At 74.5% G+C, this 57,671-nt stretch carries 36 protein-coding genes (2 of these 36 cut by a window edge); 28 read left to right on the top strand and 8 right to left on the bottom strand.

Annotation, left to right across the window (positions count from 1 at the left end; all coding sequences use genetic code 11):
- The 4 genes from FHX73_RS05100 to eccCa all read right to left on the bottom strand — a co-directional run.
- Nucleotides 1–260, bottom strand: partial view of an MFS transporter gene (locus FHX73_RS05100; protein WP_145903604.1) — the beginning only. Its footprint begins 1,291 nt before the window's first position; 260 of the gene's 1,551 nt are visible here — the first part of the coding sequence; the start codon lies at nucleotides 258–260; the stop codon falls past the left edge of the window.
- Nucleotides 261–392: 132 nt separating this feature from the next.
- Entirely contained in the window at nucleotides 393–935 is a 543-nt protein-coding gene (locus FHX73_RS05095; protein WP_145903602.1) for a GNAT family N-acetyltransferase, read from the bottom strand.
- Between the two features lie 41 nt (nucleotides 936–976).
- Complete coding sequence (locus FHX73_RS05090; RefSeq protein ID WP_145903600.1) at nucleotides 977–3,586, bottom strand: hypothetical protein; 2,610 nt, start codon at nucleotides 3,584–3,586, stop codon at nucleotides 977–979.
- 124 nt (nucleotides 3,587–3,710) lie between these two features.
- Nucleotides 3,711–7,619: a type VII secretion protein EccCa gene (gene eccCa, locus FHX73_RS05085; protein WP_145908072.1), complete on the bottom strand. Its 3,909-nt coding sequence runs from the start codon at nucleotides 7,617–7,619 to the stop codon at nucleotides 3,711–3,713.
- Between the two features lie 153 nt (nucleotides 7,620–7,772).
- Between eccCa and eccD the strand changes: the two genes are divergently transcribed.
- The 15 genes from eccD to FHX73_RS05000 all read left to right on the top strand — a co-directional run bounded on the left by eccD (nucleotide 7,773) and on the right by FHX73_RS05000 (nucleotide 38,351).
- Nucleotides 7,773–9,149 carry a type VII secretion integral membrane protein EccD gene (eccD, locus tag FHX73_RS05080; RefSeq protein ID WP_145903598.1) on the top strand — a complete coding sequence of 459 codons (1,377 nt, stop codon included), beginning with the start codon at nucleotides 7,773–7,775 and terminating at the stop codon, nucleotides 9,147–9,149.
- Between the two features lie 57 nt (nucleotides 9,150–9,206).
- Nucleotides 9,207–10,625: a type VII secretion protein EccB gene (eccB, locus tag FHX73_RS05075; protein WP_145903597.1), complete on the top strand. Its 1,419-nt coding sequence runs from the start codon at nucleotides 9,207–9,209 to the stop codon at nucleotides 10,623–10,625.
- Nucleotides 10,626–10,815: 190 nt separating this feature from the next.
- Nucleotides 10,816–11,157, top strand: a complete 342-nt coding sequence (locus tag FHX73_RS05070) for a hypothetical protein (RefSeq protein WP_145903595.1) — start codon at nucleotides 10,816–10,818, stop codon at nucleotides 11,155–11,157.
- 54 nt (nucleotides 11,158–11,211) lie between these two features.
- A complete protein-coding gene (locus tag FHX73_RS05065) occupies nucleotides 11,212–11,493 on the top strand; it encodes a WXG100 family type VII secretion target (RefSeq protein ID WP_145903593.1) in 282 nt (93 codons plus the stop codon).
- Nucleotides 11,494–11,500: 7 nt separating this feature from the next.
- Entirely contained in the window at nucleotides 11,501–11,941 is a 441-nt protein-coding gene (locus tag FHX73_RS05060; RefSeq protein WP_145903590.1) for a hypothetical protein, read from the top strand.
- Between the two features lie 93 nt (nucleotides 11,942–12,034).
- Complete coding sequence (locus tag FHX73_RS44515; RefSeq protein ID WP_170304851.1) at nucleotides 12,035–14,233, top strand: hypothetical protein; 2,199 nt, start codon at nucleotides 12,035–12,037, stop codon at nucleotides 14,231–14,233.
- A 59-nt stretch (nucleotides 14,234–14,292) separates the two neighbouring features.
- The gene (locus FHX73_RS05050) at nucleotides 14,293–14,736 is read left to right on the top strand and encodes a YbaB/EbfC family nucleoid-associated protein (RefSeq protein WP_145903588.1); all 444 of its coding nucleotides are present in this window, start codon (nucleotides 14,293–14,295) and stop codon (nucleotides 14,734–14,736) included.
- Nucleotides 14,729–15,037, top strand: a complete 309-nt coding sequence (locus FHX73_RS05045) for a hypothetical protein (protein WP_145903586.1) — start codon at nucleotides 14,729–14,731, stop codon at nucleotides 15,035–15,037. Before FHX73_RS05050 ends, FHX73_RS05045 begins: the two co-directional genes overlap by 8 nt.
- A gap of 44 nt (nucleotides 15,038–15,081) precedes the next feature.
- A complete protein-coding gene (locus FHX73_RS05040; RefSeq protein WP_145903584.1) occupies nucleotides 15,082–29,976 on the top strand; it encodes a WXG100-like domain-containing protein in 14,895 nt (4,964 codons plus the stop codon).
- A gap of 97 nt (nucleotides 29,977–30,073) precedes the next feature.
- Nucleotides 30,074–30,481 carry a YbjN domain-containing protein gene (locus FHX73_RS05035; RefSeq protein ID WP_170304850.1) on the top strand — a complete coding sequence of 136 codons (408 nt, stop codon included), beginning with the start codon at nucleotides 30,074–30,076 and terminating at the stop codon, nucleotides 30,479–30,481.
- Nucleotides 30,482–30,573: 92 nt separating this feature from the next.
- On the top strand, nucleotides 30,574–30,996 hold the full coding sequence (locus tag FHX73_RS05030; protein ID WP_145903580.1) for a hypothetical protein: 423 nt from the start codon (nucleotides 30,574–30,576) through the stop codon (nucleotides 30,994–30,996).
- A 61-nt stretch (nucleotides 30,997–31,057) separates the two neighbouring features.
- A complete protein-coding gene (locus FHX73_RS44510; RefSeq protein WP_170304849.1) occupies nucleotides 31,058–32,473 on the top strand; it encodes a hypothetical protein in 1,416 nt (471 codons plus the stop codon).
- Between the two features lie 105 nt (nucleotides 32,474–32,578).
- The gene (locus tag FHX73_RS05010) at nucleotides 32,579–35,929 is read left to right on the top strand and encodes a right-handed parallel beta-helix repeat-containing protein (protein ID WP_145903572.1); all 3,351 of its coding nucleotides are present in this window, start codon (nucleotides 32,579–32,581) and stop codon (nucleotides 35,927–35,929) included.
- A 64-nt stretch (nucleotides 35,930–35,993) separates the two neighbouring features.
- Nucleotides 35,994–37,163 carry a S8 family serine peptidase gene (locus tag FHX73_RS05005; RefSeq protein ID WP_145903570.1) on the top strand — a complete coding sequence of 390 codons (1,170 nt, stop codon included), beginning with the start codon at nucleotides 35,994–35,996 and terminating at the stop codon, nucleotides 37,161–37,163.
- A gap of 48 nt (nucleotides 37,164–37,211) precedes the next feature.
- Nucleotides 37,212–38,351 (top strand): alpha/beta hydrolase, encoded by a 1,140-nt coding sequence (locus FHX73_RS05000; RefSeq protein ID WP_145903568.1) that lies wholly within the window; start codon nucleotides 37,212–37,214, stop codon nucleotides 38,349–38,351.
- Nucleotides 38,352–38,374: 23 nt separating this feature from the next.
- Here the strand turns inward: FHX73_RS05000 and FHX73_RS04995 are convergent, their stop codons facing one another.
- Entirely contained in the window at nucleotides 38,375–39,451 is a 1,077-nt protein-coding gene (locus FHX73_RS04995; protein WP_145903566.1) for a MinD/ParA family ATP-binding protein, read from the bottom strand.
- Nucleotides 39,452–39,763: 312 nt separating this feature from the next.
- Between FHX73_RS04995 and FHX73_RS04990 the strand changes: the two genes are divergently transcribed.
- Both FHX73_RS04990 and FHX73_RS04985 read left to right on the top strand, forming a co-directional pair.
- Nucleotides 39,764–40,126, top strand: a complete 363-nt coding sequence (locus tag FHX73_RS04990) for a hypothetical protein (protein ID WP_145903563.1) — start codon at nucleotides 39,764–39,766, stop codon at nucleotides 40,124–40,126.
- Between the two features lie 199 nt (nucleotides 40,127–40,325).
- Nucleotides 40,326–40,898, top strand: coding sequence for a sigma-70 family RNA polymerase sigma factor (locus FHX73_RS04985; protein ID WP_145908071.1), 573 nt, complete (start codon nucleotides 40,326–40,328; stop codon nucleotides 40,896–40,898).
- 42 nt (nucleotides 40,899–40,940) lie between these two features.
- Here the strand turns inward: FHX73_RS04985 and FHX73_RS04980 are convergent, their stop codons facing one another.
- Entirely contained in the window at nucleotides 40,941–43,709 is a 2,769-nt protein-coding gene (locus tag FHX73_RS04980) for an AfsR/SARP family transcriptional regulator (protein ID WP_170304848.1), read from the bottom strand.
- A gap of 414 nt (nucleotides 43,710–44,123) precedes the next feature.
- Here FHX73_RS04980 and FHX73_RS47085 point away from each other — a divergent pair, with 414 nt between their 5' ends.
- From FHX73_RS47085 to FHX73_RS04965, 3 genes are read left to right on the top strand one after another with little or no spacing between them, the layout of a single operon-like run.
- Nucleotides 44,124–46,835, top strand: coding sequence for an AfsR/SARP family transcriptional regulator (locus FHX73_RS47085; protein ID WP_145903559.1), 2,712 nt, complete (start codon nucleotides 44,124–44,126; stop codon nucleotides 46,833–46,835).
- 56 nt (nucleotides 46,836–46,891) lie between these two features.
- The gene (locus FHX73_RS04970; RefSeq protein ID WP_145903557.1) at nucleotides 46,892–48,031 is read left to right on the top strand and encodes a GAF domain-containing sensor histidine kinase; all 1,140 of its coding nucleotides are present in this window, start codon (nucleotides 46,892–46,894) and stop codon (nucleotides 48,029–48,031) included.
- Nucleotides 48,024–48,683 (top strand): response regulator, encoded by a 660-nt coding sequence (locus tag FHX73_RS04965; RefSeq protein ID WP_145903555.1) that lies wholly within the window; start codon nucleotides 48,024–48,026, stop codon nucleotides 48,681–48,683. The genes FHX73_RS04970 and FHX73_RS04965 overlap by 8 nt, the downstream gene beginning before the upstream one ends.
- A 22-nt stretch (nucleotides 48,684–48,705) precedes the next feature.
- Here the strand turns inward: FHX73_RS04965 and FHX73_RS04960 are convergent, their stop codons facing one another.
- Nucleotides 48,706–49,506, bottom strand: coding sequence for a hypothetical protein (locus FHX73_RS04960; protein ID WP_145903552.1), 801 nt, complete (start codon nucleotides 49,504–49,506; stop codon nucleotides 48,706–48,708).
- A gap of 184 nt (nucleotides 49,507–49,690) precedes the next feature.
- On the opposite strand from FHX73_RS04960, the gene FHX73_RS04955 reads away from it, so the two are divergent.
- From FHX73_RS04955 to FHX73_RS04930, 6 genes are all read left to right on the top strand, one after another.
- Entirely contained in the window at nucleotides 49,691–50,482 is a 792-nt protein-coding gene (locus tag FHX73_RS04955; protein WP_145903550.1) for an ABC transporter ATP-binding protein, read from the top strand.
- Nucleotides 50,483–50,591: 109 nt separating this feature from the next.
- Nucleotides 50,592–51,014, top strand: a complete 423-nt coding sequence (locus tag FHX73_RS04950; protein WP_145903548.1) for an NfeD family protein — start codon at nucleotides 50,592–50,594, stop codon at nucleotides 51,012–51,014.
- A gap of 40 nt (nucleotides 51,015–51,054) precedes the next feature.
- On the top strand, nucleotides 51,055–52,125 hold the full coding sequence (locus FHX73_RS04945) for an SPFH domain-containing protein (RefSeq protein WP_145903546.1): 1,071 nt from the start codon (nucleotides 51,055–51,057) through the stop codon (nucleotides 52,123–52,125).
- Nucleotides 52,126–52,281: 156 nt separating this feature from the next.
- Nucleotides 52,282–53,040 carry a sulfite exporter TauE/SafE family protein gene (locus FHX73_RS04940; RefSeq protein ID WP_145903544.1) on the top strand — a complete coding sequence of 253 codons (759 nt, stop codon included), beginning with the start codon at nucleotides 52,282–52,284 and terminating at the stop codon, nucleotides 53,038–53,040.
- Between the two features lie 130 nt (nucleotides 53,041–53,170).
- Nucleotides 53,171–53,473 carry a 4a-hydroxytetrahydrobiopterin dehydratase gene (locus tag FHX73_RS04935; RefSeq protein ID WP_145903542.1) on the top strand — a complete coding sequence of 101 codons (303 nt, stop codon included), beginning with the start codon at nucleotides 53,171–53,173 and terminating at the stop codon, nucleotides 53,471–53,473.
- Nucleotides 53,474–53,537: 64 nt separating this feature from the next.
- Nucleotides 53,538–55,343: an outer membrane protein assembly factor BamB family protein gene (locus FHX73_RS04930; RefSeq protein ID WP_145903539.1), complete on the top strand. Its 1,806-nt coding sequence runs from the start codon at nucleotides 53,538–53,540 to the stop codon at nucleotides 55,341–55,343.
- Nucleotides 55,344–55,364: 21 nt separating this feature from the next.
- Here FHX73_RS04930 and FHX73_RS04925 read toward each other — a convergent pair whose 3' ends face one another.
- Nucleotides 55,365–55,880, bottom strand: a complete 516-nt coding sequence (locus FHX73_RS04925) for an HNH endonuclease (RefSeq protein WP_145903537.1) — start codon at nucleotides 55,878–55,880, stop codon at nucleotides 55,365–55,367.
- A gap of 128 nt (nucleotides 55,881–56,008) precedes the next feature.
- On the opposite strand from FHX73_RS04925, the gene FHX73_RS04920 reads away from it, so the two are divergent.
- Together FHX73_RS04920 and tyrS are read left to right on the top strand one after the other, a co-directional pair.
- Nucleotides 56,009–56,644, top strand: coding sequence for a DNA-3-methyladenine glycosylase (locus tag FHX73_RS04920; protein WP_145903535.1), 636 nt, complete (start codon nucleotides 56,009–56,011; stop codon nucleotides 56,642–56,644).
- Nucleotides 56,645–56,718: 74 nt separating this feature from the next.
- Nucleotides 56,719–57,671: the 5' portion of a tyrosine--tRNA ligase gene (gene tyrS / locus FHX73_RS04915; protein ID WP_145903533.1), read on the top strand. It continues 313 nt past the right edge of the window; 953 of the gene's 1,266 nt are visible here — the first part of the coding sequence; it begins with the start codon at nucleotides 56,719–56,721; the stop codon falls past the right edge of the window.

The raw sequence follows: 57,671 nt of genomic DNA, 5'->3' as shown, positions 1-57,671 counted from the left end.
TTGCGCCCGTACCGGTCGGCCATGCCGCCGGCCGCGATCAGCAGGCCCGCCTGGGCCAGCGAGTAGGCGCCGACCGCCCACTGGATCTGCGCGGTGCTGGCGCCCAGGCCGTCGGCCAGCGAGGGCAGTGCGACGTTGAGGATGGTGTTGTCGAGGATCACCACGAGCTGGACCAGGCAGATCACCCCGAGGACCAGCCAGCGGTCGGGCCGGCGGGCGACGGTGCCCGCGGGTGGTTGGGTCGACGTGGTTTCGGACATGGCTGTGCCCCCGGTGGTCCGCGTGCGGCGGTGCGATCTTGTACGGTGTAGAAGACTTCTACACCGTACAAGGGAGCGAGGGGCGGGCGCCAGCCGATTATTCGGTTGTCCGGGTGGAGGGATGACTGATCGTCAGCTCGACCCCGGGGTGAGCGCGGTCAGGTCGAGGCGCCAGTCGTTGCTGCGCATGAAGCGGCCCGGCGGGTACTCGAAGTCGGTCTCGCCGAGCAGGGCGAAGCCGACCCGGCGGCAGACCGCGTTGGAGGGCGCGTTGTCGACCGAGGGGAAGGCGTGCAGCCAGTGGTGCTGCCCGGTGCGGGCGGCGGCCAGGGCGCCGGCCAGCGCGGCCCGGTGGGCGATGCCCAGGCCGCGGAACGGGGGCAGCACGTTCCAGCCCATCTCGAAGACCCGCTCGCCCTGCCACTCGCGGGAGTGGTAGCCGACGCTGCCGACCGGGGTGTCGTCCTCGCCGGCCACCACCCGGAACATCTGACCCGTCCCCAGGCCGGGGAAGTCCAGGTAGCGCTGGTGCCGGATCAGCAGTTTCTCCGGGGTCTCCGGGCCGCCGACGTGCCGGCGCATCTCCTCGGTGTTGATCAGCTCCAGCAGCGCGAGGTCGGTCTCGGCCCAGGGCTCGATCCGGATCTCGATGGGCGCGGGGGTGGTGCTGGACATGGTTCGCTCACCTTTCCGAGTTGGTGGTTGGTGAGCGGACTTTAACCGGTCGGGGAGCTTCCGAGCAGGTGGGTCCCGCGCAGCCGGGCCGGGTTGGCGAGCGTGCGGTGGTCGGCCTCGGGCACCGCGTCGCGCCGCTCCAGCCAGCCGCGCAGCCGGTCCGGGGAGGGCTTGGTGGTGCGGGTCGGCGACTCGTGCAGCAGGATCCGGGTCGGGCGGGGCGTAGTGCCGGAGAAGTCGGCGGGGTGGACTTCCAGGACGGTGAAGCGGGTGCCGGGCGGGAAGACGACCAACGGTTCGTCACCCGGCTCACCGCAGACCGTGGTGCGGCGGCCGGTGGTCGACCAGACCGCGAACTCCACCTCCGCGTCCGGCAGCTGGGCCAGGTCGTGGGAGGGGAAGCCGGTGACCGGAGCGGGTTCGAGCAGCTCGGCGCCCGGGGCGTAGCGGTCGAGGTCGACCGGGCCGGCCGGCGCCGGGACCAGCACGCCGCCGTGGTGGCTGGGCAGCCGGCGCAGCCCGGCCGCCAGGCACCGCAGGTAGGGCAGCAGCGGGTGCGCGGGATCGCCCGAGCGGGCGGCGGCGGCGAGTTGCTCGCGGGTGGCCGGCACGGGGAAGTCCTGGTGGTGGAGCAGCACGGCGACCAGGTCGGTGGTCGGATTGACGATCGTGCCGTCCGCCGAGCCCGCGCGCAGCGAGGGGAGCCGGGTGGCGAGCTGCTCGGCGCGGCTGGCCCAGCGGTGGTAGGCCGGGCCGAGCAGGGCTTGCAGGGCCTCGCGGTCGCCGGTGGGGGTGGGGGCGTCGGCGGCCTTGGGCGTGAGGTTGAGGGTGGGGGAGGGGTCGGGAACTGGGGTCGGAGCCGGGGTCGGAGCCGGGGTCGGCTTCGGCGGGATGGAGAGGGTGACGGTTGGGGAGGGGTCGGTGCCGGGGGTGGCGGGGGTGAGGTTGAGGGTCGGGGACGGGTCCGCGACCGGCTCGGCGGGCCGGGGCGCCGCCGGCGGACCGTCGGGGGTGAGCCAGGTCAGCTTGTAGAGCCGGGAACTGAACCGGGCGACCGCCTCGGTCTCCGGGTCCATCGGGCCGTCCACCAGGAGCCCGAGCTTCGGCGGGCCGAACGGCGGCAGCTCGGCGAGCAGGTCGCCGACGTGGTCCCAGAGCCCCTGCGGAACGGGCCGGTCCGGGTGACCCACGATCAGCACCGGCAGCGCCGGGTCCGGTTCGCGGCGGCGCGCGGCCGGGACCGGGCGGGCCGGGACATCGGCGGTCCGGAGCCAGAGGCCCGCCGGGACGGCTTCCAGGTGCCAGCCGGGGAACGGCCGCTGGACGGCCGGGCCGACCGGCGTCCAGATGTCCGGGCGGGAGCGCCAGGCGGTGGGGCTGACGGTGCGTGAGGTCGGCGAGGCGGTCAGCTCGGTGAGGCAGGGCTCCCAGGTGGGCGTGGCGGTGGCGTCCAGCAGCAGGGTGGACTCGCCCGAATTGGTGCGGAGCGGCAGGCCGATGGCGATGTGCACGTCGCGGTCGAGGGTCGCGCAGAGCACGGTGGCCAGGCCGGTGAGCCGGGCCGGGGTGGCCCAGGGGGCGCTCAGCAGCAGGCGCTCGGGGAGCGGTTGGGCGCCGGCGGCGGCGCTGGTGAGCAAGGTGGTGACCAGGGTGGCGAGTTGCCCCGCCTCCGGCAGGCCCGGGTGCTCGGGGTGGCCGAGCACCAGGAGGAGGGTGAGCGGGGAGGAGGCGGCCGCTTCGAGGACCGGGAAGGTGGCGGTGGGGCGGGTGGCGGTGACCCAGTAGCCGCCGGGGAGGGGGGTGATGACGAGGTCGTGGGTGGGGGCTGGGGCGGGGGTGGGCTTCGGTGCCGGTGCCGGTGCCGGTGCCGGTGCCGGTGCGGGTGCGGGGACGGGAGCCGGGGCCGCGGGCAGGGGTGTGCTGACCAGGCGGGCGGGGGCGACCGGCGGTGCGGGGGGTGCCGGCGGGACGGCCGGTGGTGCGGGCGGGGCGGGCGGTGCCGTCGGCGGTGCCTTGGGCGGTGCGGGCGGCGGGGGGACGGGCGCGGCGACCGGGGGCGCCGGCGGGACAGCGGGCGGTGCGGGCGGGGCAGGGGGCGCCGGCGGGACGATCGGCGGTGCCACGGGCGGCTCGGGCTCGGGCTCGGGCTCGGGGTCCGGGACGGTCGCCTCGGGCTCGGGCGCCGGCTCCCGGGGCACCGGCCAGCTGGGCCCAAGCCGCCCAGCTGGCCGGCCCGCCTGGAAGCGCCACCAGTTGCCCGTGCCGTCGGGCGCGCTGGTGTGCAGCGTCCCGTCCGCGGCCACGGTGACCACCGCGTCGGGCGCGATCACCGCCAGGCCCGCCCGCTCGGCGAGCTGCTCGGCGGGCCGTCGGCCGCGCGCGCCGGGCGCGGCGAGCCCGGAGGCGGCGATCACCAGGGCCTCGGCGCCCCGGTTCTCGGCCGCCTGGGCGAGGTCGGCGAGCCGGGCGAGCAGCACCGGCGCCGCGTCCGGCGCGGCGGCGAGCACGACCAGCGCCTCCGGCACCCGGGCCAGCGGCGCGAGCGCGGCGGCCAGCCCGCCGGCTTCGGCGCCGGGCGGGGCGATCACGAAGTGCGGACCGAGCTCGCGCAGGGTCGAGCCCCCGGAGCCTGGGAGACTCGCCGAGGACATCCGCCCGGCCCTCCGTTCTGCTGAGCGTGCCGGTTGAGCACATGGGTTGAGCACGTGGGTCCGCCGGGACGGCGGTCCTCACAGGGGTGACGCATCGGACCGGGCCGCCGGTTCACCCGGTTGCTCACCCCTCCTTCTCGACCATACCGGTCTGCACCTGCACGGTCCGCCGCCGGGTGATGTAGAGCCCCCGACCCGCCGTCAGCTGACGCGGCTTCACATTGCCGAACAGGTAGCCCTCGGAGGGCGGGCAGGAGAGCAGCAGGGCCGGCGAGTTGACCTCCTGGAGGCGCCGCAGCAGCGGGTCGGACAGCCCGCGGCCCGCCCCGTTGGCGCTGCGGGCGACGATCAGGTGGAGCCCGATCTCGGCGCCCTGGGCCAGGTAGTCCATGAGCGGGGCGAACGGGTGGGTGCCGGTGGTGCCGCCGATCAGGTCGTAGTCGTCGACCACCACGAACAGCTCCGGACCCTCCCACCAGTCCCGCAGCTTGAGCCGCGCGGGCGCCAGGTCGGCCGGGGGCACCCGGTTCTTCATCGCCCGGGCGGCGCCGTCGACGATCTGCCGCAGCATGTCCACCGCGACCGCGTAGCCGAGCCGGTACTCCTCCGGCACCGCGTCGTAGAGCCCGCGCCGGTAGTCCACCAGCATGATCCGGGCCTCGGCCGGGGTGTACCCGCGCACCACCGAACGGATCGCCAGGTTCAGCAGGTTGGTCTTGCCGGCCTCGCTGTCGCCGACCACGATCAGGTGCGGGTTCTCCTCGAAGTCGTGCCAGAGCGGCTCGACCTGGGTGTCCTCCAGGCCGATCGCCATCCGCAGCCGTCCCTCGGGGGCCGGCAGTTCGGCGGCGTCCAGCAGCAGCGGCAGCATCCGCACCTCGGGGGCCCGGCGGCCGGACCAGTGCTCGGCGAGGGTGTCGACCAGGTCGGCGATGCCCTCGGCCAGGTCGCCGGAGCGGCCGCTGCCGTCGATCCGGGGCAGCGCGGTGAGGAAGTGCAGCTGCTCGTCGGTGAGTCCGCGCCCGGGCAGCTTGGGCACCCGGCCGGCCGCCCGCATGTTGATCACAGAGTCGACCGGGTCGCCGAGCCGCAGCTCGAACCGGGTCTGCAGCTGGTCGCGCAGCCCGTTGCCGATCTCGCCCCAGCGGGTGGTGGCGATCATCAGGTGGACGCCGTAGTTGAGGCCGCGCTGGGACATCAGGGTGAGCGGCTGGACCAGGTCGTTGAACTCCTGGCGGAGCGTGTTCCAGCCGTCGATGACCAGGAAGACGTCGCCGTGCGGGTCGTCCGGCAGCCCGCCCTCGGCCTTGCGGCGGCGGAAGGTGGCCACCGAGTCGATGCCCAGCTCGGCGAAGTACTTCTCCCGGCGGGTGATCACCGCGTTGACCTCGGCGATGGTGCGCAGCACCCGCTCCGGGTCGTGCCGCCCGGTGGTGCCGCCCAGGTGCGGCAGCCCGCGCAGGCTGGAGAGCGCGCCGCCGCCGAAGTCCAGGCAGTAGAACTGCACCTCCTCCGGGGTGTGGGTGAGCGCCAGCCCGGTGATCAGGGTGCGCAGCATGGTCGACTTGCCGCTCTGCGGGGCGCCGGCGATGCCGACGTGGCCGCCCGCGCCGGACAGGTCGGCGCTGAGCAGGTCGCGCAGCTGGTGGAACGGCCGGTCCACCACGCCGACCGGCACCCGCAGCTGCCCGGGACCGGTGAGCCCCTCGACGGTGAAGCCGCGCTCCGGGTCGGGCGCGAGCGGCGGCAACAGCTCGTCCAGGGTGGGCGGCACGTCCAGCGGGGGCAGCCAGACCCGGTGGGCCGGCGGCCCGGCGTCGGCCAGCCGGTCGGCGGCCAGCTCCAGCAGCGAGGCGCCGCTCTCCGGCTGCTCCGGCTCGGCCTCGGCGACCGGCAGGTGGCGGGGCGTCACGTACTCGGTGCCGTAGCGCACCACCTGGCCGGCCAGCGCGGCCTGCTGGGCCGGGCGCCGCTTGGGGCGGTACGGGCCCGAGACGTAGGCGGCCTTGAACCGGGTCAGCGTCGAGGTGTCGCTGCGCAGGAAGCCGTTGCCGGGCGAGGAGGGCAGCTGGTAGGCGTCCGGCACGCCGAGCACGCCCCGGCTCTCCATCGCGGAGAAGGTGCGCAGGCCGATCCGGTACGACAGGTGCGACTCCAGGGCGTTCATCCGGCCCTCGTCCAGCCGCTGGGAGGCCAGCAGCAGGTGTACCCCGAGCGAGCGGCCGAGCCGCCCGATCATCACGAACAGCTCCATGAAGTCCCGGTGCGCGGCCAGCAGTTCGCTGAACTCGTCGACCACCACGAAGAGCGTGGGCAGCGGCGCCAGCGGGGTGCCGGCGGCCCGCGCCGTCTCGTACTCCAGCAGCGAGGCGTAGTTGCCGGCCGAGCGCAGCAGCTCCTGACGGCGGATCATCTCGCCGTGCAGCGCGTCGCGCATCCGGTCGACCAGCGCGGCCTCGTCGGCCAGGTTGGTGATCACCGCGGAGGTGTGCGGCAGTTCGTCCAGGCCGAGGAAGGTGGCGCCGCCCTTGAAGTCGACCAGCACGAAGTTGAGCACCTCGGAGGAGTGGGTCAGCGCCAGCGCCAGCACCAGGGTGCGCAGCAGCTCGGACTTGCCGGAGCCGGTCGCGCCGATCAGCATGCCGTGCGGGCCCATGCCGCCCTGCGCGGACTCCTTCAGGTCCAGGTCCACCGGGCGGCCGTCGGCGCCCAGGCCCAGCGGCACCCGCAGCCGGTCCGGGATGCCGCGCCGCTCCCAGAGCCGCTCCACCTCCAGCTTGTTCAGGTCCGGGATGCCGAGCAGCGCCGTCAGGTCGAAGTCGGTGGCCAGCGGCTCGCCGGCCTCCACCGCGTCGCCGATCCGGTAGCGGGCCAGCGCGGCGGCCAGCCGGGCGGCGGCCCGCAGGCCGAGCGCGTCGGGGCGGCCCAGCTCGGTCACGGTGTCCTTGCGGTTGCGGTCGGCGCCGACCATGGCGAGCCGGCCCTCGGCGATCCGCAGCCGCAGCGTGGTGCGGGCCGGCTTCCACTCCAGCGAGTCGGCCAGGTCCAGCACCACGGCGTTGCGGTAGCCGGCCAGCGCGGCCCGCCCGGCGCCGTGGTTGCCCGCGCCGTCCAGCACCAGCACGGTGAACGGCTCGTCCCGGCTGGGCACCGCGTCCGGCTCCCAGGCCGGGCGGCCGGTGAACTCCTCGCCGAGCAGCTGCTCGGCCTCGCCCAGGGTGGCCGCCACCAGCCGGACCGGCCCGGCGCCGTCGCTCTCGGTCGGGTGCAGGGCGTGCGGCAACCACTTGGCCCACTCCCAGTGCGGGCGCTGCTCGGCGCCGGCCACCACGGCGATCCGCAGCTCGTCCGGCCCGTGCACCACGGCCAGCGAGCCGAGCACCGCGCGGGCGAGGGCGCGGGCCGCCGCCGGGTCGTCCGAGCGCAGCAGCAGCTGGGCGAAGCCGCGCAGGTGGATCGCCACCGGCTGGTCGTCCAGGGTGCCGTAGGCGTGGATGAACCGGCGCAGCGCGTGCGCGCACAGCGGCTCCAGGTCCTCCACCGGCTTGGTGGCCAGCGGGGCCAGCCGGACCGCCAGGCGCTGCGGGCCGGTGCCGATCCGCACGTCGCTGAAGTCCGGGTGCGGGGCCCGCCGCTCCCACAGCCGGGTGGTGCCGACCAGCGAGGCCAGCTCCGCCGGTGCCGGGTGCCGCCAGGCCAGCGCCTCCTGCTGCTCGTGCACCGAGCGGCGCACCTGACGGCGCATCTGGGACAGGTAGCGCAGGTAGTCGCGGCGTTCGGCGCGCAGCTGCTGCTTGCGGTCGCTGGTGCCCCGGATCAGCTGGGTGACCAGCATGCCGACCGCGGACAGCGCCATCATGCCGATCGCCACGTAGGTGAGCGCGCCGCCGCCCTCGCCGCCGGGGCGCAGGAACATGAAGACCATGGAGAGCGAGCCGAGCGCCATCGGGGCCATCTGCACCATGCTCGCCATGCCGCTCGGCGACTCCGGCAGGGTGGGCGGCTCCTGCAGCTGGATCTCGCCGTCCGGCATCTGCGGCCCGGGGCGGCGCGCCGTTCGGTTGACCAGGACCACGCTCACCTGACGGCTCCTCGTTTCGTGCACTCGTCCACCGGCTGTTACGGGCCGCCGGGCTCGCCGGGTTCACCGTGAACTCGGCAGGCCCCGCGCGCCGTAGAGCCAGGCGTGAACAACAGCTCCGTGGCCGGCCTGTGCCGGCTCAGGTTCCACGCCCCCGGGGCGGCCTTCGAGCTGGCCGTGCCCGCCGACGTGCCGCTCGCCGACCTGCTGCCCGCCGTGCTCGCGCACGCCGGCGACGACCTCGCCGAGCAGGGCCTGGAGCACGGCGGCTGGGTGCTCCAGCGGCTCGGCGGGGAGGCGCTGGACGAGGAGCAGACCCCCGACGGCCTGGAGCTGCGCGACGGCGACGCGCTGTACCTGCGCCCGCGCCGGGCCGCGCTGCCGCCCGTGCACTTCGACGACCTGGTGGACGGCGTGGCCACCGGCGTGCGCGAGCGCGGCGACAGCTGGCGGCCGGAGCTGACGCACCACCTGGCCGTCGCCGTGGTGCTGCTGGCGCTGGCCGGCGGGCTGGCGCTGCTCGCCCTGCCCGGGCCGGCCGGCCTGCGGGCGGTCGGCGCGGCGGCCACCGCACTGCTGTTGCTGCTCGGCGCGGCCAGCGCCTCCCGGGCGATGAACGACACCGGCGCCGGCATCGCGCTCGGCTGCGCCGCCGTGCCCTACCTCGCGCTCGCCGCGCTGCTGGTGCCCAGCGGCCCCGGCGGCCACGAGCTGCTGGGCGCCCGGGTGCTGGCGGCCGGCTCGGCGGCGGCCGGGGCCGCGGTGCTGGCGGTGGCGGCGGTCGGCGCCGGGGCGCCGGCCTTCCTCGGCGCGGTGCTGGTCGCGCTCCTCGCGGCGGTGGCCGGCGGGCTGCTGATCGGCGGGCTGACGGTGGAGCAGGTGGCCGCCGTGCTGTCGGTGCTGTCCGTGCTGGCCGGCGCCTTCGTGCCCTCGCTGGCCTTCCGGCTCTCCGGGCTGCGGCTGCCCGCGCTGCCGCGCAACGCGGAGGAGCTGCAGGAGGGCATCGAGCCGTTCCCGGCCGACCGGGTGCTGGCCCGCAGCCTGGTCGCCGACGACTACCTGATGGCGCTCTACACCGCGGTCGGCGCCGTCGCCGCGGCCTGCCTGGTGCTGCTGGCGAGCGGCGGGGGCTGGGCCGGGCCGGCCCAGGCGGCCGCGCTCTCGCTGCTGCTCCTGCTGCACAGCCGGGCGATCGGCAGCATCCGGCAGCGGCTGGTGCTGCTGCTGCCCGGGGTGGCCGGCGGGGCGCTGCTGGTGGCCCGGGTGACGCCCGGTCACCCGGCGCAGGCCCGGCTGCTGGTGCTCGGCGGGCTGCTGGTGCTGGCGCTGGCCCTGCTGGTGGTGGCCTGGACGGTGCCCGGGCGGCGGCTGCTGCCGTACTGGGGCCGGCTGGCCGACCTGCTGCACACGCTGAGCGCGGTGGCCCTGGTGCCGCTGGCGCTGCTGGTCTGCGGCGTGTACCACGCGATGCGGGCGATGTAAGACCCACTGAATGCGGGCGATGTAAGACCCACTGAACTGATCCCTTGGAGTAGCACGATGCAGTCCCGACGCGACCAGGTGCAGGCGCACCTGTTCGTGCTGAGCAGGCTCGCCTCCGGCATGCTGCGGTCCGAGCCGGACGCCCCCGACACCCCCACCGGCCGGACCACCCGGGGAGCGGTCGGCGGGCTGGCGCTCGGCGTGCTGATCGCCCTGGTGGTCACGGTGATCGGGGTGTTCAAGCCCGGGGTGAGCACCGGCTGGCAGAAGCCGGGCGCGCTGGTGGTGGTCGAGGAGACCGGCGCCCGCTACCTCTACCTGGGCGGGGCGCTGCACCCGGTGCTCAACCAGACCAGCGCCAAGCTGCTGGCGGGCGATCAGCTGACGGTCCAGCAGGTGAGCGAGCGTTCGCTGGACGGCACCCAGCGGGGCGGGCCGGTCGGTCTGCTCGGCGCGCCGGACGGGCTGCCGCCGGCCGCCGCGCTGGGCGGCGGGCAGGCCTGGCTGGTCTGCGCGACCCCGGGCGGCAAGCTGGCGCTGGCGATCGGGCCGCAGGGCGAGGGCACCGGCCTGACCCCCGGTCAGGCGCTGCTGGTGGCCGCCCCGGACGGCAGCCACGACCTGCTCTGGCAGGGCCGGCGGCTGCGGATCGACCGGGCCGGCGGCGTCGAGCAGGCGCTCGGCTACGCGGCCGCCGTGCCGTTCCCGGTCAGCGCCGCCTACCTGGACACGCTGCCCGCCGGGCCCGACCTGACCGCCCCCGCGGTGACCGGCCGGGGCACCGCCGGCCCGCAGCTGGCCGGCCGCCCGTCCCGGGTCGGCCAGCTCTTCGAGGCCCCGGGCGGCGGCCGCTACGTGCTCACCACGGCCGGGCTGGCGCCGCTCACCACGCTCCAGTTCGAGCTGCTGCGCGGCGACCCGCGGACCCAGCAGGACGCCTACGGGGGCGCCGCGCCGACCCCGGCCGCGATCGGCCCCGAGGACCTGGCCGCGCACACCGCGCCCGCCCCGGACGGCGCCGGGCTGCCCGCCGAGCCGCCCGCGCTGCTGGCGCCCGGCACCGGGCAGGGGGTCTGCACCGACCTGCACCCGACCGCCGACCCCGGCGCCACCCGCACCTCCGTCACCCTGCTCGACCAGGCCGGGCTGGCCGGCGCCGCACCGGCCGCCCAGCCGGGCGTGCGGGCCTCCTGCACCCCGGCCGACCTGGTCGCGGTGCGGCCCGGCGGCGGCGCGCTGGTGCGGGCCGCGCTGGCCGGCGGCTCGGCCGGGGACGCCGAGTTCCTGGTCGCCGACAACGGGGTCGCCTACCCGGTGCCGGGCGCGGCGGCGGCCAAGCAGCTGGGCTACGCGGCGGTGTCGCCGACCACGGTGCCGGCCGCGCTGCTGGCGCTGCTGCCGGTCGGGCCGAGCCTGGACCCGGCGGCGCTGGCCGGCGGCGGCGTGCCCGCACCGGCCGCTGCGACGCCCTGCTGACGGACCGTCGCCACGCGGCCGACCGGCCGTCGCCACGCGCCGTTCACCGCTCGTCAGCACCGCCCGTCGGCACCGGCCGCCGACGCCTCCAGACGGGCCGGCCGGGGCTGAACCCCGGTCGGCCGACCACCCGTTCCACCGGTTGCGGGGCCGCGCCCGCGGTCCCGTCCGAGCAACACAGGAGCCTTCGATGTCTTCCCCCAACGTGCTCAGCGCCGAGGACCAGGCGTTCATCACCGCGTTGAACGGCCTGGAGAGCCAGATCTCCGCGATGATCACCTCCGGCCAGACCGTGGAGCGGATCAACGAGGAGATCGCCGCGGGCTACGTCTCCGGTGCCAGCACCGCCTTCCAGGGCCGGGTGAACGACTGGGTGGAGCGCTACAAGAACGTCATGCAGGCCTTCCAGAAGCTGCAGGACGCCACCCAGGGCGCCAGCACCGTGCTGAACAAGGCCGAGGAGGACGCCCACGTGATGGGCGGCAACTGGGGCGCCTCGGACGGCGTCTTCTCCGCACTCTCGCCCAGCTGACCCGTCCCGACCCGCCACCCGCCGCCCGGACCACACCGAGGAGCAGACCCCGCCATGGCAGACATCCAGCTTCAGCACGAGGCCATCGACAACGCGTTCCAGGAGCTCATCTCGGCCGCGCAGACCATGCAGAGCAACCTGGACGAGCTGGTCCAGCAGCTGCAGACGCTGGCCCAGCAGTCCGGTAGCTACAAGGAGGCCTTCCAGGACTTCTTCAAGGTCGTGCACGACAACGAGACCCAGATGCACGACGACATCCACAAGGGTGCGCAGATCCTGGACACCATGAACCACACCATGCGGTACGCCGACCAGGCCGCCGCCGCGGGTTTCTGAGGCCGCCGTGGGCGACACGCTCAAGGTCACGGACCAGTACCTGGACGAGACCGTGCTGCCGGAGGTCACCGCGCTCAAGCAGTCGATGATCGGGACCAACGCGAAGGACCCGGACGGCAAGGTCGTCGTCAACCACGTCAACGACTTCGCGGGCGGGGCCGGGAACGGCCTGCCGAGCGACGGCGGCAACGGCTACACCGTGCTGATGGCCGGCAACTTCACCGAGGGCAGCACGGTGAGCGGCAACTTCAAGAGCTTCGCGGGCAGCATCCAGGGGCAGTTCAAGGCGATCAGCGGTGCGGTGGACAAGATCGTCCTCGGCATCGTGAACGCCAAGCGCACCTTCGACAACGCCGAGGACGACGCGCTGACCTCCGCCCAGATGTTCACCATCCTCAGCGGATCCCCGCCGACCGGCATCAACCCGCCCAACCCGCCGAAACCCTGACAGTCCGTCAGTTCACCCTCCGGTCCGGCGCCCCGATCCGCTCGGGCGCGCCGGACCCGCCCCGCCCCCCGAGACCAGCGCTGGAGCAGTCAGATGAGCACCCCCTCGTCGTCCACGAAGTGGGAGGACGCCATCTCGTACTTCGCCGACGGCAGCCAGGACGGCACGGCGGGCCGCGGCGACGTGACCGGCGACACCTGGATCACCGGGCACGGCGTCGAGCTGGTGCTGCCCGGCTCCTACGACCCGACCAAGTACGACTTCTCCTGGGCCTCGGACCCGACCGACGTCGTCTCCTACTACTCCTCGGAGTACGGGTCCTACGAGTACACCACCAGCTACATCGTGGTGGTCTGGGGCAGCGGCAACTGGACCGCCTGGCTGGACCAGAACGGCAAGCAGAGCCACCTCAGCCAGTTCAGCATGCACGCCCTGGACACCCTCAACGCGCTGCTCGGCTCGCCCGGCCACACCACGACCACCGCGCTCGGCAGCTTCGACGCGGCGATCGAGATGGTGACCCGGCTGCAGACCTGGATCGGCGAACTGGTCACCACCCTGAAGGGCTGGACCGACCCGCTCAACGCCGACGACAGCGACCTCCAGGGCAGCGCCGCGGGCGAGTTGAAGTCCTACCTGACCAGCGTCGGGCAGGACATGCAGGACATGTGGACGCTGCTGACCTACGGCGGCGACCCGGTGGCCGCCCTCCAGGGCGCCCGCGACGCGCTCTCCGCCGGGCTCAGCAAGATGCTCTCCGAGTACTGGGCCTGGCGCGGCGACTCGGGCCGGGCCGGCATCACCAACGAGTGGGACCAGGAGGGGTTCGACGCCAACCCCCAGGTCGCCTACCCGAACAACTGCCTGAAGTACGCGCTGAAGGCGATGATGCAGGGCTCGCCCGTGCTCGACACCAGCGGGAGCACGCCCAAGGTCACCGTGAACGGCAACGACACCAGCACGGACGCCTTCTGGAGCACGCTGGAGACCAACGGCAAGAACATCTGGACCCAGGGGGTGGAGTACTTCCTGGACCACGGGGCGAGCATCGCGATGAACGGCATCGTGCCCGCCTACACCACCCTGGGCAACCTGCTGCAGGGCATCACGGTGGCCCCCGAGACCCCCGCGCCCGCCGCGATCACCCCGCCGGACCCCGGCTCCGGCGACGGACCGGGTGGCGGGCCCGGCGGCGGGGCCGGGGACGGCGGCCCCGGCGGGGACGGCTCCGGCGGCAACGGGGCGGGCGGCCCCGGCGGCAAGGGGCCCGGCAACCTCGGCGCCCCGCCGCCGCCCAAGACCAAGTACGACCTCAACGGGAACAACCAGGGTGCCGGCCCGAACGGCGGCGGCCCGAACGGCAACGTGCCGCTGCTCGGCAGCGACGGGAAGCAGCTGACCGGCCCGGACGGCAAGCCCTGGACCGTGCCGCCCGGCTCCCACGTGGACGCCAACGGCAACGTCATCGGCCCCGACGGCAAGCCCCTGCTCGGCCCCGACGGCAAGCCGGAGAAGGCCCCGCCCGGCGCCTACCCCGGCGGGCCGATCAACCTTGGCACCGGTCCCACCGGCCCGGGCGGCGGCGGGACCTTCAAGGCTCCGCCGGGTGCCACCGTGGACGGCAACGGCATGCTGATCGGCAAGGACGGCAAGCCGGTCCTGGACGCCAACGGCAACCCGGTCTACGCGGGCAAGGGCGCCACCGTCGGCAAGGACGGCCAACTGCTCGACGCCAACGGCGATCCGGTCAGCAACCAGGAGCAGCTGCTCGCCAACGAGGAGCACGCGATGGGCGAGTCGCTCAACCCGCTCGGCTCCGGCGCCCGCGGGTACGTCTCCGGCGACGACTTCGGCATCCCGACCTCCGGCTCCGGCGGCCTGACCAAGGGCTTGTCGCTGGAGGGCCTGTCCGCGCCGAAGTCGGTGCCCACCGAGGGCGGCATCGGCCTGACCGGCGGGACCATGGGCATCAGCCGCACCGCGCTGGCCAACGGCGGGGCGCTCTCGCCCGAGGACATCGCCGGCCAGGAGGCGCTGGCCGAGCGGGCGGCCGCCGAGCAGGGCGTGGCCGGCGAACAGGCGGCCATGAGCGCCTCCGAGGAGGCCCAGCTGATGGGCCGTTCGGTGGCCACCACCGGCGGCGCCGGCATGCCGCCGATGATGCCCGGCGGCGGGGCGGGCGCCGGCGGGGCCGCCGGCGGGCAGGAGCGGCAGCGCACCACCTGGCTGGCCGAGGACGAGGACGTCTGGGGCACCGACACGGGCGCGGTGGACGGGGTGATCGGCCGCTGAACTGCACAAGGGCACCTGGCCGTAGCAACAGGTGTCGTCAGCAGTGCCGAGGGAGTGAGATGTCGACGTCGCCGTTCGCCGAGCAGATCGAGCAGGCCATGGTCACCCTGCGCGAGCAGCAGGCCAAGCTGGCCGAGGCCACCAGGGAGTTGCAGGCCGCCACCGCCACGGTGACCTCCAAGGACCGGATGGTCACCGCCGTGGTCGGTTCCCAGGGTGAGGTGGTCTCGCTGACCTTCCACACCACCGCCTACCGCACGATGGCGCCCGCTCAGCTCGGCGCGGTGCTCACCGACCTGCTCAACGAGGCCCGGGCCGACCTGGGCGCCCGGGTGCTGGAGGCCATGCGCTCCTTCGACGGGGTCGGCGAGGCGCTGCGCACCTCGATGACCGGCGGCACCGAGCTGGAGGACCTGCTCGCCCCGCTGCAGGCGATGCGGCCCAGCCACAAGCGGGCCGAGGAGCGCCGGGCCGGCGGGCGGCAGGAGGAGTTCCGTGGCTGAGAGGTTCACCGCGCTCGCCGACCTGAAGACGGCCTTCGCCAAGTTCGGCGACATGTCGCACCTGATCGACGAGATGCGCGGCAAGGTCGACGAGGTCAACGCCTTCAACAAGGACGCCGCCGGCAGCGACGACATCGGCAAGCAGTACCACCAGACGGTGGACCAGCCGACCAGCGACCTGACCGACCTGCTCACCCAGGTCCGCAAGGCCGTCGACAAGGTCGGCCAGAACGGGCAGGACGCCAAGGACCTGTTCGACAAGAACGACTCGGACCTGAAGGACAGCACGAACGGGTTCTGACGGACCCGTCGTCAATTGACGATACGTCAGGAGCACTGCCGCACATGTCGATCATGATCCCGGACGGGCTGGCCAAGCTCTTCTCCGGCCTCACCGGCATGGCGTGGCCGCAGGCCGACGAGGACAAGCTGCGCCAGGCCGGCGACGACTACCTGACGATCGCCAACGACATGCCGCAACTGCGTCAGTACATCTCCGACATGGTCTCGGTCTGCACCGAGCAGTTCGAGGGCCAGGCCGCCGACGCCTTCGTCGACCTGATGCGCAAGCTGATCGGCCAGTCCGGCGGCGACGACTACCTGGGCCAGGCGGGCGACCAGGCCAAGGACCTGGCCAAGTGCGCGCACGACACCGCCAACCAGGTGGAGTACGCGAAGTGGATGACGCTCGCCCAGCTGGTGCAGCTGGCCTTCGAGATCGCCTGGGCGATCGCCTGGGCGCCGTTCACCGGCGGGGCCTCGCTGGGCGAGATCGTGGCCGCCCGGCTGATCGCCGAGGGGATCCTCCAGAAGATCTTCGCCTGGCTGCTGGACCAGATCGCCATGCACGTCTTCATGGGCGTGGTCGGCGGCGTGGCGCTGGACGCGATCATCCAGATGCTGCAGATCGCCGAGGGCCACAAGAGCTGGAGCGACTGGGACACCAAGTCCACGCTTCAGGCGGTGGAGTTCGGCGCGCTCAGCGGGCTGATCGGCGGGCCGCTGGACCTGCTCGGGCACGGCTTCGGCAAGCTCTTCTCCAACACCATCGGCAAGGGGCTGGGCAAGAGCGGTGGGAAGGCGCTCGGCGACGAACTGGGCAACCTGAGCAACAACCTGGCCAAGGGCCTGGGCAAGGATCTGGGTAAGGACCTGGGCAAGGACGGGTTGGGGGCCGGCGCCAAGGACCTGTTCAAGGACGGCTTCAAGGACGGGCTGGGGGGCGGGGCGAAGAACGACCTCAAGGACCTGGCCGGCAAGGACCTCGGGAACAACGCCGGGCGGGACCTCGGGCACCAGGCGGGGAACGACCTCGGGCACGGGGTCGGCAACGACGTCGGGCACGAGGTCGGCAAGGACGTCGGCAAGGACGTCGGCAACGATGTCGGGCACGAGGTGGGGAACGGGGTCGGGAACGGCCTCGGCAAGGACCTCGGGCGCGGGGCCGAGCAGGTGGTCGGCGGCTTCGCCGAGCACACCGGGGGCCAGTGGCTGGGCAAGGACGCCGCGAAGGCGTTCGGCCAGGACATCGGGAACACCCTCGGCAAGCACGCCGCCGGCTTCGGCGAGAAGTTCGCCGCCGACCTGGGCGCGGACTTCGAGAAGCACCTCGGCGGCCTGATCGGCGACGACGCCGCCCGGGACCTCGGCCAGGACTTCGCCAAGGCGCTCGCCCAGGGCGCCGGGCGCGGCGGCGAGGACGCCTTCCTCACCGGCCTCACCGACACGCTCGGCAAGGACGGCCTGCTGCACGGCGACGCGGTGAACAGCCTGGTGCGCGACGTGCCCGGGCTGATGAAGAAGATCGGCGGCGACACCGCCGTCTTCAAGCTCGGCGCGGCCGTCGGCGGCTACCTGAAGAGCGGGGTGCACAACAGCCTGACCGAGGGGTTCTACAACCTCACCTTCGGCGACGACCACACCTTCTCGATGACCTGGCAGACCTTCGTCTCCGGGGTCGGCATGGGCGCGCTCGGGCACCTGGGCCACCACCTGACCGAGCCGATCAAGGAGAAGTGGACCGACTTCGTCGGGGAGTGGCTGCACGACCCCGAGGCGACCGGCAAGTACTACCCGCCGACCCACCCGCTGACCATCCTGTCGATCCTCTCCAACCTGGCGGGCCACCATGCGCCGATCCCGGTGGTGCGGCCGCAGGCGCCGCGGACCCGGCCGGAGAAGGACGGGCCCACGGTCAGGACGGTCGGCGGCGAGGGCGGGAGCAGCAGCCACGAGGAACTGCCGAAGCCGCCCGCGCGGATCAAGGTGGAGGGCGGCGCGGGAGCGACCGGCGAGGAGGCGCCGGAGCGGGTGCCGACCCAGTCGTCGGGACAGCAGTCGTCGGGGCATCAAGGCGCGAGCCAGGAGGGGGCGAACCGCCAGGAGGTGGGCTCCCCGCAGCGGCACGCCACGGTCGGCGGCGGGGGCCACCGGGAGGACCCGGTGCCGACGTACGAGCGGCACGACTCCTCGCCGCCGCCCGCCTACCAGCCGCCGCCGGAGTACCCGGCTCACCAAACCCACCAAACCCACCAGGCCCACCAGGAGCACCAGCCGCCTGCACGCCTGTTCGTCGCCGACCCGGCGCTCTCCCCGCAGGCCCGCGAGCGGTTCGAGCAGACCGTCGCCCGGTTCCCGCAGGACGAGCGGCACTTCACCGTCGCCATGCACGTCGGCGAGCACGGCCCGGTGCCGCCGCACCAGGTGGTCGAGCAGCTCAACGCGGCCTTGGTGGATGGCCGTTGGGACGGCATCAAGCCGATCAAGTTCGTCGCCTGCGACCTGTCGAACAGCCTCGACGGGCACTACGTGTCCACCGTGCTCGACGGGTTGGCCAAGTCCGGCACCCACACCACGGCGCTGGCACCGGACGGCCCGGTCTGGTTCGACCCGCGCTCGGGGCAGCTGCTGGTGGCCGACCAGGTCGGCTACGACCACTTCGGCCTGCCCGTGGTGGTCGGCGGCGGGCACTGGCACGAGTACCGCCCCGGCGAGTCGGAGCCGACCGATCTCGGCACCGAACTCCCGGACGAGTACCGGGAGGTGACGCCGGAGGAGCTGCACGCCGAGTCGCCGGACGCGGTCGCCTTCGGGCACCGGAACAGCCTGGCGCGCCCGTTGGAGCCGCACCGCTACCCGGGCGAGGAGTCGGACTCCGAGTCCGAGTCCGAGCCGGAGCAGCCGCCACCGCCGAAGGAGCCGGAGGAGGTGGAGCTGGCCCGGCCGCTGCACGAGGCCGACTACCCGGACCTGGAGACCGAGCCGGCGCAGCCGCTTCCCGAGCGTGCGGTCCCGCCGCCGATCCCGGTGGTGACGGAGCGGAACCCGGCCGTGCTCACCGAGGTGACCGAGCACCCGCTCCAGGACACCCCCGTCATCACCGAGCAGCACGACACCGAGCACCCCGAGCAGCCGGTCCAGCCGCAGCCCGTCGTGCAGCCGCGGCCCGTCGTCCAGGCGGAGGTCCCGCCGCCGCTGCCGCCGCGCGAGCCGGTCGCGCCCCAGCGGGAGGGCGCGCCCGCGCTCGCCGCGTACCACGTGATCACCGAGCTGCACGTGGTCGACCGGCAGGCCCGGCAGGAGCTCACCGACCACTTCACCGGGGTGCTGGGCGGCGACCGCAGCGCCGCATCCTCGCTGGTGGGCAACCTGTTCGGCACCGGCAGCCTGCGCCCGCGGCTGACCGCGCTCAGCCGGGGCGAGGACTGGGAGGTGCCGTTCAGTGCCGGCGACTGGTCCGGCAGCGTGCGGATCCGGGCCGAGGTGCTGGGGCAGTTCTTCCGGGAGCGCCGGGAGACCTTCGAGTTCGAGCTCGGCTCCGAGCAGCAGTCCACCACCGGCACCACCGCCGACCGGCAGTGGCAGGTCAGCGTGGTGGCGGCGAGCAAGTTCAAGTTCGGCAGCAACGGCGACCTCACCGAGTCGCTCGGCTACCAGCACGGCTCGCAGCACGGCGGGAGCAGCGCCGACGCCAGCCGCACCATCGCGCGCGGCAAGACCGTCGAACCGGCCGCGCTGTTCCGCACCGACTTCGCGCTGCGGGCGGAGTTCACCTCGCTCTCCCACCGCGGCGTTCCGCAGGAGCGCCCGGCCGAGGCCGGTCCGGTGCAGTTCTCCGGGACGGTCGCGGTGCCGGTCCGGGAGACGCTGCCGCAGCCCCGGCCGACCGAGTACCGCAGCTTCCCGCGCCAGGTGCTGGAGCAGCGCCGGCTCGGCGGCAGCCACCTGGTCAGCGACGTGTGGACGGTGGGGCCGCACGACGCCGGGGGCCCGCGCGGCGCGGCGAAGCTGCTCGGCGAGTTCGACGGGGCCGGGCGGCAGGTGGCCGGCCGGCTCTGGGGCGACCTCAAGGAGAAGGTGCTCTCCGAGGTCAGCCTGCTGACCCTGCACCAGGACCTGAAGGGCCTGATGGCCGGTCAGTCCGCCGGCTTCGAGGTGCACGGGATCGACGGCTCGATGGCCCGGCTGGAGTTCACCCGGGCCACCCTGAAGACCCTCGAACAGTCCGGCACCGCCGGCACCACCGAGTTCAACATCGGTACCGGCAGCGCGAGTTCGCAGGTCGAGCAGCACGCGGACAGCGACGGCTTCCAGCTGCCGTTCGTCGGCACCGGCAACTACACCGGCAAGAGCCCCGGCATCGTCGGCGGTGGCGCCGGTGCCCAGCTCGGCCGGGACAAGGTCACCGTGACGGGCACCGGCGAGGAGGTGTCGCTCACCAGCAAGACCAAGTCGCCCGCCGTGGTCTTCGACGGCGAGGCCGAGCTGACCGTCACCATCAGCCACACCGGCCCGTTGGGCGGCAAGACCGAGCAGACCGTGTACGGCGGCCTCGGGTTCCGCGCCCTGGTGGACCGCGCGGAGACCGAACCCGTGCCGGCGGCGCAGGGCAAGCCGGTCTTCCACGGTACCGACGTGCCCCGGCCGCCCCGGGCGCAGCAGCCCGGCGCCGAGTACCCCGCGCCGCCGAACGAGGTCTGGTCGGACCACCGCGACCACCGCGGCCTGCCCGACACCACCACGGTCCGCGACCTGGTCGACGTCTCCGAGCTGCACAACCGGCTCGACGCCTGGGGCCGGGACCGGATGGGCGAGCAGGCCTGGTCCGAGGTGCGGGAGGAGGTGCTCGCCAGCTACTCGCACGCCGCCGTTTCCGCGCACCTGACCGCGATGACCCGCCAGGTGCCGCTGCACACGCCGGAGGTGACCCGGGGTCCGCTGAAGGACCTGCACATCTCGGCCACCGCCTCGGTGACCCGGATGCGGCACCTGCGCTCGCAGGAGGGCTCCGACCTCAACCCGGTCCGGGAGAGCACCACCTTCGAGTCCCGCCGCAAGCTCGCCTCCGACTCCAAGTCCGGCCAGCTGCAGGGCGGCGGCACCGCGCTGCTGCACACCGAGCCCGCGCTCGCCGAGGGTGCCAAGGCGGTCAAGGACACCCTGGACATCACGCCGACGGTCAGCGTCGACCACCGGGTCCGGGACGGCCAGCGCAGCGGCGAGTCGACCAAGAGCTACCAGAACGGCAAGTACCGCAGCGCCCAGGAGCTCTACGACACCACCGTGAAGGTGGACCTGGAGATCGTCCACAAGGGCGAGCGGTTCCCGCTCAGCGTGGACCTGGGTGCCGAACTCGGCATCGAGCGGCGGCTCACCACGCTCCACCGGCCCGCAGAGCACCAAGCCGAGGAGCACCAAGCCGAGGAGAACCAACCAGCGGACCACCCCGGCGAGTTCACCGGCCCGGTGGCCGGCGGCACCCCGCGCCCCGTGCCGCCCCCCGCCCACCGGCTGGACCCGCCGCCGCGCACCGAGCACGGCCGGCTGGCCAGTTCGGACGTGCTGCTCAACCTGGGCAGCACGGACAGCCACGTGCTCACCCGGGTCAAGGAGCGCCTGTCCGGGCCGCTCGGCGACCTGCCCCCGGCCCTGCAGGCCAAGCTGGCCCGGGAGTTGTCGCCGGACGCGCTCAAGGCCCAGCTGGTCCGGCTCTCCCAGGGCAAGTCGATCCGGATCCCGGTCGACCACGGCGGCTGGCGCGGTGAGGTGGTGCTGAACGCCCGGGTCACCAACCTGCGGCACACCGAGGACGTCCGGGAGTTCGAGTTCGAACTGGGCGGCCAGCAGCGCAGCTCCACCGGCTTCTCCTGGGACAAGCGGCTGCGGACCAAGTTCAAGCTCGGCTTCAAGGCCAGCACCTCGCACTTCACCGGCACCGCCGACTACACCCGCACCCGGGACGCGGTGAGCGGCCTGACCGTCGACCACACCGGCGGCACCAACAGCCGGGGCAAGAGCGTCGAGCCGGCCGCCGTCTTCGACGCCACCGCGGACTTCCGGATCAGCTTCGAACCCGGCCGCGGCAGCCGGCGGTTGGGCGGCGACGTGGTCCTGGTGCCGGCCCGGGTCGCGATGCCGCACCGGGACGTCGCGCCGACCATCACCCGGCGGCGCCGGGTCCCGGACCGGACGGCCGAGAGCCACCTGCTCGGCTCCTCCGACATCGTCACCGAGATCCGCGCGCCGCGCCCGCCGGCCGGGGGCGGCCCCGAATCCCGGCAGCTGGTGCAGCAGATCGCGGGGGAGGCCAAGCGGCAGCTCGGCCGGGACTGGTCCGGCATGTCCCGCAAGATCGAGCAGGCGCTGGACCTCGACCGGCTGCGCCCGCAGCTCAAGTCGCTGATGGCCGGGCACGAGATCGTGCTGCAGCACGGCCGCAGCACGGTGCGGATCCGGGCCGAGCTCGCCGAGCTGGACCAGGTCGGCGAGGCGCCCAAGGTGGAGTTCAACATCGGCACCACCCAGCAGACCGCGCTGACCGGCACCGACGGGGCCACCAACACCGGTGGCGGCAAGGGGAATTCGGTCAGCGTCAACCTCCAGGGCACCAGCGACCCGCTGGGCGCCGGGCCGGCCCTGGTCGGCGGGCTGGGCGGCAGCCACGGCTGGGGCACCGACCACGTGGACCAGTACGGCGAGTCGGCGAGCACCGCCACCGCCGTCAAGACCAAGCTGGCCGCCACAGCCTCGCACGGCACCGCCCGGCTGGTCTTCACCATGGAGCGCCGGCCCGTGGTCCGACTCGTCGACCGGGACCGGATCGCCAAGCCGGACAGCCTGGGCTCGGCGCTGGTGCACTACGCCGGCTACCGGCGCAGCCGGACCACGGCCGACCTGCACGTCGAGGTGCTCTCCGAGGCCGACCGCAACCCGCTGGTGGACCTCGGCGGCGCGCACTCGCTCAGCCAGCGCAGCGCCGAACTGCGCAGCCACGAGCCGCCGGTGGAGCCGCCGGTCGAGCAGCTCCAGCTGCGCCGCCCGCCGGAGGAGGTGTTCCGGACCGGCCTGCGGCAGCAGGACGTGCTGCGCTGGCTCGGCGACTCCTCGGGCGTGCAGGACCTGCTGCGCTCGGTCGGCCCGTCGTTCTTCGGCAACCGCACCTGGAAGCGGCTGCAGGACCTGGCCGCCACCGCGCACGGCCACGCCCAGCTGTCCGCCGACTTCGCGGAGACCAGCAACGGCTGGAGCCATGACACCCCGTCAGCCGGCAAGCGCCTGCTGCGGGACGACGCCGGGGTGAGCGCCAGCCTCAACCTGGTCTCGCTGGAGTACCAGGGGGACAGCCGCAGCGCCGAGTTGAGCCCCGGCAACGAGACCTCCGGCGGCGGCCGGCACCTGCGGCTGGACTGGAGCCTGTGGAGCGGCCAGGCGCAGCTCGGCGCCAAGGCCGAGGTCTCCGAGACGGTCGGGAACACCACCACCGCCACCGTCGGCGTCTCCCGCACCGGCCGGGTCGGCCCCGGCTCGGGCAGCGGCGGCCGGGTCCCCGCGAACGCCAAGATCCCCGAGCCGATGGCCCGTTACACCGGCTACGCCAAGGTCGAGCTGACCTTCTGGGACGGCGACCGCCGGCGCACCGAGTCCGGCCTGGTCCCGGTCGAGCTGGAACTGCCGATCCACCGCACCACCCCCGAGACCCTGGTCAGCACCTACCGGCGCAGCTACGAGCTGCACCCCGAGACCCAGCAACTGCACGCCCTGAACCACCCCGTGCACGACACCCGCCGCACCGGGGAGGTGACCGCCGCCCTCGCGGGCAGCCACCGCAACGACACCGTCGACCTGACCGACCCGGCCGCATCGCCGGCCCAGCGCGCCCGCTTCCAGCAGGCGATCGCCCAGTTCCCGCATGATCCCGCCGTGTTCACCCTCGGCTACCACACCACCCGCCCCGACGGCGCCCCGATGTGGAACGGACGGCCGCTCTCGCCACGGGAGTTGGCGATCTCGCTGGCCGACCTGCACGACCGCGGCCTCTGGCCCCAGGGCCGTCCGCTGCGGTTCGTCGCCTGCGGCTCCGGCCATCCGACCGAGCAGGGCCGCTCCTACGCCGCCCAGGTGCTGCGCGAACTGCGCAGCCGCCGCCCCGAGCTCGGCGCACTGGAGGCCTACGCGCCGGACGGCCCGGTCTGGCTCGTCCAGGGGCACCTGGTGGTCAGCCGGCACGTCGGGTACGACGAGTACGGCTTCCCCCGGGTCACTCCCGGCGGCCACTGGCAGCACCTCACCCTGCCCGAGGGCGAGACCGAGCCGCACGCCGAGCAACTGCCCGCCGACCACGGCGACCCCGACCCGCTGCCGCAGGCCACCGTCGAGCAGCCGATCACCGGGCCGGCCCCGGGAGCCGTGGTCTTCGGCGACCCGACGCCACCGGACCGCACCAGCACCCGCCCCCTGCTGCAACCCGCCGACTGGGCGGAGATACGCGACCTGGCGCCACCGGCGACGATGCACAGCGAGCGCTTCGACCCGCTCAAGGCCGGGCAGGCCGGCCGGGGCCCGATCGCCGGACCGGCGCTGGCCGACCGCTACCGCGACAAGCGGCCCGACCTGGGCGGCCTCACCGGCTACACCACCGCGATCCGCTACGACCTGCGCCACTTCGAGGCGCAACCGGGCCACTGGGTCAAGGAGTTCACCCTCCGCCTGCGCCTCGACGCGGGCACCGGCCCGGACGCGCTGACCCCGGACCGGCTGGACCGGCTCTGGCAGCGCACCCGGGACGTGGTCGACCGCGAGTTCAACGGGCGCTTCACGCTGCCCGACGGCTCCCAGGCCCACCTGCGCCTGGAGCGGGTGGACAGCGCCGCCGAGGCGCACCAGTCGGTCTCCGCGAAGCCGGGCGAAGGCGACGCCAACCAGCGGCTCTGGTTCGAGGAGAGCAGCGACGGCGTGCTGCTGCACGAGGTGCTGCACCACCTCGGCCTGCCGGACGAGTACGCCGACGAGCACACCGTGTTCCGCTCGGGCGGCCGGACGGACGAGTACGCCGACGACCACGGCGTGATGGGCGACGCCGCCAGGCTGCCGCACTTCGAGGTGCTGCCCCGGCACCTGGCGAAGATCGACGAGGTCTCCCGCAGCGGGCCGCTGGTCCGGGAACTGACGCATGATCAGTTTTCCGGTTCGGTGCACGGTGACGGCCCCGCGCCGCACCACCCGACCGAGCCGGTCGCCGGCGCCGAGCCGCACGAGCCGGCCGCCGCGCCGCCGGCGAAGACCGTCATGGTGCAGCCCGCCTACGCCTCCGGCGACCAGTTCGGCATCGCCGCGATGCTGATGAAGGACTCGGACCGGCCGATCGTCATCAAGTGGGAGGACGGCGAGGAGCAGAAGGCCCGCAACATCGCCGACTTCTACATAGCCTCCGGCATCGCCCCGGACCGCATCCACGTCGTCCGGGACACGGAGGACGAGCTGAACCAGGTCTACGAGCGGATCATGCCGGGGCACACCACCCTCAGCAAGCGCGCCCAGAAGAACGCGCTGCTGCCCGTCGGCGCCGCCACCACCTACATCGGCAAGGAGTTCGACTCCGGCCTGCGCAAGACCGTCCGGCAGAACTGGGGCCTGGACAAGCCCGCCGAGGAGCAGGCCCGCAAGGACGCCGTCATCACCGGCTGGCTGCGCCAGAAGGGGGTGCAACTGCCCAGCGGGGCAGCGGAGAAGCCGCGGGTCGCGGTGCTCTGGTCGCGGTTCAGCGGCAAGGGCGGCGAGGTCCACATCGAGCACGACACCAGCTACCACGGCATGGCCCAGATCATCGCCGGGCTGAAGGACTTCGACGCCGTGGTGATCGTCGGCGACCGGGCCCCGAAGAACCCGGGCGCGCCCGCGCCGCAGCAGCTGCGGAAGTTCGAGACGATCAGCAGGTCGTACAGCGACCTCGGGCTCGCCCCCGACTTCAACCCCGCAGTGGCCGACCTCACCGAGTTCTGGAAGGACGCGGGAGCCCCCGAGTGGGGCGGCGACACCCGCACCGGACAGTTCCAGCTCTTCGACTACCTGGACCGCCACTCCACCGCCCGCCACCTCGGCTTCCGCAGCGGAAACCTGGAGGCGATGGCGCTGATGGGCTTCGAGGTCCGGTACATGGAGGAGCCGGACAGCGTGATCGGCGGCGCCCGGATGGAGGCCTGGCACGAGAAGGACGCCGGGCACACCGCGACCGGCGGCGAGACCACCGGCTACGAGCGCCTGCGGGTGAGCGCGCCGCCGACCCGCTCCGGCGACTACCAGAAGTCGCTGCCGCTCGACCAGCAGAAGGGCGACCAGAAGCACGCCGACTGGCACCAGCAGCCGGACCACCGGGCCGAGAAGCTGGACGACCAGGGCACCTCCCGGCCCAAGGGCTTCAGCGAGGAGGACCTGGCCAACATCGACGGCTACCTGCGGCACGGCGACAGCGCGCACGGCCTCCCGCAGGACCTGCGCGACCGGATGCGGGAGATCTCCGCCGACTACCAGGCCGCCAAGCCGCCCAAGGGTGACGTGTCCGAGCCCGTGCTGCGGGACCTGCGGCACCGGTTCGCCGACCTGCACGCCCAGTACGGCCGCAAGGACGCGCTGCGCGCCCGCAACCTGTTCGCCGCCAACCTGGACCACCTGCTGCCCTCCGAACTGGCCTCGCCGAGCGACTGGTTGGCCGAGCGCTCGGCGGCCCCCGCGACCACCCACACCGCCGCCCACGGCAGCTACCAGGTGCGCCGCTTCGCCACCCGGGCGGGCCGGGAGATCACCGAGTTCACCCTCCGGGTCGACCTGTCGGACCGGACCGGCCGCAGCCTGGCACCGGGCGAGGCCACCCGGTCCTTCCAGCACGCGGCCGACCTGCTGGACCGGCACCTCAACGGCCGGTTCACCCTGCCCGACGGCTCCCAGGCCCACCTGAAGCTGGAGCACGCCGCCGACGGCCAGCAGGTCACCGCGCAGCGGGACGGCCGGCCGGACTCGCCCGGCGCCGAGTGGTCGCCGCAGGACGAGCCCGGGGAGCTGCTGGCGGACCTGCTCAAGCGGGTCGGCCTGCCCGAGGACCTGGCCGACACCCTGCTCACCTTCGGCGGGCACGAGCAGGCCGCCCTGGACCGGGTCTCCGAGGCGCTCGGCCGGGCCTCGCGCGGCGAGCCGGCGGAGGAGTTCGCCAAGGCCGGGGAACTCCCCGCCCAGGCGCCCCCGGCCCGGCCCAGCACCTCGGACTCCGCTTCCAGCTCCACCCCGGAGTCCGCCTCCACCTCGGACGACATCTTCGAGGCGCTGACCAAGCCGGCCGCCGCGACCACCGGCCACAAGCGCCCGGCCGAGGAGCCGCCCGTCCAGGAGCCCCCGGCCAAGCGCCACTACGGCCCGGCCCAGGTGCAGCGCTCCCGCAACCTGATCGAGCCGAGCCCGCAGGAGCACCAGCGGGTCCGGCAGCTGGCGGCCGCCCGCCCGCCGCACTCCGCTCCCGACGCCGAGCTGCTCTCCGCCATCACCCGCGGCCACCGCGGCCCCAACTGCGGCGAGACCGTGGAGGCCTACCGGGACACCTGGTACGGCGCCGGCCGCGCCGCCGCCCTGCTGCCCGGGGCCGAGCCGGAGAGCGGCTTCGCCTGGACCCTGCTGAAGCTGCACAACGAGCCGCTGCACTACGGCGCCGACACCGAGGGCTTCGACGCGGTGCTCGACCTGGTGCGCCGGGGCGGCCCCGGCAGCTTCGCCACCGTGCTGGCCGGCGACCACGGCCGGATCGGCCACGACTGGGCCCTGGTGCACACCGAGGACGGCCGGCTGCTCTGGGTCGACGTGCACGGCGGCACCACGCACCCCGCCGAGCCCGGCCGCCCGCCCGGGCAGCTGCCGCCCGGCACCAAGGTCTGGGCCTCGGTGACGGACCGTCAGCAGTACCGGCTGACCGGCCCGGGCCAGCACGACCCGCACCTGCTGCTGCCGGACCCGGAGCACCCCGAGGCGAGGTTCGGCGCGCAGGCCACCGGGCCCGCGCACCTGGCCGACTGGCAGCAGGCCCTGCACGCGGCCGACCCCGGCCCCGTGCTCAACCGGATCGCCGCCCGCAGGCCGGGCGCCACCCAGGCCGAGCTGCTCACCGAGCTGACCCAGCGCCGGGACGTGCTCGCCCACCTGGGCGAGCAGGACCGGGTCACCGTGGTCGTCGGGCAGGCCGACTGGCACGCCTCGGCCCGCCGGCTCCAGCACCTCGCCGACCTGACCGGGCCGGGCCAGCAGTTCCGCCTGGTCTGCGACGACGAGACGGCCGCCGGCCTGGACCTGATGCTGCCCGCCGAGTTCAAGGGCCGGATGGTCCACCTGAGCCCGGCTCAGCTGGCCGCCGCCCCGCTCCCGCCCGGCCCGCGGCACACCGTGCTGGTCACCGGGCGCCTCACCGACGGCGACCTGGGCGCGGCGCTCGGGCGGCTCGGCAGCGACCACGCGCTCTCGCTGGACACGGGTGCGCTGGCCAGCCGGAACGAGGACGGCTCGCTGGCCCTGACGGTGCCGCCGACCCCGTTCCAGCCGATCGAGGCACCGGTGCCGCAGTTGACGGCGGATCAGGTGGAGACGCTGCTCCGGGAGTCCCTGCAGACCTCGGCCCCGGCCACCGTCGGCGCGATGGCGGGCCTGGTGCAGGCCGCCGCCGACGGCCGGACCAGGCTGCTGCCGGTGCTCGGCCTCACCCACGACCCGGGCACCGCCGCCGACGTGGACCAGCTGGTGGCCGGGCTGACGGCCAAGGTCACCCCCGACCCGCTGCGTCCCACCGTGATCCTGGTCAGCGCCCGCAGCGCCGACCCGGCCTGGCCCACCAGCCTGCGGCCCGAGCAGCTGCAGCCCGGCGCGGTGCTGGTGCTGCGCGTCGGCGAACTGCCGCACGAGCTGCAGGCGCAGGTCAGCCGGTTCAGCGACTTCCCGGTGGTGACCGGCTCGGACGAGGCCGCCCTGGCCGCCGCCCTGGCCAACCGGCCCGGGTTCACCGCGGCGGGCACCCTGGACGAACTGCGCCGCGGCAACCCGTACCCGGCCCTGACGGCGGACCTGCACGAGCGGGCCGCCGCCGAACTGGACCGGCTGACCGGCCGACAGGACCCGGTCCTGGCGGCCCTGCACGCGCTCGCCCACCCCACCTGGGACCGCAAGCTGGACACGCTCTTCCCGGGCGGGCGCCCCGACCGCGGCGCCGCCACGCCGCTGCTCACCCGGCCGGACCCGCTCGGCGCGCTGACCGTGCACCGCACCGCCGCGGGCCTGGTGATCAGCCGGCGCTCGCCGGCCGACCTCGACACCGACCACCTCTTCAAGCTCTGGCCCGATCCCAAGCGGCTCACGGTGGTGCTCGACGTCCCGCACGACCCGGTGACCGGCCTGCTCGACGAGGGCACCAGGAACCTGCTGGACGGTGTGCTCACCCAGCTGGACGGCGGCCTCGACGGTGCCGTCCGGCTGGCGCACCCAGGTGCCGGTGGTGCACCCGGTCCGCGAGCAGTACGGCCCGCTGCTGCCGGCCGCCGCGACCTCCGGCGCCGGCCCCCTGCCGCACCCGGGCATGGAGCCCAGCGCCGCGCACCACCGGCTGACCACCGCCCTCGACCCGAAGCGCAGCCCGCTGCCGCAGGAGCTCGCCGCCCGGCACAAGGTGGCGGTGGACACCAACCCGGTGAACCTGGTGGTGGACCAGCACGGCGTGGTCGTCAGCGACCCGGCCGGACCGGCGCCGCAGCGGCACTCGGCCTACGAGGTGCACGCCCTGCTCGACCAGGACGGCAGGCTGCGCTACGCCTTCCAGCCCAGGGACACGGCGGCCGCCGTCGGCATCACCAGGATGTCGGTCGCGGACTTCGTGCGGCTGAAGAACTCCGGCAAGCGGTCCGGCAGCGAGAAGTGGACCGACCCGCGCACCGGGACCCACTACTACAGCTCGGACGGCACCGCCTTCTTCGCCGACCGGGCGAAGACCGTGCCGGCCCCCGCCGCCATCACCGCCGACCGGCTGCTGGACCGCACCCGGCCCAACCGGGAGCCGGGCCCCGTCGCCCGCTACGACGTGCTGACCTACCGGGAGGGCGGCAACCGTCAGGTGGTGGGCGACGCGATGGAGCACGACCACACGCCGGCCGGCGAGTCGATCAAGCGCCGGCACGAGCGGGAGCTCGCCATGGTCGCCGGGTGGATGGACCACCAGGACCACGGCACCTGGCCGAACCCGGCCGACGCCGCCGCCTACGCCAACTGGCTGGCCACCCCGAACGGCCACGCCTGGGAGCAGTGGTCGACGACCACCCCCGAGGGACAGGCCTGGCGGGCGAACGCCGCGGCCAACGCCTCGGTCCACCGGTGGGAGGTGGAGGTGCCCGCGGTCGGCAGCAGCACGCTGTACGGCGGCACGCCGTTCTTCGCCGGCGACCGGCAGGACGAGGCCGCCTACAAGCGCGCCAACACCATCGAGATCGGCGCGGCCAACTCCAGCCCCAAGGTGCCGCACCCGGACGGCGACGACCACGGCCGGTTCAGCTCGACCTTCCGCGCCCTGCAGTCGAACCAGGACAAGGCACATGTTCCGGGCGGCGCGCCGGTCACCCTGCAGCGGGCCACGATGGACGCCGAGCTGCCCGGCCCGGCCTTCCTGCGCGACGTCCAGGCGATGCTGGAGGGCACCCGGGACCCCCTGGTCGCCCGGTCGCGGGCCGACCAGGTGGCCCAGTGGGGCGCCTACCGCTACCTGTTCCGCAAGAACGTCAAGGACCACGAGGTCAACCCGTGGGCGCCGGGCTGGGAGATGACGGGCAATCCGCTGCAGAAGAAGTCGGCGGGCGGCGGCGTCGAGTACCGCCCGGCCTTCGCGGGCGGCAACCGCGTCCCGCAGGGCCTGCTGATCGCCGAGATGCTCCGGCAGGAGTTCCACCACCGTAACCTTCACCTCGGCTGACCCCGATGCCCGATTCCTCCTGACCCCTCCTGCCCCCTCCCGGCCCCTCCCGACCCCTCTCGACCCCGGAGAACGAACCCCGTGATCATCGACATCCTGCGCGAGCTCTGCGCCGAACAGCAGTGGGCCTTCCTGGAGCACGAGTCCGGCACCGACCTGCTGGTCCGGTTCGAGGGCGAGAACGGCGCCTGGAGCTGCCTGCTGAGCGCCCGTGAGGAACAGCAGCAGGCGCTGGTCCGCTCGGTGCTGCCGAGCGTCGGCGAGGCGGCCCGGGGCGCGGTGATGATCGCGATCACCCGGATCAACGCCGAGCTGATCGCCGGCGGCTTCGACCTGGACCTGGACAGCGGCGCGCTCTCCTTCCGCACCTCGATCGACGTCGAGGGCGACCGGCTCACCCCGGCGCTCGCCCGCCAGCTGGTGCTGGTCAACCTGGCCACCACCGACGCCTACCTGCCGGTGCTCCAGGAGGCCGCGGCGGCCGAGTGAGCGGCTGGGTGAACGGCCGAGTGAACCGCTGGCTGCCGGGGGTCCGTTGAACCGGGGGAGAGCGCAGTCGGCAGGACAGGGGAGTGAGCGCAGTGACAGGTGAGTTCCGGCTCGCCGCCGTCTTCGACCGGGTGGACCCGGTGACCGGGCCGGCCTTCGCCCCCGGCCGGGCCCGGCTGCCCGAGGGCACGGAGCGCGACGCGCTGGCCGCCTACCTCAAGGGCGGCGCGGCGGTGCTGATCACACCGCTGCTCGTCGACGACGTGGTCGACCCGGCCCGCACCGGCGTGGTGCCGATGGGCTTCCGCACCGACGGCGAGTGGATCTGGACCGAGACCGTCGGCTACTACCTGGAGGAGCACGGCATCGCGCCGGAGCCGGGGCTGCTGGCGCACCTGCGGAGCAAGGAGGGCGCGGCGTCCGCGGTGCCCGGGGCCGAGCGGCTGGAGCAGGCGGTGGCGTTCGTGCTGGCGCCGACCGAGCGGCCGGTCTGGCGTGTGAACGCGAACGGCTGAACCCGTCCGGCACCCCGGCCCGTGACACCTGGTGGAGTGTCGTCGAGAGCAGGAGTGCGCGGTGGGCGAGGACCAGCAGGGTTACCAGCTTCCGGCGGTGGCCTGGGACTTCGGGGCCGAGGAGGAGAGCGCTCTGGCCGAGGGGTCCGGGGCGCCTGCGGCGTCCCGTGCGGCCGTGCTCGGCGCGGTGCCCGCCGTGGCCGAGCCGGCCGAGCCCGGGGAGGCATCCTCGGAGCCTGCCGAGTCCGTCACCCACCAGCCGGAGGCCTCGGGAGCGGTCGCGTCTCCCGAACCCGGGGTCTCCACCAGCACCGGAGCCACCGCCGAGGCCGCTGACGGTGCGTCGGCCGCCGCCGAGCTCGACGAGGTGAGCACCGCCGCCCCCGGGACCGCGCCGGAGGGCAAGCCGCGGATCTCCCGACCGATGATCGCCGCCGCCGTGACGGCCGGCCTGGTCTTGGTCGGCCTGCCGCTCGGCCTCACCCAGCTCGGCGGCTCCGGCCCGCACCACGGTCCGGCCCAGGGCGGCGCCCCCGTCGGCTTCAGCCAGCAGGGCGGCTCCGGCGGCAACGGCTACGTGCCCGGGTTCGACTCGCACGGTGACACCGGCGGCCCGACCGCCGGCAGCCCGGCCGGCGCGCCGGGCGCGGTGCCGGTGGCCGCGGACTCCGGCTCGCCCTCCCCGTCAGCAGCCGGCAACGGTGCCCCGGACGCCGCCGGTGCACCGGCCCCCGGCCAGCCGCAGGCCGCCGGGCACCCGGCCGGCGGCAACGGCTCGTCGGCCGGCGGCACGGCCAACGGTTCGTCAGGTGGCTCGGGCGGTTCGGGAGGCTCCGGCGGCTCCGGGGGCTCGGGCGGTTCGGGCGGCGGCACCGGTGGCGGCAGCGCCCCGCAGCCCCCTGCCCAGCAGCCCCCCGCGGCGCCCCAGCCCCCGCCCGTCCCCGCCGCCCCGCAGCCCACCCCGCACTCCCTGGTGGCCGGCCCGTACTGCTCCCAGGCGGGCACCAGCTTCCACCAGAACGGCTGGTTCTCCGACGGCTCCTCCGGCTGGCGCAGCAACAGCGGCGGCTGGACCGGCGACCAGTGCAACGGCACCTTCAGCTCGGTCCCGATGTCCGGCGACGCCAACAAGGACGACGGCAACTCGGTGATCTGGACCTTCACCGGCCTGCAGTCCTCCTCCGGCAGCTGCGCGGTCTCGGTCTACATCCCGGCGAGCTCGGACGTGAAGGTGGTCGGCGGCAACCCGACCTACTACACCGTGCAGACCGGCAGCTCGCCGAACAGCGGCACCATCGGCTCGTTCTCCATCGCCCAGGTGAACAACCAGGGCAGCTGGGTGTCGGCCGGCAGCTACCCGGTCGGCGGCGGCTCGCTCTCGGTGATGCTGCACACCCGCGGCCTGGACTGGAGCGGCAACAGCAAGACCTACGCCCACCACGCGGCCGACGCCGTCAAGGTCACCTGCCTCTCCTGAGCCGTCGAGGCCCGAACCATCGGCTGTCGACTCCTGACGCGTCGACTCCTGACCTGTCGACTCCTGAGCCACCGACACAACCCCACCCCAGAACGGAGATCCGGCATGGCGCGCCCCGTGCTCACGGTCTGCGCTGAGCAGCGCGAGGCCGGTTCCTACCGCACGATCGGCGAGGCCCTGCAGGCGGCCCGCAGCGGAGCGGTGATCTCGGTGCGGCCCGGCCGCTACGAGGAGAACCTGGTGATCACCAAGATGGTCACCATCACCGCCGAGGACGTCCGCGGCTCGGTGCGGATCAGCCCGCGCACCGGCACCGTGGTGCAGGTGGTCGCGGAGGCGGTGCAGCTCACCGGGCTGGTGCTGCAGGGCCAGGACGACGAGCTGCCGGCCGTGGACGTGCCGCGCGGGCAGGCCGCGCTGCAGGACTGCGAGGTGCTCGGCAACTCCTGGACGGCGGTGCTCACCCGGCAGCAGGGCTCGCTGGCGATGCGCGGCTGCCGGGTGACCAACGCGGCCGGCGCCGGCCTGGTGGAGACCGCCACGGGCAGCAGCGTGATCGAGGACTGCGTGATCGAGCACCTGGGCACCTCGGCCGTGGTGATCGGCGAGCGGGCCAACCCGGTTGTGCGGCGCTGCGTGCTGCGCGACGCCCGGGGCAACGGGGTGTGCGCCAACGGCCAGGCCCAGGGCCTGATCGAGGACTGCGAGATCTCCGCGACCGACAAGCCCGCGGTGGCGCTGGAGGAGCAGTGCACCACCCGGCTGGTGCGCACCGCCGTGCGGGACTGCGCGCTCGGCGTCTACCTCTCCTCCACCGACCGGGTGGTGCTGGAGGAGTGCGTGGTGACCGGGGTGCGCGGCCACGCGATCACCCTGGCCGGCGGCACCGACCCGGTGCTGCGCCGCTGCCGCACGGTGCGCAGCGAGGGCCACGGCCTGCACATCGGCGACCGTTCCCGGGGCAGCTTCGAGGACTGCGAGGTGGACGGCGCCGGGCAGGCGGGCATCTGGGTCGGCGAGTCGGCGGGGCCGTCGCTGGTCCGCACGGTGGTGCGCGACGGTGCGGCGGCCGGGGTGGAGCTGGTCGGCGAGTGCACCGCCGAGTTCGACCGGTTGGAGGTGCGGGACGCCGCCGGGGCCGGGGTGAGCGTGCGGGAGGGCGCCAATCCGCTGCTGCGACGGATCACCGTCACCGGTGCGGCCGGGGCCGGCGTCGAGGTGCTGCGCAACGGGCGCGGGCGGCTGGAGGACTCCACCGTGACCGACACCGCCCAGGCCGGCCTGCGGATCGCCGAGGGCGGCAACTTCTACGTCGGCGGCAGCACGGTGCGCGGCACCCGGGGCTGCGGCCTGTCGGTGGCCGACGGCGGCATCGCCACGCTGCGGGACACCGAGCTGGCGGAGAGCGAGCTGGACGGCGCTAGCGTCGAGCCGGAGGGCGAGCTGACCGCCACCCGCTGCCGGCTGCGCGCCAACCGGCGGCACGGCCTGCACCTGAAGGCCGGCTCCCGGGCGGTGCTGACGGACTGCCGGCTGACGGAGAACACGGTGGACGGCATCCGCCTGGAGACCGTCGAGCCGGTCCGGCTGACCGACTGCCTGGTGGCCGAGAACCAGGGCTCGGGGCTGCGGCAGACCGAGGGCAGCGGCGGCGAGCGGCTGGCGGTGGAGAACCTGGAGAGCCGGGACAACCGCAACCCGGACGCGCACGGCACCGCCACGGCCACCTCGCCCGATGTTTCGCCCTCCGGCGAAACATCGACTGACCAGCCCGCTGCCGCCGCCGAGCCCAAGGGGCCGCAGGCGGTGCTGGAGTCGCTGGTCGGCCTGGCCGGCGTCAAGGAGCAGGTGGCCACCCTGGTCAACCTGAACAAGCTGGCCAAGCGCCGCGAACAGGCCGGCATGCCGGCCCTGCCGATGAGCCGTCACCTGGTCTTCGCCGGCCCGCCCGGCACCGGCAAGACCACTGTGGCCCGGCTCTACGGCGCCATCCTGGCCGAGCTCGGCGTGCTGCGCAGCGGCCACCTGACCGAGGTGGCCCGGGCCGACCTGGTCGCCTCGATCATCGGCGGCACCGCGCTGAAGACCACCGAGGTGGTCAAGGCGGCGCTCGGCGGCGTGCTCTTCATCGACGAGGCCTACACCCTCTCGGCCGGCACCGGCGGCAACGGCCCGGACTTCGGCCGGGAGGCGATCGACACCCTGGTCAAGCTGATGGAGGACCACCGCGACGACCTGGTGGTGATCGTGGCCGGCTACTCGGCCGAGATCACCGACTTCCTGGCCTCGAACCCGGGCCTGGCCTCCCGGTTCAGCCGCACCGTCGAGTTCCGCAACTACTCGGTCGACGAACTCACCACCATCGTCGAGCGGGCGGCGACCGGCCACGGCTACCGGCTCGCCGACGGCACCCGGGAGGCGCTCGCCCACCACTTCGAGCGGATGCCCAAGGGCGCCGACTTCGGCAACGGGCGGGCCGCCCGCAAGGTCTTCGAGGAGATGGTGGACCGGCAGGCCTCCCGCCTCGCCCAGCTGGACTCCTTCGACAACGACGCGCTGGCCCTGCTGGTGCCGCTGGACGTCAGCGAGGAGGCGGCAGCCGCCGCCGGCCCGGCCCCCGCGGCGGAGGAGGCCGAGCCGGGCCTGCTGGAGCAGCTCGACGCGATGATCGGCCTGCGCGCCGCCAAGCAGCAGGTCGAGGACCTGGTCAGCCTCACCCGGCAGACCCGCCGCCGGGCCGAGGCCGGCCTGCCCACCGCCCGGATCAGCCACCACCTGGTCTTCGCCGGCCCGCCCGGCACCGGCAAGACCACCGTCGCCCGGCTCTACGGCGAACTGCTCGCCGAACTCGGCGTGCTGCCGGGCGGTCAGCTGATCGAGACCGCCCGCGCCGACCTGGTCGGCCGGTACGTCGGTCACACCGCCCAGCTCACCCGGGAGGCCTTCGAGCGGGCTCGGGGCGGGGTGCTCTTCATCGACGAGGCGTACACCCTGACCCCGCGCGGCGGCGTCGGCAACGACTTCGGCCAGGAGGCCGTGGACACCCTGATGAAGCTGATGGAGGACCACCGCGACGAGGTGGTGGTGATCGTGGCCGGCTACCAGGAGGAGATGGACGGCTTCCTGGCCTCCAATCCGGGCCTGGCCTCCCGGTTCAGCCGCACCGTCGAGTTCGAGCACTACTCGGACGAGGAACTGGTCGCGATCGTGCTCGCCCAGGCCGAGTCGGCCGGCTACAGCTGCCCGGAGCCCACCGTGACCGCGCTCGCCGACCTCTTCCGCACCACCCCGCGCGACCGCTCCTTCGGCAACGGCCGGTTCGCCCGGCAGACCCTGGAGGCGATGATCACCAAGCAGGCCGGCCGCCTCAGCCGCCTGGACGTCAACGACCTGGCCGAGCTCAGCCTGCTGCTCCCCCAGGACCTGCCGGCCCAGCGCCAGGGCACCCCGGCATGAGGCGGGTGTGCCGGAGGTCACCCCTGACGGTCGGTCGCCCGACGCGGCGTCAGGGTGGTGCCAGGTGAGGCGTGTCCTGGCCGGCTGCGCCGCGCTCGCGATCGCGGCGATGGGCGCGGGCCCGGCGCTCGCCGACGACCCGTCAGCCGCGCCCGGCACGCTGCCCGGGATCGCCCAGCAGCGCACCGGCAACGGCTGCCTGCCCGCCGGCGGCACGCCGGTCACGGCCGTGCCCTGGCCGCAGGCCTACCTGCGCCCCGACCAGGCCTGGCCGCTCGCCGAGGGCCAGGGCGTCACGGTCGCCGTGCTCGGCTCCGGCGCGGACGACACCGCCGGCGCCCTCGGCGGCCGGCTCACCCGCGCGCCCCGGCTGCCCGGCGGGGGCGGTGACCCGGCCCGGGACTGCGTCGGGCACGGCACCTTCCTGGCCGACCTGATCGCCGCCGCCCGCCACGACGGCACCGGCTTCGCGGGCGTCGCCCCGGCGGCCCGGCTGCTCGCGGTCGGCGTCACCGACGACACGGGAGCCACCAACCCGGCCCTGCTCGCCGCCGGCCTGCGCACCGCCGCCGACGCGGGCGCCCGGGTGATCTGCGTGGGCGCGACCGTCCCGCAGGGCTCCGACGAGCTGCACGACGCGGTGCGCTACGCCGTGGCCAAGGGCGCCCTGGTGGTCGCCCCGGCGGGCGCCGACTCGGGCCAGCAGCCCCTGGCCGCCGCCTACCCGGCCGGCTACCCCGAGGTGCTCGCCGTCCGCGACCTCGGCCCGGGCGGCGCACCTGCCACCAACACCAGCTACGCGGGCGGGGTCGACCTGGCCGCGCCGGGCGACTCCGTGATGAGCCTCGGCCCGGGCGGCACCGGCTACTTCACCGGCTCGGGCGCCAGCTTCGCGGCCGCCTTCACGTCGGGCGCGGCGGCCCTGGTGCTCTCCCGCACCCCGGACCTGACGCCGACCCAGCTGACCCACCGCCTGCTCACGACCGCCTACCCGTCCGCCGTCCCCTCCCTCGACCTGGTCGCCGCCGTCACCGACGCCGCGCCCACCTCCACCAGCCCTGCGCCCTCGCCGCCCCTCTCCGCCCTCGCCATGCCCACCCGGCCCAAGCCCTCCCCAGCCCCGGCTCAAGCGGTGACCGTGGCCCTCGCAGCCCTCGCCGCGGCCCTGCTCACCGGCCTGGCCGCCCTGGTCGTCCCACGCGGCCGCCGCCAGGGCTGGCGACCGGGAAGCTGACCGCTCGGGCGTGCAACCCGGAACGGTTCCGGCAACGTCAAAACTCACGTGGAACTCACAGGAAAGCCCTTCCTCTATCTCAGCTTCGTGCTGGTGCCGTTGTCGATAGCGCTGTTGATGCTCTGCTGGTCCCGGATCCGGGGGCCGCAGGCGGTGCGGTTCGCCGGGCGGCTCGGCATGGTGTTGTTCGCCCAGGTCACCGCGGTGACGCTGGTGTTCGTGCTGGTGAACAACGCCAACCTGATCTACGGGAGTTGGGACGACCTGCTCGGCACCGGCAACCACGTGCGGGCCGTGCCGGTGCCGCCGCCCGCGGGTGGTGCGGGGGGTGCGAGCGGTGGCACGAGTGCGCCGCACGCCAAGGTGGTCCAGCAGTTCGGGCCGGTGCACGACGACGCGGTGCCGAAGGACGTGCACACCACCCAGGTGAAGGGCGCCACCTCCGGGGTGGACGGCGAGGTGCTGGTCTGGACCCCGCCGCAGTACGACGACCCGGCCTACAAGGACGTCCAGTTCCCGGTGGTCGAGCTGCTGGCCGGCTACCCCGGCTCGTCCAGCACCTGGTTCGGCACGCTGGACGTGTCCAAGCAGTTGGCGCCGCTGATGAAGTCGGGGCAGATCGCGCCGTTCATCCTGGTCTCGCCCCGGGTGGTGCTGCTCGACCACCAGGACACCGGCTGCGCCGACGTGCCCGGCAAGGTCAACGCGGAGACCTGGCTGTCCCGGGACGTTCCGCAGATGGTGCTGGACAACTTCCGCGCCGACCCCTCCGCCGCCCGCTGGGCGGTGGCCGGCTTCTCGGCCGGCGGCCACTGCGCCACCCGGCTCGCGGTGGACCGCCCGGACCGCTACCGCGCGGCGATCAGCTTCTCGGGCTACAACTCCCCGAGCCAGGAGCCGGATTCGCTCACGGCCAAGGACCCGCACCTGAACGAGGTCGACAACCCGCTCTACATGCTGACCCACGCGGCGACGCCGCCGAACGTGGCGCTCTACCAGAGCGGCAGCCGGAACAAGAGCGACGGGGACGACTTCGACGACGCCCTGGCGCTGCAGAAGGCGGCCAAGGCCCCGACCACGGTGACCCCGATCGAGACCACGGGCCCGCACCTGACCTCGACCTGGAAGCCGATGGTGGTGCCGGCCTTCCAGTGGCTCACCCAGTACATCCCGGTCAAGCCCGCCTGACCGGCCCGCTACCCCGCCGCCCGCTACCCCGCCGCCCCCGCCATCGCGTCCCCGAGCAGCGCGGCGAGCTCGGTGAACGCGGTCCGGGTGCGCCCGCGCAGGCGGTCGGGGGCCGGGTCGCCGCCGGCCGCCAGGTGGGCGTCCTGGGGGACGGTGACCACCGCGCGGCAGCGGGCGCCGAAGTGGCCGGAGAGCTCCTGGGCGGGCAGCTCCCGCTGCTGGTCGCGCACCGGTGAGACGACCAGCACGGCGCTCGCGGCCAGCGCGCCGAACCCCTCGCCGGCCAGCCAGCCGAGCAGCGCGTCGGTCCCGGCGGCGCCGCGCACCGAGGCGTCGGTGCAGAGCACCAGCTGGTCGGCCCGGGCCAGCGCGGCCCGCACGGCGGGGGCCGCGCCGCCGGCGTCGGTCAGCACCACGGGGTACTGACTGGCGGCGGCGTCCAGCAGCCGCAGGTGGTCGGCCTCGTCGCCCGGGCCGCCGGCCAGCTGTTCCAGGCCGCTCGGGCGCAGCCCGGTGAACCGGCGGAAGTCCTGGTGGGAGGGGGCGGCGGGCAGCCCGGGGGGCGCCGTGCCGGCGTCCAGCGCGAGCGCGATCACCCGGTCCGGACGGTGGGTGGCCAGCAGGTCGCCGAGCAGCGTGGTGGTGACGGTCCGTCCGGTGCCGGGGGCGGAGCCGAGCACGGCGATCCGGTGGGCCTGCCGCAGCGGGGTGCGGATCCGTTCGACCAGCCGGCCCTGGTCCCGCTCCCGGTCCCCGCCGCGGGTCAGCCGTTCGGCCGCGGCGGCCAGGCGCCGCCCGCGCGGCAGCCGGCGGCGGACCAGCCGGTCGGCGTTCAGCTCCAGCTCGGCGGCCAGGCCGATCGAGGGGTCGGGCCGGGGCGCGGTGGCCGGCGCGGCGGGTGCGGCGGGCGCCGGCGCGGTCGGCCGCGGGGCGACCACGGCCCGCACCGCCGCCGGGATCAGCACGGTGCCCAGCGGGTCCAACGGCCGGGCCGGGCCGAGCGGTTCGGGCCACTGGTCCGGTGCGTAGTCCGGCCCGTCGGCTCCGGGACCGGCCCGGTGCACCACGGCCACCGCGCCGCCGTCCTCGCCACCCGTCATCACTCGCACGCCCTTCCGACGACAGCACAATGGGCGGCCCCTCCCACAAGGGGCCGCCCCGGTCCCACCCCATCCGGGACCGTACTGCTCCGGTACACGGCTGACGGGCCCTGCGGCGTTCACCAGGGGCGTACGCGCCACGCACTGCTGAACCCGAGTACCACCGGGTACCGTCCTACGGATGGCAGGCCCGGATGGCACGGCCGCTCCGGCCTGGTGACAGGACGCCGGTTGACCACCCGTCAGCCGGCGTACGGGGGCACGGTCTCGGGGGAGGAAGCGCAGGTCCCGGGGACCGGAGAGAGGGAACGGATGTCCGAGGACGGCTCGTCGGCCAGAACCCGGCAGCTGATCACCGACTGGCTGGCGGAGCCGCCCGAGGTGATGGACGGCGTACCGGGCCTGGCGGTTCCACCGGCCACGGCCGCCGACGTGGTGGCGGCCGCCCGCCGGGCGGTGCTCGGCGCGGCCGACCGGGGGCAACCCTGCCCCAGGGCCCCGCGCCACCTGCTGCCGCTGGCCGCGGCCATGGTGGTGGACGAGCACCCGTCGGTGCGCGGCTGGACGCACACCCAGCGGGTCGAGGTGGTGTCCTGGGTCGCGGTGCTGATCGACCGCCAGGGCGAGGGCGGGGTGCAGGTGCTGCTGCGGCTGCTGAACGCCAACGCCCGCTGACGGGGCGTCGAGCGCCAACGCCCGCCGAGGCGGCATTGGCCGACTCTTGGTGCCACGTTGGCGGTGCACGAAATGCTGGCAACGGCGAGATCGGGGCGACCCCTGACCCCGGTCCCGCCCGGCCGCCCACACGGCCGCACCACCGGCCGACCACACGGCCGAACCAGCAGCTCCTGGACCGAAGAGGTAGTGCGTGACCATGCAACCTGCCGTCCCGACCCAGACCCCGTCGGCACGCCCCACCCTGGACCAGGAGACCCTGGCCGAGCTGTACCGCCTGCACGGCGGCTACCTGCTGCGGGCCCTGTTGCGCGTGACCAACGGCGACCGCGGCAAGGCGGAGGACATCCTGCAGGAGACCCTGCTCCGGGCCTGGCAGCACCCGGAGTCGATCTCGCGCGGCGCCGCGCAGAGCCGGCCCTGGCTCTTCACGGTGGCCCGCCGGATCGCCATCGACCACTTCCGGATGGCCGCCGCCAGAGCCCAGGAGGTGGCCGGCGAGGTGCTGGAGGACCGCCCGGTGGCCGAGGACCCGTACGAGGCGGTGCTCCAGGGCCGCGACGTCGCCGCGATGCTGGACACCCTGCAGCCGCACCACCGCGAGGTGCTGGTCGAACTGCACCTCAAGGACCGCTCGGTGGTGGAGACCGCGGAGCTGCTCGGGGTGCCGCCGGGCACCGTCAAGTCGCGCAACTTCTACGCGATCCGGGCGCTGCGCCCGGTGCTGGCGAAGCAGCGCGAGTACGCCCCGACCCCGGCACCGGCGGCCTGACGCACCGCCACCCCGGACCCGGCCGAACCGCTCGACGCAGGCTCAGGCGGCCGAGTCCGGCGCCAGCGCCTGCTCGGCCCGGGCCAGCAGCTCGGTGACGGCGGCGGTCAGGTGCCCGTGGTAGCGGTACAGCCCGATCGCCGCCCGCAGGTGCCGGGCCGCCTCGGCGGCCCGGCCGAGCCGCAGCAGGAAGTCGGCGTAGGACTGCTCGGCGATCGCGTGCAGGTGCAGGAAGCCCGCCTCCCGGCAGATCGTCAGCAGTTCGGCCCAGGCCGCCTCGGAGGCCGCGTACTCGCCCAGCGCCTGCAGCGCCTGGGCCTCGGTGAGGATCGCCCAGGCGCGGATGGTGGCCGCCGGGTACGGCGCCAGGATCGCCCGGCACTCCCGCACCCGGGCGAGCGCGGTGACCGGATCGCCGGCCAGCCCGGAGAGCGCGCCCGCGTAGGCCAGTGCGCTGGCCACCCGCTCGGGCGGCTGGTCGCGCCGGGCCAGCCGCAGCGCCCGGGTGGCCAGTTGCTCGCCCTCGACCGGCCGGCCCGCGCTGCCGGTGGCCAGGGCCAGTGTGAACAGGGCCCGGACGTGCGCGAAGTCGTCCTCGGGTCTGGTGCGGTCGAGTGCCTGCCGGCACAGCTCGACCGACTCGGAGATCCGCTCGACGCTGACCAGCGCGGCGGCGATGGTCGCCTCCAAGGCGGCGACGGCGCGCGGATCACCGGTCCGTTCGGCCGCCCGCAGGCCGGAGCGCAGGCAGCTGAGCCAGTCGATCAGCCGGCTGGCGCCGTAGTAGAGCCCGCTGGCCAGCATCACCAGCCGCCAGGCCCGGTCCGGGTCCTGGTCGGCGGCGGTGGCCACCAGGGTCCGCACCGTCGGCTCCTCGGACATGAACCAGGCGAGCGAGGCCCGGGCGTCGCGCGGCCGCGGCACCGCCCGGGGCGGGTGGACCCGCTCGCCGTAGGTCTCGTGGCCCGGGTCCAGGTGCTCGTTGCAGGTGTCGGCCGCCTGCAGGTAGTAGTCCAGCAGCCGTTCGGTGCTCTGCCGGCGCACCTGCTCGGGTTGCTCGGCGAACAGCTCGACGGCGTACAGCCGGATCAGGTCGTGCCGGGTGTAGCGGCCGGGGGTGCTCTCGGTCAGCAGGTGGTAGGCGGCCAGCTCGCCGAGCGCGCCCCGGGCGGTGGCCAGGTCGGTGCCGAGCAGCGCGGCCCCGGCGTAGCCGTCCACCTCGCGGCCCGGGTGGGCGGCCAGCAGCACCAGCAACTGACCGGCCGGCGCGGACAGGTGCCGGTGGGTCAGGGAGAGCGCGGTGCGGATGCTGACCGCGCCGTGGGTGTCCAGGGTGCGCAGCCGGGTGCGCTCGTCGGAGAGCTCGGCGACCAGGTCGGCGATGGTCCAACCGGGCCGGGCGGCCAGCCGGGAGGCGGCGATCCGCAGGGCCAGCGGCAGCTGGTCGCAGAGCGCGATCAGCTGCTGCGCGGCGGCCTCCTCGGCCCGCACCCGCTCGGGGGTGAGGCTGCGCTCCAGCAGGCGCAGCGCGTCGTCGTCCGGCAGCGCGGTCAGCCGCAGCAGCGCGGCGCCCTCGGTGACGACCAGGTCCTCCAGGGTGTTGCGGCTGGTCACCACGGTGGCGCCGGCCTGGCCGGCGGGCAGCAGGTCGGCCACGTCCTCGGCGCCGCGGGCGTTGTCCAGCACCACCAGCAGCCGCAGCCCGTCGGTGGCCTGCTGGTAGAGCGCGGCCCGCTCGGCCCGGTCCTCCGGAATGGAGGGTTCCGGCACGCCCAGCGCCTTGAGGAACTGGCCCAGCACCTCGCCCGGGTCCACCGGGCCGGCCGGGTCGAAGCCGCGCAGGTCGACGAAGAGCTGGCCGTCCGGGAACCGGTGCGCCACCCCGTGCGCCCAGCGGATCACCGTGGCGCTCTTGCCCGCGCCGGCCGGGCCGACCACCACCGCCAGGCCGTCCCCGGTGCGCTCCGGGCCGCACTCGCGGTCCAGCCAGCCGAACTCCCGGCCGCGCCCGACGAAGCCGGCCGACTGCCGGGGCAGCTGGCGCGGCACGGTGCGCGGCGCCGCCTCGACCGGCGTCGCGACGGCGACCGCCGCCGGCCCGGGAGCGCTCTCCTCCGGCTCCGCGCCGACCGCCAGCACCTCGGCCAGCGCAGCCTGCAACGGCGCCCCGGGCACCACGCCCAGCTCGGCTGCCAGCCGCTCCCGGGCCTGGTGGTAGACGCTCAGCGCGTCCGAGATCCGCCCGGCCTGGTGCAGGCAGCGGATCAGCAGCGCCACCACCGGCTCGCGCAGCCCGTTCGCCCGCACGCTCTGCTCCAGCGCCGGCACGGCCACCGCCCCGCTGCCCAGGCGCAGCCGGCGCTCCGCCCAGGCGGTCAGCACGGTGATCCGGGCCGCGTCCAGCTGGTCCACCAGGGCCCGGCGCAGCTCGGTGTCCGGCAGGTCGGCCAGCGCCGCCCCGGACCACAGGCCGAGCGCCCGCTCCAGCAGCTCCACCGCCTCGGCGTCCTGCGGGTGCTCCTCGGCCGCGGCGGCCAGCGCCTCGAACCGGCGCACGTCGATCAGGTCGGCGCCGCCGGTCAGCAGGTAGCCGGGGGCCCGGGTGTGCAGCTCGAAGGGCGAGCCGGCCAGCACCTTGCGCAGCGCGGCCACGTGGCCCTGCAGCGCGGCCCGCGCGCGGGCCGGCGGCTCGTCGCCCCAGAGCAGCTCGAAGAACCGCTCGATCGGCACCACTCGTTCTGACCGCAGCGCCAGCAGGGCCAGCACCGCGCGCCGCTGAGCCCCGGCGAGCTCGGCCGGTGATCCGTTCACCGCGCGTAGCTCCACCGGTCCCAGGAGCCGGATCCCCATACGTTCCCCACTTTTGCCCACACCCCGGAGCCCGGGCGCTCCCTGGCGAGCAGTGTAGGCCAGTGCGGCGTGTGTGCCGAGACTGCCCTGAACGGTATCGTTCACGCCCCCACCTGCGACGACGTCGACCGAGGGCCGCCTGACGGGCCGTTTCGTTCGATTTCGGCCGTATCCTCTGACTCCCTCGCCGAAGCGGGCGGCCACCTTCACCGAAGGGGGCGACCACCTTCACCGAAGCGGTCGATCTCCTTCACCGGGGAGGGCGGTCACCTTCACCGGGGGCGGGCAATCTGCTTCGCCGGAGCAGGCAACCGATCGCCCTCGGCGCGCGTATGAGGGTCGGGGGAGCAGTCAACGGATCGCTGGGAGGTGCGGATGCGGATCAGCCTGCTCGGACCGATCGCCGTGCAGACCGACGAGGGGCGACCGGTCACCCCCACCGCGCCCAAGCGCCGGGCGCTGCTCAGCGCGCTCGCCCTGGAGACCGGCCGCCTGGTGCCGACCAGCCTGCTGCTCGACACGGTCTGGGAGGGCAAGCCGCCGCCCACCGCCCGGGCCGCGCTGCACGGCCACATCGCCGAGCTGCGCCGACTGCTCGACCGCCGGCTCACCCTGACCACCCGGGACACCGGCTACCAGCTGGACGGCGACCCGGAGCAGGTCGACGCGCTGCGCTTCGAGCGGCTCTGCGACCGGGCCGGCGCCGCCCACCGCCCGGACGACGCGCTGCCGCTGCTGCACCAGGCGCTCGACCTGTGGCGCGGCCCGGCGCTGGCCGACTGCGGCTCCGCGGTGCTGCGCGACTCGGTCGCGCCCCGGCTGGTCGAGCTGCGGGTCCGGGCGCTGCAGGACCTCGGCAAGCGGATGTGCCAGCTCGGCCGGGGTGCCGAGCTGGTGCCCGAGCTGACCGAGGCGCTGGCCGCCGACCCCACCCGGGAGCAGCTGGCCGCGCAGCTGATGGACTGTCTGGACCAGGCCGGCCGGCGCGCCGAGGCGCTCGCCGTGCACCAGCGCACCACCGAGCGGCTGCACGCCGACCTGGGCGCCGCCGAGGGCCCGGCGCTGCGGGCCGCGCGCGAGCGGCTGACGCCCCGTCGGCGCGCGGTGCTCAGCCAGCTGCCGCGCCGCAACCGCCGGTTCGTCGGCCGCTCGGCCGAGCTGGGGCAGCTCGACCGGCTCACCGGCCCGGCCGCCGGCGGCCCCGCCGACCGCCACCCGGTGCTGGTCACCGGCCCGGCCGGGGTCGGCAAGACCAGCCTGGTGCTGCACTGGGCGCACCAGGCGGTGGACCGCTTCCCGGACGGCCTGCTCCACGCCGACCTGCGCGGCTTCGACGAGACCGAGCCGCGCGACCCGGCCGAGGTGCTGGCCGGCTTCCTCACCGCGCTGGGCGTGCCCGAGAACCAGCTGCCCGGCAGCCTGGACGACCGTTCGCACCGCTACCGCGAGCTGCTGGCGGGCCGTCAGCTGCTGGTGCTGCTGGACAACGCCCGCGACTACCGCCAGCTCGCCCCGCTGCTGCCGGCCGCCGAGGACACCCCGGTCACCGTGATCACCAGCCGCAGCCGGCTCGGCGACCTGCTGGTGCAGGCCGGCGCGGTGCCGCTGCCGCTGGACGTGCTGACGCCCGACGAGGCGCTGGAACTGCTGCGCCGGGTGCTCGACCCGCAGCGGATCGCCGCCGAGCCGGCCGCCGCGGCCGAGATCGCCGAGCGCTGCGACCACCTGCCGCTGGCCCTGCGGCTGGCCACCGCCCGGCTGGCCGCCCGGCCCGACTGGACGCTGCGCCACCTGGCCGAGGAGATCTCCGACGAGCAGTCCCGGCTGGCCGCGCTGACCACCGCCGGTTCCGGCTCGCTCGGCATCACGGCCACCCTCAACCTGACCCGCCGGGCGCTCGGCGCCCAGACCGAGCGCTTCTTCGGCTACCTCGGCCTGCACCCCGGCGCGGTGATCGACCCGCACGCCGCCGCCGTGCTGGCCGACGTGCCGCCGGTCGAGGCCCGGATGCTGCTGGCCCAGCTGGACGCCGCCCACCTGGTCGAGGAGACCGCCCCGGGCCTGTTCGCCCGGCACGACCTGGTCCGGCTGTACGGGGCCGAGCTGGCCGGCGGACTCGCCCCGGCCCAGCGCGAGGCGGCGATGGAGCGGATGCTCGACCACTACCTGGCCGCCACCGCCGCGGCCTGCGCGGGCATGAACACCCGCAGCGTGCTGCCCGGCCGCACCGCGCCGCCCCCCGGCGACACCCTGCCCCCGCTCGGCACCACCGGCCAGGCCCTGGCGTGGTTCCGCCGGGAGGAGCGCGCGGTGCGCGGGCTGGTGCTCTGCGCCGAGCAGCACGGCCGCCCCGACCTCGGCTGGCAACTGGCCCACCAGGCCTGCGCGCTCTACTACCACGACAGCACCAGCGTCCGGGAGTGGCGGGCCACCGCCGAGGCCGGCCTGCGCTGCGCCCAGCGCGGCGGCGACCAGGCCGCGCTGGTGCGCACCCACGCCGACCTGGCGGTCGTGCAGATCGAGCAGGGCGACTTCGCGGCCGCCGCCGACCAGCTGGAGCGGGCCACCGAACTGGCCGACCGGCTGGGCGACCCGATGCTGCGTCAGCAGTGCCGGATCCGGCTGGCCAACGGCCTGGTCCGGGCCGGCGAGCACGCCAGGGCGATCCCGCTGATGACCCGACTGGTGCTCGACGCCCGCGAACTGACCGACCAGCGGCTGCTCGCCCAGGCGCTGAACAACCTGGCCAACGCCCTGGTGGTGGCCGGCGACCCGGCCGCCGCGCTGGCCCACGCCACCGAGGCGGTCCAGCTGCTCGCCGCCCGGCCGGACGACTTCAAGCTGACCATCGCCACCCACACCCGGGCCGAGGCGCTGCACGCGCTCGGCCGCCACCACGCCGCGCTGGCGGCCGCCCGGCACGCCCTGGCGCTCGGCCGGGCCCAGGGCAGCCTGCGGACCCAGGGGATCACCCGGTTCATCGCCACCCTCGAAGCCGCCGTCGCCGCCCCGCCCCCGCACCCCGCCCCGGCCCCAGCGGCCCCGGGACCGGGCCCTACGCCGCCGGTCGCAGGACCGCGGACCTAGGACGGCCCCGCCCGGCGCCCGATCTGCCGCCCGACCCGGCGCGCTACCGTGGCGGCATGGTGACGATCGACGGCGACGCGCTGGGCAACCTGGAGGCGGTGAGCGACGCGGTGCTCGCGATGAGCGGGCACCTCGAAGTGCGCGAGGTGCTGCGCCGGATCACCGCCTCGGCCCGCTGCCTGCTCGGCGCCGAGTACGCGGCCCTCGGCGTGCCGGACGACCACGGCGGCTTCGCCCAGTTCGTGGTCGACGGGGTGAGCGACGAGCAGTGGAAGGCGATCGGCCCGCTGCCCCGCCAGCACGGCGTGCTCGCCACCATGCTGCACGAGTTCACGCCGACCCGGCTGGCCGACGTCCGCCGCGCCCCCGCCTTCGAGGGTTGGCCGGACGCCCACCCGGAGCTGAAGGACTTCCTCGGCATGCCGATCCTGGACGGCGAGGAGATCCTCGGCGCGATCTTCCTGGCCAACAAGGCCGGCGGCTTCACCGACCACGACGAGCGGCTGCTGCGGATCCTCGCCGCGCACGCCTCGATCGCGCTCGGCAACGCCCGGCTGTACGAGCGCAGCCGGGAGCTCACCCTGGCCGGCGAGCGCGCCCGGATCGCCCACGACCTGCACGACGCGGTCTCGCAGAAGCTGTTCAGCCTGCGGCTGACCGCCAAGGCCGCCGCCACCCTGCTGGACCGCGACCCGCAGCGGGCCAAGGCCGAACTTGCCGAGGTGGCCCGGCTGGCCGCCGAGGCCGCCGACGAACTGCGCGCCGTGGTGGTCGAGCTGCGCCCGGCCGCGCTGGACGAGGACGGGCTGGTCGCCACCCTCGCCTCCCAGGTCCAGGTGCTGGACCGGGCGCACTCCGCCACCGTGCGCTTCGACGAGGACGGCGGGGTGCGCACCCTGCCGCCGGCCCAGGAGGCGGCCGTGCTGCGGATCGCCCAGGAGGCCCTGCACAACGCGCTGCGGCACGCCCGCCCGACCCGGGTCGAGGTCACGCTGCGCGGCACCAGCACCCGGGGCGCCCGACTGACCGTCAGGGACGACGGCCGCGGCTTCGACCCGGATTCGGTCCGCCGGGCCGGCCGCCACCTCGGCCTGGTCTCGATGCACGACCGGGCGCAGACCGTCGGCGGCCGGCTCACCCTCGACTCGGCCCCGGGCCGAGGAACCGTCGTGGAACTGGAGGTTCCCGGTGCCTGAGCAGCCGTCAAGGATCCGCGTGCTGCTGGTGGACGACCACCAGGTGGTCCGCCGCGGCCTGCGCACCTTCCTGGAGGTGCAGGACGACATCGAGGTGGTCGGCGAGGCCGCCGACGGTGCCGAGGGCGTGGCGAAGGCCCGCGAGCTCGACCCGCACGTGGTGCTGATGGACGTCAAGATGCCCGGCATGGACGGCATCGAGGCGCTGCGCCGGCTCAAGGCCGAGGGCAGCACCGCCCGGGTGCTGATCGTCACCAGCTTCACCGAGCACCGCACCGTGGTGCCCGCGCTGCGGGCCGGCGCGGCCGGCTACGTCTACAAGGACGTGGACCCGGAGGCGCTGGCCGGGGCGATCCGCTCGGTGCACGCGGGCCACGTGCTGCTCCAGCCCGAGCTGGCCGGCACCCTGCTGGCCGACGACTCGCCGCGCGCCTCGCAGGGCCGCGGCTCCAGCCTGACCGACCGCGAGCGCGAGGTGCTCGGCCACATCGCCGACGGCCGCTCCAACCGGGAGATCGCCCGGGCGCTCAGCCTGTCCGAGAAGACGGTCAAGACCCACGTCTCCAACATCCTGATGAAGCTCGACCTGGCCGACCGCACCCAGGCCGCGCTCTGGGCGGTCCGCCACGGCGCCGACGGGCGGCAGGCGTGACGGACCGCCGGGTGGCGGGGGATCAGGCCGGCTCGTCCACCAGCGCGTTGTAGGCGGCCACCTGGGCCCGCCGGGCGGTCCGGCGCAGGGGGGCCAGCGCGGCCGAGCGGGCCGCCATCTCGCCGGCGCTGACCGCCGCGCCGTGGCCGCCGGCCGCGATCGCCAGCAGCGCCGACACCTGGCGGGCCGACTCCAGCACCCGCACCGCCCGGGGCGGGTAGCCCGGCGCCAGCACCTTGCTGTGCCCGCGCCGGCGGTACTGCTCCAGCGCCCGCAGCGCCTCCGGCCCGGCCCCGGCCACGTCCAGCCGGGCGAGCATCGCGGTGGCCTCGCGCAGCCCGTCCGCCAGCTCCCGCTCCGCCTCGTACAGCGAGGGCACGTCGGCCGGCGGTGCCTCGCGCACCTCGGCGCAGCGCCAGAGCACCGTCACCGCCTGGTCGCCGGGCGGGCCGTACGCCTCCACCTCGGGCACCAGGCCGACGGCCAGGCCGACCGCCAGCACCGCCTCGCCGGCCTCCAGTGCGGCCGCGTTGAAGGCCGCCGGACCGGTCAGGCCGAGCGGGTGCCCCTCGCTCGGCAGCGCCAGCCGCAGCCCCTTCGCGCCCAGCACCCGCAGCCGCCCGAGCGCCCAGCTCAACGCGTGCTGCTCGCCCTCGGCGTCGCCGGGCAGCCCGGTCACCCGGTGCCGTTCGTCACTCCCCACCACCTCCTCCACCACGTGGTCCGGCGGGGCGTGGCCGGCCAGCAGGGAGCTGCCCCAGGCGGTCAACCGGGCCGAGCGCGGCTCGGCGAAGTAGTCGGGAGTGGCAGGAGTCAGTGGCATCCCGCCAGCCTACGGACAAGGCGGCCACCTGCGTGGCGTAGGTTTGCCCTGTGCTGCGTCGGCAGCCGCCCGGCCGCGCCCGCGGCCGCTGCTCCCTCCCCGCCTACCGGACGGGCGGAGTAGGCTGCCCGGCCGCACCGACTTGTCGACACGAGTGGCATCCGAAGTTGGGGAAGGCAGAGGCATGAGCGACGTGCTGGAGCTGGTTGACGTTTCCGTGGTCCGGGATGGCCGCGCGCTGATCAGCCAGGTCTCCTGGTCGGTGGCCGAGGGCGAGCGCTGGGTGGTCCTGGGCCCGAACGGCGCCGGCAAGACCACCCTGCTCCAGGTCGCCAGCAGCTACCTGCACCCGACCAGCGGCACCGCCGCCGTGCTCGGCGAGAAGATCGGCTCCGTCGACGTCTTCGAACTGCGCCAGCGGATCGGCCTGGCCGGCGTCTCGCTGCTGGACCGGATCCCGCGCGAGCAGACCGTGCTGCAGACGGTGCTCACCGCCGCCTACGGCATGACCGCCACCTGGCAGGAGGAGTACGAGGCGCTCGACGAGTCCCGCGCCCGGCTGCTGCTCGACCGCCTGGGCATGGGCGGTTACGAGCCGCGCCAGTTCGGCACCCTCTCCGAGGGCGAGCGCAAGCGCACCCTGATCGCCCGCGCCCTGATGACCGACCCCGAGCTGCTGCTGCTCGACGAGCCCGCCGCCGGCCTCGACCTCGGCGGCCGGGAGGACCTGGTGCGCCGGCTCGGCGCGCTGGCCCAGGACTCGAACGCCCCCGCGATGGCCATGGTCACCCACCACGTGGAGGAGATCGCCCCCGGCTTCACCCACGTGCTGATGATCCGTCAGGGAAAGGTGCTGACCGCCGGCCCGATCGACACCGAGCTGACCGCCCGCAACCTGTCTCTCTGCTTCGGCCTGCCGCTCACCCTGGAGCGCCACGGCGACCGCTGGTCGGCCCAGGGCCTGCCGCTCGGCTGACCGTCCGGGACCTGATGCGCAGTCGGATGCCGTACGGCTGGCCGGTTTCCGGCCGTCCACCTGCGGGAAGCCACCACACCGGACGTCGTTTCCTCCCTAGGATGGGGCCGTGGACAGCTGGGTGTGGTGGCTGCTGGGTGCCGTGGTGTTCTGCGTGCCGCTGGTGGCGACCGCACTGCCGGAGTTCGGCATGTTCGCGGTCGGCGCTGCGGTCGCCGCCGCGGTGGCCGGGCTCGGCGCGGGCGCGGTCTGGCAGTTCGCCGGCTTCCTGGTGGTCTCGGTCGCCCTGCTGGCGGTGGTCCGGCCCTTGGCCTACCGCCGGCTGAACCGCGGACCGCAGGTCCGGATGGGGATCGAGGCGCTGGTGGGAGCCAGGGCCGTGGTCCAGGAACGGGTCGACGGACTGGACGGGCGGATCAAGCTGAACGGCGAGATCTGGTCGGCGCGCGCGCTGCACCCCGACCGGGTCTACGAGCCGGGCCAGCAGGTGGATGTGATCGAAATCCAGGGCGCCACCGCCCTGGTCGACTAGACCAGTCGTCAGAGTTGTCCTGTTGTCCAGGGGAGACACCGTGGAACCCGTCCTCATCGTGCTGATCGTCCTGGTGGTGCTGGCACTCCTCGCACTGATCCGGACGATCCAGGTGATCCCGCAGGGCAGCGCCGCGATCGTGGAGCGCTTCGGCCGCTACACCCGCACGCTGAACGCCGGGCTGAACATCGTGGTGCCCTTCGTGGACACCATCCGCAACCGGATCGACCTGCGCGAGCAGGTCGTCCCGTTCCCGCCCCAGCCGGTGATCACCCAGGACAACCTGGTGGTGAACATCGACACCGTCATCTACTACCAGGTCACCGACGCCCGGGCCGCCACCTACGAGGTGGCCTCCTTCATCCAGGCGATCGAGCAGCTCACCGTCACCACCCTGCGCAACATCATCGGCTCGATGGACCTCGAATCCACCCTCACCTCCCGCGAGGTGATCAACGCCGGCCTGCGCGGCGTGCTGGACGAGGCCACCGGCCGCTGGGGCATCCGGGTCAACCGGGTCGAGCTGAAGGCCATCGAGCCGCCGACCTCGATCCAGGACTCGATGGAGAAGCAGATGCGCGCCGAGCGGGACAAGCGCGCCGCCGTGCTCAACGCCGAGGGCGCTCGGCAGGCCGCGATCCTGCGGGCCGAGGGCGAGAAGCAGGCCGCCGTGCTCAGCGCCGAGGGCGAGGCCCAGGCCGCCGTGCTGCGCGCCGACGGTGAGGCCGCCGCGATCCGCACCGTCTTCGAGGCGATCCACGAGGGCGACGCCGACCAGAAGCTGCTCGCCTACCAGTACCTGCAGACCCTGCCCGAGCTGGCCAAGGGCGACGCCAACAAGCTCTGGATCATCCCCAGCGAGGTCGGCGACGCGCTCAAGGGCCTGGGCGGCGCCTTCGGCGGGCTCACCGGCCAGGGCGGCGGCGGCCCGGTCGCCGCGCCCGTGCCCGTGGCCGGCCCGGACCTGACCAAGCCGGCCGTCGGCGAGGGCGGCGTGCCGCGCCCGGTCGGCTCGGCCAACGGCCCGCGCCCGCTGGACACCGACGACTCCGGCGCCACCCGGCCGCGGGTCAACCCGACCCGGGAGTACCCGAAGATCGACCCCGAGTGACGTCGCCGTCCCGGGCCTTCCAGCCGATCCTGACGTCTCTGATCCTGACGTCTCTGATCCTGGAAGGCACTGGGCGCCCGCCCCGTTCTCCGGAATGATCGCGTGCGCCGCCACCGACACCTCGGGGCGGACACGCGAACAGTAGGGACGAACTCCATGACGCCATGGGAAGCACTCGCGGTGCTGGCCGCCGGTGCCGGTGCGGGCACCATCAACGTGATCGTGGGCTCGGGAACGCTGATCACGTTCCCGGTCCTGCTCGCACTCGGCGTGCCGCCGGTCACCGCCAACGTGTCCAACACCCTCGGGCTGGTCCCGGGCTCGGTCAGCGGGGCGATCGGCTACCGCCGCGAACTCGCCGACCAGCGCGGCCGGCTGGTCCGGCTCGGACTGGCCTCGCTGGCCGGCGGCCTGATCGGGGCGGTGCTGCTCACCCGGCTGCCCAGCTCGGCCTTCACCGCGATCGTGCCGGTGCTGATCCTGCTCGCCCTGGTGCTGGTGGTGATCCAGCCCAGGGTGGCCCGGGCGGTCGCCGCCCGCGGCGGCCGGACCAGCCACCCCGACGGCAGCCCGCTGCTGGTCGCCGGGGTCTTCCTGACCGGCATCTACGGCGGCTACTTCGGCGCCGCCCAGGGCGTGCTGCTGCTGGCCCTGATGGGCATGCTGCTCCGCGACGACCTGCAGCGGATGAACGCGGTCAAGAACGTGCTGGCGCTGCTCGTCAACGGCGTCGCCGCGGTCTTCTTCATGTTCACCACGCACATCGACTGGCTGGTCGCGCTGCTGATCGCGATCGGCTCGGCCGGCGGCGGGCTGCTCGGCGCCAAGATCGGGCGGCGGCTGCCCCCGGTCGCGCTGCGCGGCCTGATCGTGCTGGTCGGCCTGGTCGCCGTGGTCAAGCTGCTGGCCGCCTGACCGGCGCGGACCGGTCGAGACGCGCTGGCTGACCCTCCGTCAGGCGCCGCTCCCGGCCCGGTAGGCTCGGCGTTGAGGAACCGTCCCCACCGGGGGCGGCCCAGCGACCAGGTGGACCGGGAGCGCGCCGATGAGCAGCAGAACCCTCCTCACGGAGGCGGAGATCGCCACGGCTCTGGCCGAACTGCCGCACTGGCGGCGGGCCGGCATCGGTGACTCGATCAGCCGGACCGCCGAGGCGGCCGACTTCCCCGCCGCGATCCGGGTGGTGGTCGCGGTGGCCGAGCAGGCCGAGCGGCTGGACCACCACCCGGACATCGACATCCGCTGGCGGACCCTCACCTTCGTCCTGTCCACGCACAGCGCGGGCGGTCTGACCAGCCTGGACTTCCAGCTGGCGGCCCTGATCGACCAGGCGTTCGACGGCGTCTGACCGGCCCCGCCGGGCGGCATGAGATGCTGGCGGCTGCACTGTGCAGTCGGACGAACGGGAACCCATGAGTCAGGACGGATACGAACAGCAGCACTCGTGGTATCCCACCGACCCTCAGCAGCCGCCCTACCAGGACCCGCAGCAGCAGCACTACCAGGACCCGAACCAGCAGAACTGGGACTGGACCGCCTACCAGGAACAGGGCCACCAGGAGCAGGGCTACCAGGAGCAGGGGTTCCAGGCCGCCGTCGAGTACCAGCAGGGCCCGGGCGGCTACCAGGAGCCCGCGGCCTACCAGGACCCGACGCACTACCAGGACTCCACCGGCTACCAGGAGTTCTACGCGGCGCCGACCGAGACGATGCCCCCGGTGCCCCCCGTGCCGCCCGCTGTCGGGGAGACCGCCGCCGCCGAGGACCCCACCGCTGAGCCCGCTGTCGAGCCCGCCGCCGCACCGCCCACCCGGTCCCGCCGCGGCGGCTCCAGCGGTTCGGGCGGTTCGGGCGGCTCCGGCGGCTCCTTCCTGGACAAGGCCAAGGCCGCCCTGCTCAGCACCGACGGCACCCCCGACAAGCGCGCCCTGCTGATCCGCGGCGCCGCCGGAATAGCCGCACTCGGCGTGCTGATCACCGCCGGCGTGGTCGCCACCAGCGGCGGCGACGGCCACCACAGCGCGGCGGCCGCCCCGCCCAGCAGCGACACCGGCTTCGCCGTCGCGCACACCCGGATCTGGAACGCCCAGCCGGCCGCCGCGCCGCAGCCGGGCACCGACGACACCCTGACCGGCAGCTGGCTGCTCGCCGACGCGGTGGTCCGGGCCGACAGCAGCGGCGTGCACGCCTACGACCTGGCCGGCGGCAAGCCCACCTGGAGCCTGGACGCCCCCGCCCAGGGCGCCGTCCCCTGCGGCCTCTCACCCACCGTCAACTCGGCGGGCCTGGGCGGCGTGCTGTTCCGCCCCGCCGCCGATCCGAAGACCCCCTGCAGCACGCTGGTCCTCGTGGACACCAAGACCGGCAAGGCCGCCTGGACCAAGCAGCTCTCCACCACCACCAACCCGTACGCCGCCCACGTCAGCGTGCTGGACGACAAGGTGATCGCGGTCGCCGACGACCACGTCGCGGCCTGGGCCGCGGCCGACGGCAAGGACCTGTGGCAGTACGCCGGTCCCGGCAAGTACTGCACCCTGTCCGGCGGCGCCGGCCCCGGCACCGTGCTGGTGCACGCCAGCTGCGCCGACAGCAACCCGGGCGACCAGATGGTCGCGCTGGCCACCGCCGACGGCAAGCAGCTCTGGGCGCACGGCCTGGACGGCCCGCCGAAGACCGCCACCGTGCTCTCCGCCGACCCGGTCGCGGTGCTCACCACCGGCGACCAGCCGACCGACGCGAAGCTGCTCTCCTTCGACCAGAACGGCAACCCGACGGCCGGCATCCCGGTGGTCTCCGACCTCGGCCGGCTGGCCGCCGACACCGGCACCTTCGACCCGGTGCCGTCGATCTTCTTCCAGGGCCACGACGCCGTCAGCACCCTGACCACCGGCGACGGCCGGACCACCGTGGTGGCCTACGACCTGACCAGCGGCAAGGCGAGCTGGCAGACCCCGGTCCCGGAGAAGGGCAGCGTGCGCGCGGTCGCCCTGGACAACGGTTCGCTGGTGCTGGCCACCGAGGAGCGGGTCGGCCAGCCGGCCCACCTCAGCCGGTTCGCGCTGGCCGGCGGCCAGGAGACGGCGGGCGGCAACTTCCCGCCCGCCACCGGCTCACTGCTCAGCTCCGGCCGACTGATGATCGGCTCCGACAAGGTCGTCGTGGTGCCGACCCACTCCAGCAACTTCGGCACCGCCACCGCCTTCCAGGCCAAGGGCTGACCGGGCCCGACCCGGGCGCCCTCAGGCCGCCGCCGGCTGCGGCAGCCACTGGGCCAGCTCCGCGGCCTCGCCGGCCCGCAGGCCCAGCGCCAGCATCAGCGAGGCCTGCGGGGTGGGCTCGAACGGGCGCCGCAGCAGCGCCATCTTGGCCTGCTCCGGCGTGCGGTCGGCCTTGCGCTGGTTGTCCTCCGCGCAGGCCGCCACGGTGTTCAGCCAACTGTCCGCGCCACCGCGCGACTTCGGCACCAGGTGGTCCACCGTGGTGGCCCGCCGGCCGCAGTACGCGCACAGGTGCTGGTCCCGCACCAGCACACCCCGCCGTGACCACGGGGCCTGTTGTCGGAACGGCACCCTGACGTACCGCCGCAGTCTGATCACCCGCGGCAGCGGCACCGACAGACCGGTGGCCCGCACCATCCGCAGCGGATGGGCCTGTTCGACCTCGGCCTTGTCCTGGAGCACCAGGACCACCGCCCGCTGCAGCGACACCGTCGACAGCGGCTCGTAACTCGCATTCAGCACCAGCGTGTTGCGCACTTCCGGGCACCTCCCCAAGCCGCCGCCCGCGCGGCGGACCAGACCACAATGACCCCGCGGCCCACCAGCGGACAACGCAATTTCGGCCGCCCTCCGTACCTGTCAGCGGTCTTCCGTAGGCTCACCCCGTGACTGACGACGCGTCCGAAACCCCGTTGCCCCGCGCCTTCTTCGACCGCCCGAGCCCCGAGGTCGCCCCCGAGCTGCTCGGCCGCACGCTGCGCTGCACCATGCCCACCGGCACCGTGGAGCTGCGGCTCACCGAGGTCGAGGCCTACACCGGCCCCGACGACCCGGCCTCGCACGCCTACCGCGGCCGCACCGAGCGCAACGCCGTGATGTTCGGCCCGCCCGGACACGCCTACGTGTACTTCACCTACGGCATGCACTTCTGCCTGAACATGGTCTGCGGACCGGCCCTGCACCCGGGCGGAGTGCTGCTGCGGGCCGGCCAGGTGATCGCCGGAGCCGAACTGGCCGGAAAGCGCCGCAGCACCAGCCGGCGGCCGTACGACCTCGCCCAGGGACCGGCCCGGCTGGCCGTCGCGCTCGGCATCGACCGCGCCCAGGACGGCGAGGACGTGGTGACCGGCCCGGTCTTCCGGCTCCTCCCCGGCACCCCGCCCGCACCCGCGCTGATCCGCACCGGCCCGCGCACCGGCGTCTCCACCGCCGTCGACACCCCCTGGCGGTTCTGGATCGACGGCGACCCGACGGTCAGCCCCTACAAGGCCCACACCCCGCGTCGCCGCACGTCCAAGTGAAAGTCGATGGCGCCGAACGCGTACCCTCGGACAGGCTGTAACCACCCGGACCTCACCAAGGGAGAACCGTGACCGTGACGGACATCGTCGACGAGCTGAAGTGGCGCGGGCTGATCGCCCTCTCCACCGACGAGGACGCTCTGCGCAAGGCGCTCGCGGACGGCCCGGTCACGTTCTATTGCGGCTTCGACCCGACGGCGCCGAGCCTGCACCTCGGCAACCTGGTGCAGCTGCTCACCATGCGGCGGATCCAGCAGGCCGGCCACTTCCCGCTCGGCCTGGTCGGCGGCGCCACCGGCCTGATCGGCGACCCCAAGCCCACCGCCGAGCGGGTGCTCAACGACCCCGAGGTGGTGGCCGGCTGGGTCGACCGGCTGCGCGGCCAGATCGAGAAGTGCCTCGACTTCGACGGCCCGTTCGCGGCCCGCCTGGTCAACAACCTCGACTGGACCTCCGGCCTGTCCGCGATCGGCCTGCTGCGCGACGTCGGCAAGTACTTCCGGGTCAACAGCATGATCGCCAAGGAGGCGGTGGCCCGCCGCCTCAACTCGGACGCCGGCATCAGCTACACCGAGTTCAGCTACCAGATCCTCCAGGCCATGGACTTCCTGGAGCTGAACCGCCGCTACGGCTGCACCTTGCAGACCGGCGGCAGCGACCAGTGGGGCAACCTGACCGCCGGCACCGAGCTGATCCGCAAGGCCGACGGCAAGTCCGCCCACGCCCTGGCCACCCCGCTGATCACCAAGGCGGACGGCACCAAGTTCGGCAAGACCGAGTCCGGCACCGTCTGGCTCGACCCCGAGCTGACCACGCCCTACGCCTTCTACCAGTTCTGGCTGAACGCGACCGACGGGGACATCAGCAACTTCCTGCGCATCTTCTCCTTCCGCTCGCGCGAGGAGATCGAGGAGCTGGAGCGGGAGACCGCCGAGCGCCCGCAGGCCCGACTGGCCCAGCGCGCCCTCGCCGAGGAACTGACCACGATGGTGCACGGCGCCGACCAGTACCAGCGCGCCGTCGACGC

The organism is Kitasatospora viridis (assembly GCF_007829815.1).
Lineage (GTDB): Bacteria > Actinomycetota > Actinomycetes > Streptomycetales > Streptomycetaceae > Kitasatospora > Kitasatospora viridis.
This window is presented reverse-complemented; position numbering and strand designations above follow the sequence as displayed.

Bases quoted from the DNA above. Each gene is read 5' to 3' on its own strand.
- FHX73_RS47085 (WP_145903559.1), top strand. From the start codon at position 44,124: ATGCGGATCAGCCTGCTCGGACCGATCGCCGTGCAGACCGACGAGGGG.
- eccB (WP_145903597.1), top strand. From the start codon at position 9,207: ATGCAGTCCCGACGCGACCAGGTGCAGGCGCACCTGTTCGTGCTGAGC.
- FHX73_RS04995 (WP_145903566.1), bottom strand. From the start codon at position 39,451: ATGACGGGTGGCGAGGACGGCGGCGCGGTGGCCGTGGTGCACCGGGCC.
- FHX73_RS05095 (WP_145903602.1), bottom strand. From the start codon at position 935: ATGTCCAGCACCACCCCCGCGCCCATCGAGATCCGGATCGAGCCCTGG.
- FHX73_RS04940 (WP_145903544.1), top strand. From the start codon at position 52,282: ATGACGCCATGGGAAGCACTCGCGGTGCTGGCCGCCGGTGCCGGTGCG.
- FHX73_RS05065 (WP_145903593.1), top strand. From the start codon at position 11,212: ATGGCAGACATCCAGCTTCAGCACGAGGCCATCGACAACGCGTTCCAG.
- FHX73_RS04930 (WP_145903539.1), top strand. From the start codon at position 53,538: ATGAGTCAGGACGGATACGAACAGCAGCACTCGTGGTATCCCACCGAC.
- FHX73_RS44515 (WP_170304851.1), top strand. From the start codon at position 12,035: ATGAGCACCCCCTCGTCGTCCACGAAGTGGGAGGACGCCATCTCGTAC.
- FHX73_RS05090 (WP_145903600.1), bottom strand. From the start codon at position 3,586: ATGTCCTCGGCGAGTCTCCCAGGCTCCGGGGGCTCGACCCTGCGCGAG.
- FHX73_RS04970 (WP_145903557.1), top strand. From the start codon at position 46,892: ATGGTGACGATCGACGGCGACGCGCTGGGCAACCTGGAGGCGGTGAGC.
- FHX73_RS05050 (WP_145903588.1), top strand. From the start codon at position 14,293: ATGTCGACGTCGCCGTTCGCCGAGCAGATCGAGCAGGCCATGGTCACC.
- FHX73_RS05070 (WP_145903595.1), top strand. From the start codon at position 10,816: ATGTCTTCCCCCAACGTGCTCAGCGCCGAGGACCAGGCGTTCATCACC.
- FHX73_RS04985 (WP_145908071.1), top strand. From the start codon at position 40,326: ATGCAACCTGCCGTCCCGACCCAGACCCCGTCGGCACGCCCCACCCTG.
- eccCa (WP_145908072.1), bottom strand. From the start codon at position 7,619: ATGCCGGACGGCGAGATCCAGCTGCAGGAGCCGCCCACCCTGCCGGAG.
- FHX73_RS05040 (WP_145903584.1), top strand. From the start codon at position 15,082: ATGTCGATCATGATCCCGGACGGGCTGGCCAAGCTCTTCTCCGGCCTC.
- FHX73_RS05010 (WP_145903572.1), top strand. From the start codon at position 32,579: ATGGCGCGCCCCGTGCTCACGGTCTGCGCTGAGCAGCGCGAGGCCGGT.
- FHX73_RS04960 (WP_145903552.1), bottom strand. From the start codon at position 49,506: ATGCCACTGACTCCTGCCACTCCCGACTACTTCGCCGAGCCGCGCTCG.
- FHX73_RS04935 (WP_145903542.1), top strand. From the start codon at position 53,171: ATGAGCAGCAGAACCCTCCTCACGGAGGCGGAGATCGCCACGGCTCTG.
- FHX73_RS04990 (WP_145903563.1), top strand. From the start codon at position 39,764: ATGTCCGAGGACGGCTCGTCGGCCAGAACCCGGCAGCTGATCACCGAC.
- FHX73_RS04955 (WP_145903550.1), top strand. From the start codon at position 49,691: ATGAGCGACGTGCTGGAGCTGGTTGACGTTTCCGTGGTCCGGGATGGC.